At 71.7% G+C, this 57,436-nt stretch carries 49 protein-coding genes, 1 tRNA gene and 1 pseudogene (2 of these 51 only partly in view); 34 read left to right on the top strand and 17 right to left on the bottom strand.

Translation table 11 applies throughout. The features are described 5' to 3' along the window. The 3 genes from AB0O28_RS29930 to AB0O28_RS29920 all read left to right on the top strand — a co-directional run. Positions 1-398 carry the end of a malate dehydrogenase gene (locus AB0O28_RS29930; protein ID WP_363645883.1) on the top strand. It extends 580 nt beyond the left edge of the window, so only the last 398 of its 978 coding nucleotides appear in the window; the start codon falls outside the window, past its left edge; its stop codon occupies positions 396-398. Positions 399-501: 103 nt separating this feature from the next. Next, a complete protein-coding gene (locus AB0O28_RS29925; protein WP_363645882.1) occupies positions 502-1,884 on the top strand; it encodes an NAD(P)/FAD-dependent oxidoreductase in 1,383 nt (460 codons plus the stop codon). Between the two features lie 57 nt (positions 1,885-1,941). Further along, a complete protein-coding gene (locus tag AB0O28_RS29920; RefSeq protein ID WP_363645891.1) occupies positions 1,942-2,976 on the top strand; it encodes a hypothetical protein in 1,035 nt (344 codons plus the stop codon). Between the two features lie 120 nt (positions 2,977-3,096). Here AB0O28_RS29920 and AB0O28_RS29915 read toward each other — a convergent pair. The 5 genes and pseudogenes from AB0O28_RS29915 to AB0O28_RS29895 all read right to left on the bottom strand — a co-directional run. Beyond that, a pseudogene (locus tag AB0O28_RS29915) lies at positions 3,097-3,543 on the bottom strand (DUF998 domain-containing protein); the annotation flags it as partial. A gap of 129 nt (positions 3,544-3,672) precedes the next feature. Beyond that, a complete protein-coding gene (locus AB0O28_RS29910; protein ID WP_363645881.1) occupies positions 3,673-5,343 on the bottom strand; it encodes an alpha-amylase family protein in 1,671 nt (556 codons plus the stop codon). Positions 5,344-5,479: 136 nt separating this feature from the next. Continuing rightward, positions 5,480-5,683: a cold-shock protein gene (locus AB0O28_RS29905; RefSeq protein WP_030511616.1), complete on the bottom strand. Its 204-nt coding sequence runs from the start codon at positions 5,681-5,683 to the stop codon at positions 5,480-5,482. 212 nt (positions 5,684-5,895) lie between these two features. Next, positions 5,896-6,819, bottom strand: coding sequence for an aminoglycoside phosphotransferase family protein (locus AB0O28_RS29900; RefSeq protein ID WP_363645880.1), 924 nt, complete (start codon positions 6,817-6,819; stop codon positions 5,896-5,898). A 7-nt stretch (positions 6,820-6,826) separates the two neighbouring features. Further along, positions 6,827-8,305, bottom strand: coding sequence for an XRE family transcriptional regulator (locus AB0O28_RS29895; RefSeq protein WP_363645879.1), 1,479 nt, complete (start codon positions 8,303-8,305; stop codon positions 6,827-6,829). A gap of 242 nt (positions 8,306-8,547) precedes the next feature. On the opposite strand from AB0O28_RS29895, the gene AB0O28_RS29890 reads away from it, so the two are divergent. Then, on the top strand, positions 8,548-8,838 hold the full coding sequence (locus AB0O28_RS29890; RefSeq protein ID WP_363645878.1) for a hypothetical protein: 291 nt from the start codon (positions 8,548-8,550) through the stop codon (positions 8,836-8,838). Between the two features lie 115 nt (positions 8,839-8,953). Further along, positions 8,954-9,376, top strand: a complete 423-nt coding sequence (locus tag AB0O28_RS29885) for a type II toxin-antitoxin system VapC family toxin (RefSeq protein WP_363645877.1) — start codon at positions 8,954-8,956, stop codon at positions 9,374-9,376. Positions 9,377-9,391: 15 nt separating this feature from the next. Here AB0O28_RS29885 and AB0O28_RS29880 read toward each other — a convergent pair whose 3' ends face one another. Then, entirely contained in the window at positions 9,392-10,135 is a 744-nt protein-coding gene (locus AB0O28_RS29880; protein WP_363645876.1) for a DUF427 domain-containing protein, read from the bottom strand. Positions 10,136-10,261: 126 nt separating this feature from the next. Between AB0O28_RS29880 and cysS the strand changes: the two genes are divergently transcribed. Then, positions 10,262-11,617, top strand: coding sequence for a cysteine--tRNA ligase (gene cysS / locus AB0O28_RS29875; RefSeq protein ID WP_363645875.1), 1,356 nt, complete (start codon positions 10,262-10,264; stop codon positions 11,615-11,617). A 298-nt stretch (positions 11,618-11,915) separates the two neighbouring features. Here the strand turns inward: cysS and AB0O28_RS29870 are convergent, their stop codons facing one another. Then, complete coding sequence (locus tag AB0O28_RS29870) at positions 11,916-13,046, bottom strand: glycosyltransferase family 4 protein (RefSeq protein ID WP_363645874.1); 1,131 nt, start codon at positions 13,044-13,046, stop codon at positions 11,916-11,918. Positions 13,047-13,147: 101 nt separating this feature from the next. On the opposite strand from AB0O28_RS29870, the gene AB0O28_RS29865 reads away from it, so the two are divergent. From AB0O28_RS29865 to AB0O28_RS29845, 5 genes are all read left to right on the top strand, one after another. Next, positions 13,148-14,005: a PIG-L family deacetylase gene (locus tag AB0O28_RS29865; RefSeq protein ID WP_363645873.1), complete on the top strand. Its 858-nt coding sequence runs from the start codon at positions 13,148-13,150 to the stop codon at positions 14,003-14,005. Positions 14,006-14,093: 88 nt separating this feature from the next. Then, complete coding sequence (locus AB0O28_RS29860) at positions 14,094-15,179, top strand: lysylphosphatidylglycerol synthase domain-containing protein (protein ID WP_363645872.1); 1,086 nt, start codon at positions 14,094-14,096, stop codon at positions 15,177-15,179. Positions 15,180-15,349: 170 nt separating this feature from the next. Then, entirely contained in the window at positions 15,350-18,709 is a 3,360-nt protein-coding gene (locus AB0O28_RS29855; RefSeq protein ID WP_363645871.1) for a BTAD domain-containing putative transcriptional regulator, read from the top strand. Positions 18,710-18,962: 253 nt separating this feature from the next. Next, positions 18,963-19,499, top strand: a complete 537-nt coding sequence (locus AB0O28_RS29850; RefSeq protein ID WP_363645870.1) for a VTT domain-containing protein — start codon at positions 18,963-18,965, stop codon at positions 19,497-19,499. Then, on the top strand, positions 19,492-20,394 hold the full coding sequence (locus AB0O28_RS29845; protein WP_363645869.1) for a D-alanyl-D-alanine carboxypeptidase family protein: 903 nt from the start codon (positions 19,492-19,494) through the stop codon (positions 20,392-20,394). Before AB0O28_RS29850 ends, AB0O28_RS29845 begins: the two co-directional genes overlap by 8 nt. Here AB0O28_RS29845 and AB0O28_RS29840 read toward each other — a convergent pair. Then, the gene (locus AB0O28_RS29840; RefSeq protein WP_363645868.1) at positions 20,381-21,190 is read right to left on the bottom strand and encodes an RNA methyltransferase; all 810 of its coding nucleotides are present in this window, start codon (positions 21,188-21,190) and stop codon (positions 20,381-20,383) included. The genes AB0O28_RS29845 and AB0O28_RS29840 overlap by 14 nt on opposite strands. A gap of 145 nt (positions 21,191-21,335) precedes the next feature. On the opposite strand from AB0O28_RS29840, the gene AB0O28_RS29835 reads away from it, so the two are divergent. The 3 genes from AB0O28_RS29835 (at position 21,336) to AB0O28_RS29825 (ending at position 25,750) form a co-directional block, all read left to right on the top strand. After that, positions 21,336-23,141 (top strand): substrate-binding domain-containing protein, encoded by a 1,806-nt coding sequence (locus tag AB0O28_RS29835; protein WP_363645867.1) that lies wholly within the window; start codon positions 21,336-21,338, stop codon positions 23,139-23,141. A 147-nt stretch (positions 23,142-23,288) separates the two neighbouring features. Next, positions 23,289-25,013 carry a sigma factor-like helix-turn-helix DNA-binding protein gene (locus AB0O28_RS29830; RefSeq protein ID WP_363645866.1) on the top strand — a complete coding sequence of 575 codons (1,725 nt, stop codon included), beginning with the start codon at positions 23,289-23,291 and terminating at the stop codon, positions 25,011-25,013. A gap of 197 nt (positions 25,014-25,210) precedes the next feature. After that, a complete protein-coding gene (locus tag AB0O28_RS29825; protein WP_363645865.1) occupies positions 25,211-25,750 on the top strand; it encodes a hypothetical protein in 540 nt (179 codons plus the stop codon). On the opposite strand, the gene AB0O28_RS29820 is transcribed toward AB0O28_RS29825, so the two are convergent. Beyond that, positions 25,728-27,137, bottom strand: a complete 1,410-nt coding sequence (locus AB0O28_RS29820) for a PLP-dependent aminotransferase family protein (protein ID WP_363645864.1) — start codon at positions 27,135-27,137, stop codon at positions 25,728-25,730. The genes AB0O28_RS29825 and AB0O28_RS29820 overlap by 23 nt on opposite strands. Positions 27,138-27,204: 67 nt before the next feature. Between AB0O28_RS29820 and AB0O28_RS29815 the strand changes: the two genes are divergently transcribed. From AB0O28_RS29815 to AB0O28_RS29760, 12 genes are all read left to right on the top strand, one after another. Next, positions 27,205-27,852 (top strand): pyridoxamine 5'-phosphate oxidase family protein, encoded by a 648-nt coding sequence (locus AB0O28_RS29815; RefSeq protein ID WP_363645863.1) that lies wholly within the window; start codon positions 27,205-27,207, stop codon positions 27,850-27,852. Between the two features lie 72 nt (positions 27,853-27,924). Further along, a complete protein-coding gene (locus AB0O28_RS29810; protein WP_363645862.1) occupies positions 27,925-30,255 on the top strand; it encodes a protein kinase in 2,331 nt (776 codons plus the stop codon). Between the two features lie 120 nt (positions 30,256-30,375). Continuing rightward, positions 30,376-32,067 (top strand): protein kinase, encoded by a 1,692-nt coding sequence (locus AB0O28_RS29805; RefSeq protein ID WP_363645861.1) that lies wholly within the window; start codon positions 30,376-30,378, stop codon positions 32,065-32,067. Further along, positions 32,068-33,435, top strand: a complete 1,368-nt coding sequence (locus tag AB0O28_RS29800; RefSeq protein ID WP_363645860.1) for a hypothetical protein — start codon at positions 32,068-32,070, stop codon at positions 33,433-33,435. A gap of 19 nt (positions 33,436-33,454) precedes the next feature. Further along, positions 33,455-34,525 (top strand): DUF2510 domain-containing protein, encoded by a 1,071-nt coding sequence (locus AB0O28_RS29795; protein ID WP_363645859.1) that lies wholly within the window; start codon positions 33,455-33,457, stop codon positions 34,523-34,525. A gap of 34 nt (positions 34,526-34,559) precedes the next feature. After that, positions 34,560-35,156 carry an oligoribonuclease gene (gene orn, locus AB0O28_RS29790; protein WP_142557833.1) on the top strand — a complete coding sequence of 199 codons (597 nt, stop codon included), beginning with the start codon at positions 34,560-34,562 and terminating at the stop codon, positions 35,154-35,156. 82 nt (positions 35,157-35,238) lie between these two features. Then, a tRNA-His gene (locus AB0O28_RS29785) sits at positions 35,239-35,314 on the top strand. 91 nt (positions 35,315-35,405) lie between these two features. Beyond that, positions 35,406-35,930: a PadR family transcriptional regulator gene (locus AB0O28_RS29780; RefSeq protein WP_363645858.1), complete on the top strand. Its 525-nt coding sequence runs from the start codon at positions 35,406-35,408 to the stop codon at positions 35,928-35,930. Next, positions 35,924-36,607 carry an ABC transporter ATP-binding protein gene (locus tag AB0O28_RS29775; RefSeq protein WP_363645890.1) on the top strand — a complete coding sequence of 228 codons (684 nt, stop codon included), beginning with the start codon at positions 35,924-35,926 and terminating at the stop codon, positions 36,605-36,607. Before AB0O28_RS29780 ends, AB0O28_RS29775 begins: the two co-directional genes overlap by 7 nt. Next, positions 36,604-38,868, top strand: a complete 2,265-nt coding sequence (locus tag AB0O28_RS29770; protein WP_363645857.1) for an FtsX-like permease family protein — start codon at positions 36,604-36,606, stop codon at positions 38,866-38,868. Before AB0O28_RS29775 ends, AB0O28_RS29770 begins: the two co-directional genes overlap by 4 nt. A gap of 7 nt (positions 38,869-38,875) precedes the next feature. Continuing rightward, positions 38,876-41,155, top strand: coding sequence for a penicillin acylase family protein (locus AB0O28_RS29765; RefSeq protein WP_363645856.1), 2,280 nt, complete (start codon positions 38,876-38,878; stop codon positions 41,153-41,155). Positions 41,156-41,264: 109 nt separating this feature from the next. Beyond that, positions 41,265-41,513: a response regulator transcription factor gene (locus AB0O28_RS29760; protein WP_363645855.1), complete on the top strand. Its 249-nt coding sequence runs from the start codon at positions 41,265-41,267 to the stop codon at positions 41,511-41,513. Here the strand turns inward: AB0O28_RS29760 and lat are convergent. Further along, complete coding sequence (lat, locus tag AB0O28_RS29755; protein WP_363645854.1) at positions 41,500-42,786, bottom strand: L-lysine 6-transaminase; 1,287 nt, start codon at positions 42,784-42,786, stop codon at positions 41,500-41,502. The two genes, AB0O28_RS29760 and lat, sit on opposite strands and share 14 nt — an antisense overlap. Before the next feature lie 227 nt (positions 42,787-43,013). Between lat and AB0O28_RS29750 the strand changes: the two genes are divergently transcribed. Continuing rightward, positions 43,014-44,369 carry a transaminase gene (locus AB0O28_RS29750; protein WP_363645853.1) on the top strand — a complete coding sequence of 452 codons (1,356 nt, stop codon included), beginning with the start codon at positions 43,014-43,016 and terminating at the stop codon, positions 44,367-44,369. Next, positions 44,366-44,812: an Lrp/AsnC family transcriptional regulator gene (locus AB0O28_RS29745; protein WP_169986619.1), complete on the top strand. Its 447-nt coding sequence runs from the start codon at positions 44,366-44,368 to the stop codon at positions 44,810-44,812. The genes AB0O28_RS29750 and AB0O28_RS29745 overlap by 4 nt, the downstream gene beginning before the upstream one ends. 5 nt (positions 44,813-44,817) lie before the next feature. Here the strand turns inward: AB0O28_RS29745 and AB0O28_RS29740 are convergent, their stop codons facing one another. Next, positions 44,818-46,470, bottom strand: coding sequence for a penicillin-binding transpeptidase domain-containing protein (locus AB0O28_RS29740; protein ID WP_363645852.1), 1,653 nt, complete (start codon positions 46,468-46,470; stop codon positions 44,818-44,820). A 32-nt stretch (positions 46,471-46,502) separates the two neighbouring features. Between AB0O28_RS29740 and AB0O28_RS29735 the strand changes: the two genes are divergently transcribed. Then, entirely contained in the window at positions 46,503-47,345 is an 843-nt protein-coding gene (locus tag AB0O28_RS29735; RefSeq protein WP_363645851.1) for a fused MFS/spermidine synthase, read from the top strand. 9 nt (positions 47,346-47,354) lie between these two features. Further along, positions 47,355-48,233 (top strand): aminoglycoside phosphotransferase family protein, encoded by an 879-nt coding sequence (locus tag AB0O28_RS29730; protein WP_363645850.1) that lies wholly within the window; start codon positions 47,355-47,357, stop codon positions 48,231-48,233. A 56-nt stretch (positions 48,234-48,289) separates the two neighbouring features. On the opposite strand, the gene AB0O28_RS29725 is transcribed toward AB0O28_RS29730, so the two are convergent. The 5 genes from AB0O28_RS29725 to AB0O28_RS29705 all read right to left on the bottom strand — a co-directional run bounded on the left by AB0O28_RS29725 (position 48,290) and on the right by AB0O28_RS29705 (position 54,873). Then, positions 48,290-51,013, bottom strand: coding sequence for a DUF222 domain-containing protein (locus AB0O28_RS29725; RefSeq protein ID WP_363645849.1), 2,724 nt, complete (start codon positions 51,011-51,013; stop codon positions 48,290-48,292). Positions 51,014-51,542: 529 nt separating this feature from the next. Beyond that, the gene (locus AB0O28_RS29720) at positions 51,543-52,223 is read right to left on the bottom strand and encodes a hypothetical protein (RefSeq protein WP_363645848.1); all 681 of its coding nucleotides are present in this window, start codon (positions 52,221-52,223) and stop codon (positions 51,543-51,545) included. Between the two features lie 38 nt (positions 52,224-52,261). After that, positions 52,262-53,479: an AI-2E family transporter gene (locus AB0O28_RS29715; RefSeq protein ID WP_363645847.1), complete on the bottom strand. Its 1,218-nt coding sequence runs from the start codon at positions 53,477-53,479 to the stop codon at positions 52,262-52,264. Positions 53,480-53,536: 57 nt separating this feature from the next. Then, entirely contained in the window at positions 53,537-54,430 is an 894-nt protein-coding gene (locus AB0O28_RS29710) for a YihY/virulence factor BrkB family protein (protein ID WP_363645846.1), read from the bottom strand. A gap of 11 nt (positions 54,431-54,441) precedes the next feature. Next, positions 54,442-54,873, bottom strand: coding sequence for a CBS domain-containing protein (locus AB0O28_RS29705; protein WP_363645845.1), 432 nt, complete (start codon positions 54,871-54,873; stop codon positions 54,442-54,444). A gap of 100 nt (positions 54,874-54,973) precedes the next feature. On the opposite strand from AB0O28_RS29705, the gene fbp reads away from it, so the two are divergent. Both fbp and AB0O28_RS29695 read left to right on the top strand, forming a co-directional pair. Then, positions 54,974-56,095 carry a fructose-1,6-bisphosphate aldolase/phosphatase gene (gene fbp, locus AB0O28_RS29700; RefSeq protein ID WP_363645843.1) on the top strand — a complete coding sequence of 374 codons (1,122 nt, stop codon included), beginning with the start codon at positions 54,974-54,976 and terminating at the stop codon, positions 56,093-56,095. Between the two features lie 2 nt (positions 56,096-56,097). Then, on the top strand, positions 56,098-56,310 hold the full coding sequence (locus tag AB0O28_RS29695; protein ID WP_363645841.1) for a DUF1918 domain-containing protein: 213 nt from the start codon (positions 56,098-56,100) through the stop codon (positions 56,308-56,310). Positions 56,311-56,313: 3 nt separating this feature from the next. Here the strand turns inward: AB0O28_RS29695 and AB0O28_RS29690 are convergent, their stop codons facing one another. Beyond that, entirely contained in the window at positions 56,314-56,949 is a 636-nt protein-coding gene (locus tag AB0O28_RS29690; RefSeq protein ID WP_363645839.1) for a phosphoribosyltransferase family protein, read from the bottom strand. 92 nt (positions 56,950-57,041) lie between these two features. Here AB0O28_RS29690 and AB0O28_RS29685 point away from each other — a divergent pair, with 92 nt between their 5' ends. Together AB0O28_RS29685 and AB0O28_RS29680 are read left to right on the top strand one after the other, a co-directional pair. Beyond that, on the top strand, positions 57,042-57,263 hold the full coding sequence (locus AB0O28_RS29685; RefSeq protein ID WP_363645837.1) for a hypothetical protein: 222 nt from the start codon (positions 57,042-57,044) through the stop codon (positions 57,261-57,263). A gap of 9 nt (positions 57,264-57,272) precedes the next feature. After that, a protein-coding gene (locus AB0O28_RS29680) for a LacI family DNA-binding transcriptional regulator (RefSeq protein WP_363645835.1) crosses the window boundary here: on the top strand, positions 57,273-57,436 show its 5' end (the start). The gene runs 877 nt beyond the window's last position; the window shows 164 of its 1,041 coding nt (coding positions 1-164); it begins with the start codon at positions 57,273-57,275; the stop codon falls past the right edge of the window.

Here is a 57,436-nt window from a genome sequence, read left to right as displayed (position 1 = left end):
TCCACGCCGAGGTCGGCGGCAAGATCGCGGCCGAGCAGGTCGAGCAGGAGTGGCTGCGCGACACCTTCATCCCGACCGTCGCCAAGCGCGGCGCCGCCATCATCGAGGCGCGCGGCGCGTCGTCGGCGGCGTCCGCGGCCAACGCCGCGATCGACCACGTGTACGACTGGGTGAACGGCACGCCCGAGGGCGACTGGACCTCGGCCGCCATCCCGTCCGACGGCTCCTACGGCGTGCCGGAGGGCCTCATCTCGTCCTTCCCGGTGGTGTCCAGGAACGGCCGCTGGGAGATCGTCCAGGGCCTGGAGATCGACGCGTTCTCCCGGGAGCGCATCGACGCCTCGGTGAACGAGCTGGTCGAGGAGCGGGACGCCGTACGCGCGCTCGGTCTCATCTGAGAGCTCTCACGTGAGGGGCGGGCCGGTCACCGGCCCGCCCCTCGCGTTTTCCCGGGCTTCCGCCCGTACGGTACGGCCTCGCCTGCCTGGGCAGTTGATGGGCATGGACGCGATGTACGACGTGGTGGTGCTCGGCCTGGGACCCGGCGGAGAGGACGTCGCGGGACGGCTCGCCGAGGCCGGACTCAGCGTCGCCGCGGTGGAGGCCGGGCTGATCGGGGGCGAGTGCGCCTACTGGGGCTGCGTCCCCTCCAAGATGATGGTGCGTGCCGCGGGACTGCTGGCCGAGGCGCGGCGGGTGCCCGGCATGGCGGGCTCGGTCCGGGTGTCCCCGCGATGGGCCCCGGTGATCGACCGGATCACCGGCGAGGGCACCGACGGCTGGAGCGACGACGCCAGGGCGGAGCACTTCGAGAGCGCCGGCGTCGACCTCGTCCGCGGCCGCGGCCGGATCACCGGGCCGCGGGAGGTGACCGTGGGCGGCCGGGTGCTGCGGGCCCGGCGCGGGATCGTCCTCGCCACCGGGACCAGCCCCGCCGTCCCCCCGATCGACGGGCTGGAGGACACGCCGTACTGGACGAATCGCGACGCGGTCGCGGCGCGGCAGGTGCCCGAGTCGCTGATCGTGCTCGGCGGCGGAGCCGTCGGCTGCGAACTCGCCCAGGTGTTCGCCCGGTTCGGCACGCGGGTGTCGGTCGTGGAGACCGCCGACCGCCTGCTGCCGCAGGAGGAGCCCGAGGCGGGCGTGCTGCTGGCGCGGGTGTTCGCCGGCGAGGGCCTCGAGACCTACACCGGCGTCGCGGCCGAGCGGGTGCGGCACGACGACGGCGGCTTCACCCTCGGGCTGGAGGACGGCCGGACCCTCCGCGCCGCGCGACTGCTGGTCGCCACCGGACGCAGAACCGACCTGGCCGCGATCGGCGCCGGCGACGCCGGCCTCGACGAGAGCGCCGGGTTCGTCACCGTGGACGACCGGATGCGGGCCGCCGACGGCGTGTGGGCGGTCGGCGACGTGACCGGCCGGGGCGCCTACACCCACGTCGCCGTCTACCAGGGCAGGATCGCGGCCCGCGACATCCTCGGCGAGGGCGGCCCGGCCGCCGACTACCGGGCGGTGCCCCGGGTCACGTTCACCGACCCCGAGGTGGGCTCGGTCGGCCTGACGGAGCGGGAGGCCCGGGAGGCCGGGCTCGACGTGCGGGTGGGCTTCGCCGCCGTCGACGAGTCGGCCCGCGGCTGGATCCACGGTGCCGGGCACGAGGGCTTCGTCAAGCTGGTGGAGGACGCGCGGCGCGGCGTGCTGGTCGGCGCCACGAGCGCCGGCCCGGCCGGCGGGGAGGTGCTCGGCGCGCTCGTGGTGGCGGTGCAGAACGAGATACCGACGGGGCGATTGCGGCACACGATGTTCGCCTACCCGACCTTCCACCGCGCGATCGAGGACGCGCTCGAGACGCTCGACGGAGCGGCGTACGCAATGGAGTTGTGACGAACCGGTGACGCCCCGGGCGGGTCCAATGCATGACCTCCTAGAAAGGGGAAAGTCATGCGGCACCCCACCCGGCTGATCTCATCGGTGCTGATCGGTCTCGCCCTGCCCGCACTCACGATCTCCGCCGCGGCCGTGCCCGCCGCGGCCTCCCAGGCGGGCACCGCGCGGCACTCGGCCCACCACTCGATCCGGTACGCCTCGGTCGACGCCTGCACGGTCAAGGACTTGGGCTCCATCCCCTGCCACACCTGGCGGCTGGACCTGCTCGACGGCGAGCGGGTGGCGCTGAAGGACGCGATGGTGGCGCCGCTGAACGCCAAGGGCAAGCCGGTCAAGGAGATGCAGGCCCCGTTCTCGGTCAGCGGCGACGGCGAGTCCGTGGCCTACTTCCGTAAGTCCGACCACCGCCTGGTGGTGCGCGAGTTCCACGGCTCTGCGCACGCCATGGGTCCTGTGCACGTCATGCCGAAGAAGCTCCTCCCGCGCGGCGTCGGCATGAACGAGGCGTGGGTACGGCTCTCCCAGGACGGCGCCCGCCTGATCCTCGGCTACGGCGTGAAGGACGGCAGCAGCCGGGCCCGGATCTTCGACGTCCCGGGGGCGCGCGAAACCGGCGCGCTTGCGCCGTTCGGCACGTTCAGGGGCTTCAGCGGTGACGGCTCAGCCGTCCTCGTGGACCAGGGCACCGACGAGAACACCACCGAACTGGCCGTCTACGACACCGCGGGCGGCGAGCTGGCCCGCGTCGTCCCGCCCGAGACGGTCGCCGTCAACCTCCCGTGGGGGCTGTCCTCCGACGGCCGCACGGTCGCGTTCGTCACCGGGGCCGGCAAGAAGGCGCGGCTGCGCTTCTACGACGCCACGACCGACCAGTCGGGAGGCTCCGTCCGCTTCTCCCTGCCGTCGGACGCCTCGGTGGAGATGATCGACTGGACCGGGGAGCACGAGGTGACGCTCCATCTCATCCGCTCGGCGACGGTCGACCGCGTGACCATCCTCAGGGTCGACACCAGCACGGGCGGAACCCGGGTGCGTGACTCCTACAAGGTCCGGGCCGGCACCTTCACCTACCAGAGCTGCGGCGGCTGATCCTGCCACCGACCTCACCGTCGCCCCTGCCATCGACCCTGCCACCGACCCTGCCGCCGCTACGGACATGGCCACCAGCGCCGCCACCTCGGAGACGACGGTGAGGCGCTGGGTGAGCCCGGCCGGCACCGTCCCGGGGTCGAGATTCAGCATCCGGAAGGCGTACGGCAGGACCACGAGGAGCAGCGAGCCGAGTGCGACGGTGCACAGCACGCGCACCAGGCGCGAGCGGGTGGCCCGGGCGACGAGCAGCCCGGCCAACGGCAGGCTGGCGAAGGCCGCGAAGGCCGCATAGCGGTGAATGTTGCCGGAGAGCGACAGCGGCAGCCCCTGCGGGTCGGTCGGGAACCCGGCCACCAGCAGCAGGCAGGCGCTCCACATGCCCACCAACAGCGCCGCACGCCGGTCCAGCCGGTTCAGCCGGTCCAGCCGTACGGCCAGCACGGCCGAGCCCACGGCGATCGACGTCAGCGAGACCGGCAGCAGCCAGCCCTGCGGCGTGTAGAAATACTGGCTGATCGTCGCCGTGAGCGGGTCGAGCCCCGCCACCAGATGTAACGCGAGCATCGCGGCGGCGCCCATCGCCACCAGCGCGTATCCCAAGACCATCCCCATGACTCATCACTGTGGCCGCGGGGAGGGCGGCGGCCCATCGGAGATCCACCCGAGCCGCCCCTGAGGGAACCCCTAGGGAGCTCAGGAGACGTCGGCCGAATCGGCGGGGGCCGTCTCAGGGGCAGAGGCGCGGAACCAGCGGCAGCCGTACCGGCCCATCGGGAAGCGGGCCCGGCCGTCGTCGGAGATCTCGACCGTGCCGTCCACGAGCAGGTCGGTCAGCACCGTGGACGAGTCGAGCCCCTCCAGCGTGATCTCCACCTCGGCCTCGGTCTCGCCGAGGTTGTGCACGGCCACGACCGTCTCGCCGTCACAGTCGGCCCGGTGGGCGAACACGGCGTCCACGCCGGTGTCGAGCACGGTGTACTCGCCCCACGCGAACTCCGGGCAGTCGCGGTAGTGCCGGATCAGCCGGGTGATCCACGACAGCAGCGAGTCGGGGTCGCGTTCCTGCGCGCTTACGTTGATCTTCTCGGGGCCGTAGTCCCCGGTGGGCATGGGGATCCGCACCTTCGAGGGGTCGGCGTCGCTGAAGCCGCCGTTGCGGTGCGGGGTCCACTGCATGGGCGTGCGGACGGCCTGGCGGCCCTCCAGCTCCAGGTTCTCCCCCATGCCGATCTCCTCGCCGTAGAAGAGCACCGGGGTGCCCGGCAGGGAGAACAGCAGGCTGTAGACCATCTTGATCCGCTCGATGTCGCCGCCCAGCATCGTGGGCAGGCGCCGGCGCAGGCCCCGGCCGAACAGCTGCATGTTCTTGTCCGGGCCGAAGGCCTGGAAGATCTCCTCGCGCTCGGCGTCGTTCAGCTTGTCGAGCGTGAGCTCGTCGTGGTTGCGGATGAACGTCGCCCACTGGGAGTCCCTGGGCGCCTTGGGGCGCTCCCGCAGGGCGGCGGCCAGCGGGCCGGCGTCCTCGCGGGCCAGCGACAGGTACGTCCGCTGCATGGTGATGAAGTCGAAGCACATGGTGATCTCGTCGCCGAGATCGTTTCCGAAGTAGCGCACCAGGTCGTCGTACGGCAGGTTGACCTCGCCGAGGAGGATGGCGCTGCCGTCGCGGCGGCTGAGGAAGGCCCGCAGGCAGGCGAAGAACTCGTGCGGGTCGGGCAGGTCGCCGCTGTCGGTGACCTGCTCGATGAGGAACGGCACGGCGTCCACCCGGAAGCCCGAAAGGCCCAGCTCCATCCAGAACCCGAGGATTCGGGAGATCTCGTCCTGCACCTCGGGGTTGGCGGTGTTCAGGTCGGGCTGGAACCGGTAGAACCGGTGGTAGTAGTACTGCTCGGTCTTCTCGTCGTACTCCCAGAGGCTGTCCTCCTTGTCGGGGAACACGACGCCCTTGGGATCGTCGGGCTCCGGCTTGTCGGACCAGATGTACCAGTCGCGATAGCGGGAGTCCCGGCTGGAGCGCGCCTCCTTGAACCAGGGATGCTGGTCGGAGGTGTGATTGACCACGAGATCGGCGATGACCCTGATGCCGCGGTCCCTGGCCACCCGCATGAACTCGACGAAGTCGCCGAGCGTGCCCAGTCGCGGGTCGACGTTGTAGAAGTCGGTGATGTCGTAGCCGTCGTCCTTGTCCGGCGTCGGGAAGAACGGCATCAGCCAGATGCACGTCACGCCCATCCGGTCAAGGTGGTCGATGCGCTGGATCGCCCCCCTGAAGTCGCCGATCCCGTCGCCGTTGCCGTCGGCGAAGGTCTCGATGTCGAGGCAGTACACGACCGCGTTCTTCCACCACAGATCGGAGGTCATGCTCAATCTCATGACCGTTCCCGCTGCCCGGCAAAGGAACGGTAAAACATCCGGCCCGCGCCGCCGGAGCGGCGCGGGCCGGCGCGGTACCGCTCGCGCGGCCCGTCACGGCCGCGACGTCACCGTGAGTCACGTCCTACAGCGGCGTGACCTGTTCGGCCTGCGGTCCCTTGTTGCCCTGAACGGTCACGTAGCTGACTCTCTGGTTCTGGTCCAGCGTCCGGTAACCGTTCGAGGTGATCGCCGAATAATGAACGAACACGTCAGCGGTGCCGTCGTCCGGAGCGATGAAACCGAAGCCCTTTTCGGCGTTGAACCACTTGACAGTGCCTTCAGACAACTGCTTCTCCTTCTTGGAAATCCCCACCATGTTCCCAGGTCGAGAGCATGAGGCTGCGTAGCGGATCGGCCGCGCGACCGCGTGAGACGCTGGAAGTACGCGCATATCCGCCGCCGGGATGACCCGGGTGCGCTTTTTACAAACCATGTTTTCAGGAATTGTCCACTGCGACACCCGCAGCCTGTACGGAGAGTACCCGCGATTACCCGAGGCTATGCCGGTGCTGCCATATACCAGCGAGCATGCCCGTCACCGCGCGTGAGCGAGTCGAGCCGCCGCGGCAGCTCCTGCCGGGAGAACGGGTCACCGGAGGCGTTACGGATGTGGATGCCCACGGCGTACATGTCCCGCACCTCCATGAGCGTGCCGTAGCCGGGCCACAGCCGCAGGTCCGAGCCGTACGCGCGGGCGAACTCGTCCACGTCGGCCGCCGACAGGCCGAAGCGGCGCTGCCCGTGGTAGGTGTGCACCAGGTCCCACTCGCGCGGCCCGACGGCCACGCCGTCCCAGTCGCACAGCACCACGTGCCCGTCCTGGCAGCGCAGCAGATTGTCGATCCAGGCGTCGCCGTGCAGCAGCACCGGCGAGCCGGTGTCCAGGTCGCGCCATCGCCCGGTGAGCTCCTCGATGCGGTCGCTCAGCCAGGACCGCTGGCCGGCGGTCAGCACCTCGGCCCGATGCTCCACCGCGTGCCGCACCTCGGCGAGCGGGTCGGTGAGCGTCCGCAGCCCCACCGGCGGCACCGGCTCACGATGCAGGCTGCGCAGCACCCGGCCGAGCTGGCGGGTCGTCGGGCGGCCCCGGGAGGGGACGTACCGCCAGAAGGTGATCACCCGGCCGCCGTGCACCATCGGCTGATCGGCGATCTCGTCGGCGGGCCGCACGGTCGGAAAGCCCCGGTCGGCGAGCCACCGGGCGACCGCCACGACCACCGGCAGCCGGGTCAGCGCGTCCGGCGCGGTCGCGATCCGCACCACCGTCTCCCCGCGCGCCGTGTCCCCCCGCAGCTTGAAGACGGCGTTGCTGCGCAATCGAAGGAGCCGCGCGCCCCGCGCGTCCAGCCCGATCTTCGCGCAGACCTCACGCAGGATCCCGAACGCCTCCTCGGCCAGCGACGCCGCTTCCATGGTCTTCATGGCGGTTTCAGGCGTTCTGGGTGGCGGACAGGTCCGCGGCGGGGAACAGCCCGCTGAGGGCGAGCGTGGGCGACGACTCCGACAACACCCGCCGCAGACGCCGTACGGCGGGCAGCGCGGGGTCGGCGTCGGCCAGCAGGGCCCTGGCCCGGGTGACGACGATCGAGGTGCGGTGCTCGGCGGGCACCTGCCCCAGCGCGTCCGCGGCGAGCCGGCAGGCCCCCTCGTGATCGCCGTTCCTGGCCAGGTGGCTCGCCTGGTCGAGCAGGATCAGCGCCGGGTCGATGGTGTGGAAGCCCGGAGGGAACCCGTCGATGCCCTGCACCTGCTGGGCGTCCCCCAGCTCGATGAGCGTGCCGGTGCGGTAGAACTTCATCCGCTTTTCCGTGAAGACGAAAGCCAGGTCGTCCTGGCTCATGCCGCGCATGCGGGCGAAGATCTGCTCCGCCTCGGCGAGGGCGATCCTCGCGGCCTTGCCGTCTCCCATCCTGGCCAGTGCCCGTGCCTCGGCCGCCGCCGCCAGCGCCGCCGGCGAACTGGGTGCCGAGCCTGCCAGCATCCGCGCCTCGCGGGCCAGCCGCACGGTCTCGTTGAGGTCGCCGTAGTAGTACAGAAGCATGGTCTGCTGGGCCCGCACCAGCGCCCGCAACCGCAGGTCGCCGACATCGTCGGAGGCGGCGCGGGCGGTGCCGTACCAGGCGTGCGCCTGGCGGGTGTCGCCCAGCTTCATCAGCGCGTCGGCGGCGAGCAGCGTGAGCATCGTGGTCGCGGTGAGCAGGCGGCGCTGCACCGACGCCGGCTGACGGGCTGCGCTCAGCCGGCGCACGTCGGAGATCTCCAGCATGACCCGGCAGAGCATCGGCGTCGGCGGGGTCGTCATGTACTCCCTGCGGTAGCGCAGCACCTGCTCGTCCAGCCGGTCGAGCTGGTCCTCGCTCACCGTGCCCGCGGCCAGCGTGCGGTCGAGGTCGTGGCGCACGCCCTCGACCTCCGCGAAGAACCGGCCGCTCGGCGGGCCCATCAGCATCGCCTGGTGGAACAGCGCCCTGCGCTCCGCGTCGTCGGCGGCGGGGTCCTCGGTCCGGGCCTGCTCACCGGTCTGCCCCGGCCCCACCACCACGATCTTCTGCCCGCCCGGGTCCTCGCAGTAGTCGGCGGCCAGGCCGAGCCGTACGGCGTTGGCCCGGTAGAGCCGGGCCAGCAGGTCGATCGTCTGCGGGCGCGGGCGCGCCCGGTTGTTCTCCCAGGCGTTCAGCAGATCGATGCTCGCCCGCGGATGACCGAGGTTCTGCTGCTCGCACAGGTGCTCCAGCTCCTCGATCGCCTGTCGCGCCGACCACCCCCGGCCGAGCCGGTGGGCCTTCAGCAGGCTGACGCCACAGCACCCGTGAATCGCCTGGACGGTCTGCCAGAGCGTCCACTGCCGGACCTGTGCCTGTTCGCGCCAGCGACGCGCGCAAGCGGGTGAGTGCTCTCCGCGGGCCATGTGCACGCCCTCCACTGGTGAAGCGGTCCCCGTTTACGGTTGTTTCCCCACGGTAAACACGCAGGCACACAACCTCCCGCGACTGTTATGCCTTCGTGTCCGCGAACTCGTGTCTGTTCCACGGAATCCGGCGGAGTTCCCTGCCTGTTGCACGGTTTCGGGAATTCCTCATCATTGCCGGTGGGTCGTTGCGGGTTCACCCTTTCCGGTGATAGGTCGTGACGTTCCCCCGGAGGCTGACGATGACGACGACGGCAGACCGCAGCGAGGCGATGGACCACCTGGAGCGGCTCGCCGCCCAACTGGAGGCCCACTCCTTCCAGGTACGCGTGACGGCGCCGGCCGGCCTTTACCCGCGTCTGCGCGTGATCAACCCCATGGCGCCCACGATGGCCGAGGACGTCCTGGCATCAAGCGCCGGTGACGGCGAGTGGTGGTACTGGCTGTCCTGGGCCGGCCGGATCGGGCACGCCTCCGACGTGGTCACCGCGGCCGAGCGCATCGCCAGCGTCCTCCACGTCATCCGCCGCTGAATCACGTAGGAGACGCCCCCGACTTCGCCCGTTTCCTCCTCGCGGACCCCGACTGGGACGACGACATCGAGTTCCCTCGGAACCAGGACCTGCCGCGAGAGGTGGACCTCGGCTGATGACCATCGGCTACCTGCTCGACACGAACGTGGTGTCGGAGGCGCGCAAGCGGAACGGAAGCGTCTCGGTCAGGGACTGGATCGGCGCGGCGCACGGACCCACGCTCTACCTGAGCAGCTTGACCGTGGGCGAGATCCGTTGCGGCGTCGAGCTACGCAGGCGCGGCGACCCCGCGCAGGCGGCGGTGCTGGAACGCTGGCTGCACGCGCTACAGCGGCGGTTCGGCGATCGCATCGTCCCCGTCACCTCCGCGGTCGCCGAGGAGTGGGGGCGGCTGAACGCCGTACGGACCCTGCCGACGGCGGACGGTTTGATCGCCGCGACGGCCAGGGTGCACGGCTGGACCCTGGTCAGCCGGAACGTCAAGGATTTCGAGGGGACGGGTGTGTCCGTGCTCGATCCGTTCGAGGTCGCCGGCTGACCAGTGCGACGAGGGTCAGGCGAACTTCGACTTCGGGCGGTCCTGGAGGACGCCGTCGACGTACACGTCCACCTTCTCGTCGTAGAAGGCGACCAATCCGGCGATCTTCTGCGACTCCGGGAGCGGCGTGGGATAGGACCAGACGAGGTCCTTGCCGGACTCGTCGTCGCCCACCGACCAGTACACCGCGGCGCCCTTGTACGGGCAGTGGGTCACGGTGCCGGACGGGCGCAACAGGTCCAGCCGTACGTCGGTTTTGGGCAGGTAGTACCGCGGGGGCAGACCGGTCTCGAACAGCATGCGCGGGTTGCGCGAGTCGGCGACCGTGACGCCGTCCACCTCCACCCGGACGTGGCGCGAGCTGGCCAGGATGTCCACCCGCGTGTACGGGTCGCGGGCGTGCACGACGACCTCCTCGTCCTCCTCGAACCAGTTGTCCATCGCGTCCCAGTCGAAGCGGACGTGGCCCCGGATCTCCTCCAGCGGCGCGTCGTCCCCGTAGACCAGGGCGGCGCCCGGCCGGCCCGCCACGTCGCGGACCTCCGCGTCTCCCCTGCTGGGCGAGTGCCGCGTCTGCCCGGTGGCCTTCAGCTCCTCCACACGCACGTCGCCGAGCGGGAAGTAGTACGTCGGATAGTAGGGACCCTCCCAGACCAGCAGGGCCCGGGTGGTGTCGGCCACCGCCCGGCCCTCGGCATAGACACGCACGCGCCTGGCCGTCGTCTCCACCCGGACGCGGCCCCGTTTCGTCGGCTCCATGCCTGCGCCAACCGGCGGGCGGATCGTCCTTATTCCCCGGCCTCACAATCGCCTTTTCCCGGTGTGCGACGCCGAGTAGGCCCGTGCTATCGACAGCGAGCGGATAAGTCGCTTACCCTCGGCTAGGTGGGTCTTCGCCTTTACGATACGCATCGCCGCGCCGTCCGCGATTTCGTCCCCCGAATTCCCGGAATGGTGTCGATTTATCTCTGCGGTCCCACCGTCGTCGTGCCGCCGCATGTGGGGCAGCTCAGATCGCAGGTCAATTTCGACATTCTGCACCGCTGGCTGAAAAGCAGCGGATACGAGGTCGTGCTCTGCCGGAACGTCACCGACATCGAGGACAAGATAATTCACAGGTCCGTGTCCGAGGGGATTCCCTGGTGGCGGATCACCGATCCCGTCCACCGTGCCTTCGTGCGCACCTACACCGCCCTGGGCTGCCTTCCGCCCAGCGTGGAGCCCCGCGCGACGGGACACATCCCGGAGATGATCGAGATGGTGGAGCAGCTCGTCGCCTCCGGGCACGCCTACGAGTCCGACGGCGACGTCTATTTCTCGGTCGGCTCCTACCCGAATTACGGATCCCTTTCGCGGCAGCAGGCCGGGCGCCTGCGGGCGACCGAGGAAAACGAGCGCGGCAAACGTGATCCGCGCGATTTCGCATTGTGGAAGAGCGCGAAACCCGGCGAGCCGGTGTGGCACTCGCCCTGGGGCGAGGGGCGTCCGGGGTGGCACCTGGAATGTTCCGCGATGGCACGCAGATATCTGGGCACGGAATTCGACATCCACGGCGGCGGGGCGAATCTCATATTTCCCCACCATGAGAACGAGATGGCCCAGTCGCGGGCCGCCGGAGATTCCTTCGCACGCTTCTGGCTGCACAACGGGCCGGTCACGCACCGCGGCGAGAAGATACGTAAGCATCCGCGCAACCCGCTTGCCGTCCCGGCCCTGCTCGACCGCGTACGACCGGCCGAACTCCGCTATTACCTGACGGCGGCTCATTACCGGTCGCCGATGGAATTCAGCCCCGCCGCCCTGGACGAGGCGGCGGCGGCGTATCGGCGGGTCGAGAGGTTCGTGCTGCGGGTGGCCTCCGACTCCGCCGCGCCCCTTCCTCCGCAGTTCAGCGCGGCCATGGACAACGACCTGAACGTGCCGCGGGCCCTGTCGGCCGTCCACGGCGCGGTGGCCGAGGGCAACGCCGCACTGGCGTCCGGAGACCGCGAGCGGGCGGCCGGGAAATGCCGGTCCGCCCGGGCCATGCTGAATGTCCTCGGCCTCGATCCGCTCAGCGATACCTGGCAGCGGGAAACACAACTGCAGGAAGTCGCGGGGGCCGTACTCCGGGTCGTGCGTAATCTCGCCGCTGTCAGCGCCAGGCAGGGGGATCACGAACGCGCACGGATCATGGAGCGGCACATCGAGATCGCGCTCGCGAAACGGCGCCAAATCGAGCACGCCGCGCTTATCAGATAGATCTTGATCGCCCGGCCGGCGTGAACGCTCACAACCCCGCCGGGGCCGACGCCGGCCGCGCACGCCGTCCGCGACACCCGGGTGACGGAGGAGCGCATGTTACAAGAACAAGAACTGACGCACGGAGGATAATTCTGGCCGATTCATGGGAATCATGACGGCACCAGCTGACGGACACCGCCGAAAGGAGGGCCCCGATGAAGAAGGTGCAGATCGTGCCGCGACCGCGGCCGCCGAGAGTTCCCGCACCGATCGACCTGCGCACCCCCTCGGGAAGGGTCCTCCCCTACTAGTCGAGCTAGTGCTTGGCCAGCTCGTAGCAGCGGGCGAAGCCCTCTAGCACGGCGGGCCAGGAGCACCGGACCGGCTCGGTCTCCCGGTTGTGCTCGGCGATCGACTCCCGCAGGGCGGAGTCGCGGGCCAGCCGTACGACCGAGGCGACGAGGTCGTCGAACGTGCGGCCCAGCAGGCCCTCCTTGCCCGGCCTGACGAAGTCGGCCACGCCGCTCTGCGCCCGCGCGACCACCGGCACGCCGGCCGCGCGGGCCTCCAGCGCGGCCAGGCCGAACGACTCGCGCGGGGCCGGCGCCACGAACACGTCGGCCTCGGCCAGCAGGTCCTTGATCTGCTCCCGGCTGTACCTGCCGGGGAGTGACACCCAGCCCATCCGGTGCGCCCGCAGGTGACGCTCCATGCGTCCGCGGGCCGGACCGTCGCCCACGATCGTCGCGCGTATCGCGATGTCGCCCGGCACCCGGTCGCGCGCCGCCTCCAGCAGTTTGAGCAGCCGAAACGGCTGCTTGCGCGGTGCCAGCCTGCCGACCGCCACCACGTGGACGGCGTCCCGTCCGGAACCGTGCCGTACCGAACCGTGCCGTACCGAACCGTGCCGTACCGAATCGGTCTCGGGCCGCCACGAGGTCACGTCGAGGCCGTTCGACACCACCTGGACGGGCACGCGCGGCCCGGCCACGGCGCGGATGGGACGCGCGGCGGCCTCGCTGACCGCGGTGAGGACCAGGCCCCAGCGCCGCCACTCGAACGCCCCCTGCAGCGCCCGGTAGACGCCCCGGGTGACCGGATCCCACATGCTGTGCACGGTCGCGACCACCGGCAGCCCGGCCCGGACCGCCGCGCGCACCCCCATCCACGCGAACGGCGAGACCGCCCCCGTGTGGACGTGCACCACATCGAACCGCCCGCTCGTCATGATCCGGAGCAGGTGGGCCGTGCCGCGCGGGTGGACCGGCAGGTCGAACGGGAGGTTCGCCACCACCCGGTGCACGCCGGGCAGCCGCTCCCCCGGCGTCGCCGTCACCACCTCGACCACGTGGCCCGCTTCGCGCTGCGCCCTGACGAGGTCGGCGACCTGCACCTCGATTCCCCCGAGCCGCGGCAGATAGCAGTCGCTGACGTGAAGAATCCTCACCGGGTCAGCCTGACAGAGTGCGCCACGCCCATCAAACCGCTCACGGGGAGGGCGGCGCGGTCCGGCACGGACCACGTGGGATCATGTCGGGGACCGGCGCCATGGCAGCCGCGGTGGCGCAGACGAGTGGAGCACGCGATGACGACGTTCCGTGGGGCGCGATGAGGACGGCGGTGTTCTTCCACGCCCATCCCGACGACGAGGCGCTGCTGACCGCCGGGACCATGGCCATGCTGGCGGACGAGGGGCACCGCGTCGTGCTCGTCGTCGCGACCGCCGGTGAGCGCGGCCTCGCCGACCTCCCCCACGGCGAGGAGCTGGCCAGAGCCCGGATGGACGAGCTGCACCGCTCGGCCGCGGCCCTGGGCTGCGCCCGGGTCGTGCTGCTCGGCTACGGCGACTCCGGCCTGGCGATCGACGGCGGTGTGGCCGACGACCGGCCGGACGACGCCTTCATCGACGCCGACATCGAGGAGGCGGCCCAGCGGCTGGCCTCGGTGCTCAAGGAGGAGACGGCCGACCTGCTCACGATCTACGACCCGGCCGGGGGCTACGGCCACCCCGATCACGTGCAGGTCTACCGCGTCGGCGGCCGGGCCGCCGAGATCGCCGGGACACCCATCGTGCTGGAGGCGACGGTCGACCGCGACCTGCTGCTCAAGGGCGTACGGCTGGCCTCCCGGTTCTACCCGGCCATCGACGTGCGCAGCTTCGAGCGCGCCTACTCGCCCCGGGACGCGATCACCCATCGGGTCAACGTGCGCAAGTACGCCAAGGCCAAGCGGGCGGCGATGGCGGCCCACGCCACCCAGGCCACCGGCGGCGACGGCGACCGCACGCTCGGCGCGATGCTGAAGATCCCCGGTTTCGCCTACCGCTTCGTCTTCGGCACCGAATGGTTCGTGCGCCGCGGCCTGCCCCGCGGCGCACGCCTGCGGCATCCGTTCGACAACCCCTAAGGGGCGTGATCCTCCGTCAGGAGGAGTCCGGGGTCCCCGCGGCACGGCAGACTGGAGGGGACCGACACCGGACTGGGGGCATACGCGGGTGAACAGGAAGTGGCTGCAGATCACGCTGTCCACGGTGTCGCTCGGACTGGCCGCGGCACTGGTGCTCTACCTGCCGCAGATCGTGCACACGCTGACCGGCGCCACCGTGAGCTGGACGGAGATCGGCCATCAGTTCGGCGGTCTCGGGTGGCAGATGATCGCGCTGATGACCGTCCTGTGGCTGGCGAGCCTGTGGGCGTACACGTTCGTGATGACCTCGGCGCTGCCCGGCCTCACCCACATGCAGGCGCTCACGCTCAACGCGGCGGGAAGCGCGGTCAGCAACCTGCTGCCGTTCGGCGGGGCGGCGGGCGTGGCCCTGACGTTCGGCATGACCCGCGGCTGGGGCTTCGCCAACCGGCCGATCGTCGTCTACACCCTGGTCACCGGCATCTGGAACTCGCTGTTCCGGTTCATCCTGCCCGCCGTGGGGATCCTGGGGCTGCTGATCGCGGGCAAGGCCACCAACCCCACGGTCGCCAAGGCGGGCTGGGTCGGAGCCGTCTCGATCCTCGTCCTCGTCGCCGTCGTCGCCACGGCGCTGTACTGGGACCGCGCCGCCGCCGCCCTCGGCCGTGCTCTCGACGGGCTCGTACGGCTCGCGCCCCGGCGGTTCCGCCCGGCCGAGCACGCGGTGTCGGCGGCGATCGAACGACTGCGCAGGGACACGGCCGACATCATCCACAGCCGATGGGCGGGCCTGTCGCTCGGGATGGTCGCCTTCCTCGTCCTGCAGTGCCTGATCATGGCCGCCTGCCTGGTCGCCACCGGCTCGTACCCGGGACCGGCCGAGACCGTCGCCGTCTTCGCGCTCAGCCGCGTCCTCACCACCGCCCTCGTCACGCCCAGCGGAGCGGGGATCATGGAGGGCGGCGTCGCCACGCTGCTGATCGGGGCGTTCGGCATGCCCGCGGGCGGCGCGACCGCGGCGGCCGTCCTGTTCGGCTTCTGGACGTACACCATCGAGATCCCGTGGGGCGGGCTCGCACTCGGCGGATGGGCCCTGCTGCGCAGGCGGGAGACCCGCGCCGCGGCCGCCGCCCCGGGATCGGCCGCCTCCCCGCACCGCACCCGCGTCCGCTGATCGACTGCGGGTCGCCCCGCTGATCTCCTACACTCGCGGAGCGAGAAGGTGAGGGTGTCCGGGTTCATGAATGCCTTGTGCCCCTTCGCGGGCGCGCATACGGTTGCGCCTGAAATGGATCGGCAAGTGGTGGCCGGCAGGCACGGCGATCGGAAACGAAGGAGCATCCGATGAGCTCCCCGATGAGCCCGGTGACGTTCCGGGTCCTCGGGCCGGTGGGGGCGCACGACGACACCGACGAGCTCGACCTCGGCGGGCTGCGGCAGCGGGCGGTGCTGGCCCGTCTGCTCGTGGCGCGTGGTCAGGTCGTGCCCGTGGACACGCTGTTGTTCGACCTGTGGGACGACGACACGGCCAAGGGCGCCCAGTCGGGGTTACAGGTCTACATCTCACGTCTGCGCCGGGTGCTGGAGCCGAACCGCCCGCGTGGCGGGCCCAACCGCCTGCTCGTGACCGTCGCGTCGGGGTACGCGCTGCGCGCCGCTCCCGAACAGGTGGACGCGCTGCGCTTCGAGGCGATGGTCCGCTCGGCCGGGGAACGGCTGGAGGACAGCCCGCAGGCCGCCCGGGCCCGGCTGGACGCGGCCCTCGCGTTGTGGCACGGCACGCCGTACTCGGACTTCGCCGACCAGCCCTGGGCGGAGGCGGAGGTGGCGCGGCTGAGCGAGCTGCGCCTCGTGGCCAGGGAGCGGCACGCCGACGCCGGGCTGCGGATGGGCCTGCACGCCGAGACCGTGCCCGACCTGGAGGCGCTGACCACCGAGCACGCCCTGCGCGAGGAGGGCTGGCGGCTGCTCGCGCTCGGCCTCTACCGGTGCGGGCGGCAGGGCGACGCCCTGGCCGCGCTGCGCCGGGCCCGCACGATCCTGTCCGACGAGCTGGGCATCGACCCCGGTCCCGCGCTGCGCAAGCTGGAGTCGGACATCCTCGCCCAGGACCCCGGGCTCGACCTCGTGCTCCCGGCCCGCAGGCCCGCCGAGATCACCGCGTCGTGGCCGCCGCGGCCGGTCGCCACCGGCGACGCGCCGCCGCTGGAGCCCGAGCCGTTCGTCGGCCGCGACGCCGAGTTGTCCACGCTCGCCGCCGCGGTGCCGCGCGCCCAGGCGGGCCGGTTCACCGTCGCCGTGGTCAGCGGCGATCCCGGCGCGGGGAAGACGACGCTGGTGCGCCGGCTGTTCGACCGGCTGGAGCGCGAGGGCTGGATAGGGGCGACCGGAGGCTGCCCCGACAGCACGGCGACCCCGCCCGGCTGGGCCTGGGTGGAGGTGCTGCGCGCCCTCGTCGCCCGCGGCGGCGCGGGCGAGTACGCCGCGCTGCTCGCGCCGCTGCTCGACGACACCGCGCCCGACACCGCCGACGACGACGCGTCCGGCGGCTTCCGGCTGCATCGGGCCGTCGGCGGCTACCTGTCGGCCGTGGCGCGCGAGGCCCCGCTGCTGATCCTCCTGGAGGACCTGCACTGGGCCGACGACCAGACGCTGGCCCTGCTGCGCGCGCTGCCCAGCCTGCTCGCGGCCAGCCGCGTGCTGGTCGTGGTGACCTGCCGCGACGGCGAGCTGAACGACCAGCAGCAGGACGTGCTGGCCGCACTGGCCCGGCTCGACCCCGTACGCGTCGGGCTCGGCGGCCTCGACGACGCGGCGGTGGCCGAACTCGTCCGGGCGACCTGTGTGCGCGAGGTGGACGACGAGGTCGTCAGCACGATCGTCGAGCGGGCCGGGGGCAACCCGTTCTTCGTCAAGGAGACGGCGAGGCTGGTCGAGGCCGAGGCGGACATCTCCGAGGTGCCCTCGGGCGTGCGCGAGGTGTTGCGGCGGCGGATCGCCCGGCTGCCTGAGCGGGCCCAGCAGGTGCTGCTGCAGGCCGCCGTGATCGGCCGCGACGTGGACGTGGACGTCCTGGTCGACGTGTCCGGCGACGAGGACGCCGTGGTGGACGCGGTCGAGGCGGCGCTGCTCGCCGGGCTGGTGACCGAGCCGGGCCCCGGCATGCTCAGGTTCGACCACGACCTGGTCAGGGACACGCTCTACTCCGACGCCTCCCGGCTGCGCCGCTCGCGCCTGCACGGCGCGGTCGCCTCGGTGATCGAGCAGCGCAGCCCGAACGACGTGGCCGCGCTGGCGCACCACTACGACGCGGCGGGCACGGTGGAGACCGCCGCGAAAGCCGTACGGTACGCCGGGCTGGCGGCCGAGCAGGCCGAGCGCAGGTTCGCCCACCGGGAGGCCGCGACGCTCTGGCAGAAGGCCATCGCCGCCTTCGACCGGGCGCAGACAGGCCGTGCGCACGGAGGCCGGGGACCGGTACGCGACCGGCTGGAGCTGCAGCTGCGGATGATCAGGGCGCTGGCACTGGGCGGGGACATGACCGCCGCCCGCGCGCACCGGGGGGAGGCGATGTCGGTCGCGCTGCCGCTCGGCGACCTGGAGCTGACCGCCCGGGTCGCGGCGGCGCTCGCGGTGCCGCACAAGGGCATCGCCCGCGACTTCACGCGCACGGCGTGGGAGATCGTCGACGTCACGGAGAAGGCGCTGGTCGAGCTGCCGGAGGGCGAGCAGTCCCTGCGGGCCAGCCTGCTCGCGACGCTGGCCCTGGAGCTGGAGGGATCGGCCACCGAGCGCGGCTACCAGGCGTCGCTGGAGGCCGAGGAACTGGCCAGGTCGAGCGGCGACCCCGCGCTGCTGGCGATGGCGCTGAGCGGCCGGCTGCGGCAGTCGTACACGCTGACGCAGGTCGACGAGCGCGAGACCATCGGCCGTGAGCTGCTGCGGGTCGGCGCCGAGTCCGGCCAGATCGCGGTGCAGACGCTGGCGCACCTCGTGCTGCTGGAGTGCGCGGCGGCCCGCGGCGACTTCGCCGAGGCCGACGAGCACCTGGCGCAGGCCGAGCGCCTCGGACGGCGGTACGACCTGCCCGCCCCCGCCGCCGTGGGCGCGTGGTACGCCGGGCAGCGGCTGATGATCACCGGTGACTACGCGGGGGCCGAGCGGGCCTACCGGAACGCGGCGCGGCTGACCGCGCGGGCCGGCATGCTCGAAGGCCGGCAGGACCTGCCGCTGATCGCCACGTTCTGCCTGCACCTCGTGGACGGGCGGGCCGCCGAGATGGCCGAGCCGCTGGGCGAGGCCCACCAGCGCGGCGCGAAGTGGACGCCGGACGCCTACGCCATGGCGCTCGCCTCGGCCGGTCACCTCGGGGACGCCCGGGTGGTGGCCGCGACCCGGGAGCCGGTCCGCACGGACTTCCTCTACGAGCTCGCCCTCATCTGGCGGGCCCTCGCGGGGATCCTGCTGGAGGACGAGGGCCGGATGCGGGAGGCGTACGAGAAGCTGGCGCCGTTCCACGACCGCATCGCCGGGGCCGGCACCGGCGTGGTCGCCCTGTGGCCGGTGGCGAAGACGCTCGGCGACCTCGCCGTACGGCTCGGCCTGCCGGCGGGAGAGCACTACGAGAAGGCGCTGGCCGTGGCCGAGCGGGTGGGCGTGCCCCGCTGGATCGCCGAGGCCCGCGAGACCCTCGCAGGCGGGTGAAGGAGGCCGCGCCCGCCGGAGGCGAACGGATAGGCAAGGTTTGCCGGAGGCGAACGGAGAGGCGAACAGAGAGGCAGAGTTCGCGAAGGCCCCTGTCTTCATCGCGAACCCCTCGCCTCACGTCCCTCAGGTATACGAGGGACGGATTGACCACTGGTTGACATTCGCTTGCAATCCGCGCGATCGGGGGCGCTAGGGTGAGGTGAGGCTTACCTAAAGATCGCACCCATGACCGCTCCGGAGGTGAGAGCGCGTGCGTATCCCCGACCCTACGGCCGCCTCCGTCTTCGGCCTCCCTCTGTGGCTGGTCGTCGCGGTCGGCGCGGTCGCCCTGTTCGGCGCGTTCCAGGTCTACTACTGGGTCGGCCGCAGGCTCGGCGAGGCGCTCTACCGCTCGCGGATGGGCCGCAAGATCGGCCGGGAGCGGATCGAGCGCGTGGAGAACGTGGTGCGCCGGTGGGGCGCGCTCGCCGTGTACGGCTGCTTCTGGGTGCCGGGCCTGCGGCACACGCTGCCCTGGGTCGCCGGAGCGCTGCGGGTGAACTACCGCTGGTATCTGGTGGCCAGCGCGCTCGGCTGCCTGACCTGGGTGCCGGTGGCCTCCTTCGGCCTCTACTCGCTCCTGTGGGCCTGGCTGTCGCTTGCGGCCCGGTCCCCCGCGCTGGCCGTCGCCGTCGCCGTCGCGGTGGCCCTGGCCGTCGCCCTCCTCGTACGGCGCCGCCGGAACAGGGGCCGGGACAAGGGCGCACCGGCCGCGCCCGAAGCCGTGCGATCATGGCGGGATGCGTAACGGGGTACTCATCGCGCTGGCCGCCGCCCTCGTGACGGCAGGGACCGCGGCCGCGCCCGCTCAGGCCGTGTCTGGGGCCGTGTCTCGCACCGTGTCTGGGGAAGTGTCTCAGGCCGCCGGAACACCGTCGGTCACGGCCCGGGAGGCCTACCTGGTGGACGCCGCGGACGGAACGGTCCAGTTCGCCAAGCGTGAGACGCGCCGGGTGCCGATCGCGAGCCTGACCAAAATCATGACCGCCTACGTGGTCCGGCGGCAGGCCCGGCTGGACGACGTGCTGACCGTGACCAAGGCCGACGTACGGCACGCCGCGGCCGGCGGGGCCACGACGGCGGGCCTGCGGGCGGGCGAGCGCGTCACGGTGCGCGACCTGCTCTACGGGCTCATGCTCCCCTCGGGAGCCGACGCCGCCCACGCCCTGGCCGAGCGGTACGGCCCGGGGACGGCGAAGTTCGTCGGCAAGATGAACGACGCGGCGCGGGCTCTCGGCCTGCGCGACACCCGCTACGCAAATCCCGACGGGCTGCCGTCGAAGGCCTACTCGACCGCCCGCGACCAGGCGACGCTGGCGGTGGCCGCGCTGCGCGACCCCGTGATCGCGACGATCGCGGGGACGCCCACCCGAGTGGTCCGGAAGTCGGCCCTCCACCGGGGCCACGTGTGGCGCAACACCAACGATCTGCTGGACGACGGGGCGGTGGGGCTGAAGACCGGCTTCACCAACCAGGCCGGCTACTGCCTGTCGTTCGCCGCCCCTCGGGGCGGGCGCACGTACGTGGGGGTCGTGCTGGGCGAGCGCAGCGACAAGGCCAGGTTCGCCACCGCGCGCAAGCTGCTCGACTGGGCCGGTCAGGACGCCGGCGCGAGCGCCGGCGCGGGGGTCACACTCCCCTGAGCAGGCCGTGGCAGGCGATCGCGGCGGCGGCCACCACGTTCAGGGAGTCGACGCCGAGATCCATCGCCCGGGAGCTCATCGGAATGCAGACGGGCTGGTCGGCCTCGTGCAGCCAGTGGGACGACAGCCCGTCGCCCTCCGAGCCGAGCATCAGCGCGACCCGGCCGGACAACGGGGCCTTGTCCAGCGGCACGGCCGACTGGTCCGGCGTGAGCGCCAGCAGGCGGAACCCGGCCGCCCTGAGCTCCGCCAGGCCGCCGTGCCAGTCGGTCATCCGGGCGTACGGGATCGCGAACACCGCCCCCATCGACACCTTGACGGCCCTGCGGTAGAGGGGGTCGGCGCAGCGCGGCGACAGGACGATCGCACCGACGCCGAGCGCCGCCGCGCAGCGGAAGATCGCCCCCACGTTGCCGTGGTCGACCAAATCCTCCAGGACCAGGATCCGCGGCCCCGCGGCCGTGAGGAGTTCGCCGACCGCGGGAAGCGGGGTGCGCTCCATCGCCGCGAGCGCGCCCCGGTGCACCTGGAAGCCGGTGATGCCCTCCATCACCTCGTCGGACACCAGGTAGACGGTGGCCTCCCCGACGACGTCGGCGAGCACGTCGAGCCACTTGGCCGTGGTCAGCACCGACCGCACCGGGTGACCGGCGCCGATCGCCCGCCTGATGACCTTCTCGCCCTCGGCCACGAACAGCCCGCGTTCGCTCTCGACGCTCTTGCGCAGATCGACGTCGCGCAGCCGCACGTAATCCGACAGGCGCGGATCGGCGGCGTCCTCGACCGGAATGACCACGGGGCCAAGGGTACGGCCTGCGCGGGACGCCCGCGCATGTCAGTGGCAAGTGTCAGTGGCAAGCCATGACTTTTCGTCATAACCGCACCAAAACCGGCGTTTTACCCTGCTCTGACTTGCCAGTATGGTTCCGTAAACCTGTTTTATGCACTTGTTACGGACAGTCGACATCGGAGAGGGCACCGTGGGCGGACGGCACCGCACAGACGAACTCGATGGCGGCTTCGACCCTCAGCACCAGCCTCAGTACCAGCCGCCGCCGCGGCGGCGGGCCGGGCGGGGGACGGTGCTCGTCCCGCTGGCCGGAGCGGTCGCCCTGGCCGTGCTCCTCGGCGTGGCGGCGTACGTCGTGGTGAACAAGAGCCCGGGCTGCGCCGGCGAGAAGGTCAAGCTCTCGGTCGTCGCCTCACCCGACATCCACCCGGCCGTGCAGAAGATCGCCGCCAGGTTCGGCAAGTCGGGCAGGGCCGTCGACGGCAAGTGCGTCGCCATCACGGTCAAGGCCGCCGAGTCGGCCGACGTCGCCAACGCGATGGCGGGCACCGGCCCCACCCGCGGCAAGCTGGATCCCGACCTGTGGATCCCCGACTCCAGCCTGTGGCTGAGCGGCGTCAAGAACGCGCCGGAGCCCGCCGGGAGCGCCGCCAGCAGCCCGGTCGTGCTGGCCGCGTCCAGGACCGGCGCGGACAAGCTCCAGTCGGCCTTCAGCCCGAGCTGGACCGGCCTGATGAGCGCGGCGAACGCCGCCAACCCCGACGGCCTGGCGCGGAAGGTGCGCGTGCTCGCGCTCGACCCCACACAGAACGCCGCCGGCCTCGGCGCGCTGCTGGCCGGGGCCGCCGTGCTGAAGCAGGGAGGCGGCAGCGAGGAGACGCTCGTCGGCGTGCTGCGCCGGTTGTCGGAATCCACCGTGTCGACCCCCGACAGCATGTTCGCCACGCTGACCAAGGCCGCGGCCCGCATCCCGGTCGGCGTGACGTCCGAGCAGGCCGTGTGGTCGTACAACACGACGACGACCCCCTCGAACCCGGCGGTCGCGCTCTATCCGGCCGAGGGCACGGTCAGCCTCGACTACCCGATCCTCGTCACGGCGAAGGACGCCGCGGCGCGCAAGGCCGCCCAGGCCCTCGCGACCGAGATGACCTCGCCGAACGGCAGGAAGACCGTCCAGGACTTCGGCTTCCGCACGCCCGACGGCAAGGGCGGCGGCCTGCTGAAGCCCGACAACGGCGTGAACGCCGAGAAGCCGGACGCGATCCCGCTGCCGGACGCGGCGACCGTCGCCCGCCTCTCCCAGGCGTGGCATCAGATCAAGCTCGGCACCAAGATGCTCGCCCTCATCGACATCTCGGGGACCATGGCGCTGCCCGCCGACAAGACCGGCGTCACCCGGATGCGCGCCATCACCGACATCAGCATCGAGGGCCTGAAGCTGTTCCCCGACAAGGCCGAGATCGGCATCTGGGCCTTCTCCGACAACCTCCGCGGCGAAGGCGTCGACTGGAAGCCCGTCGTGCAGATCGGGCCGCTGGCCCAGCAGATCAACGGGGTGACCCGCCGCGATGTGATCGCCCAGGCGCTGCGGCAGGCGAAGGCCATCCCCACGGGCAACACCGGCCTGAACGACACCCTGTGGGCGGCGTACCAGAAGATGACCAAGGAGTACGAGCCCGACAAGGTCAACACGATCCTGCTGTTCACCGACGGCGTCGGCAACGACGACCCGAACGGCGGCATCTCCAACACCGACATCCTGCGCAAGCTGAAGGGCGCCTTCGACCCGAAGCGGCCCGTGAGCATCCTGATCATCTCGTTCAACACCCAGAAGGACGAGGACCGGACGCAGATGACCTCGATCGCGAAGTCGACCGGCGGCGCCGCCTACTTCCCGCAGACGGTCCTCGAGATCCGCAACATCTTCCTCAAGGGCATCGCGCGCCGTCTCCAGTAACAGCGGTAACTGTTTTCCCAGGTCATGCCGGTTGGGCATGGCTGCCGGGCAGGACGGTGCGATCCGTAAACGACGCCACAGGGGACGGCGTCCCACTCGTGTGGGGACCGGCGAGACCAGGTTCCGTCACACGGGGAGGAATGTTCGTTGCCCGCATGGCCCGGCGTCGGGCGAGCCGACGACCATCGACTGCTGGAGGCGCTGCGGCGCGGGCGCGGCACCGACGCCCAGGCCCCGGCCGCGCTGTACGACGCCTACGCCGACCGGCTGAGCGACTACGCGTACTCGCTGCTGGGCGACCTCGACGCCGCGGCGCGGGCGGTGCACGGCGCGCTCGTCGCCGCGTCCTGCTGCGCGGACCGTTTGAAGGAGCCCGCGCGGCTGCGGGCCTGGGTGTACGCGCTGACCCGGTTCCACAGTGCCGCTCAAGAAGGGGCCGCTCAAGAAGGGGCCGCTCAGGAAGGGGCCACTGAAAAGGGCGCGACTCAGGAAGGATCGGGGCCGGTCATCGCGGTGGAGGAGTCCGCCGACCCCCCGCTCGCCGCACTGGTGGGAGAGGCGCTGGGCGAACTCGGCGGCCACGAGCGCGAGGTGCTCGAACTCGCCGTACGGCACGGGCTGACGGCGGCGGAGATCGGATCGGTCCTCGGCCTCACCTCCCGGCAGGTGTCGGCGCGGCTCACCCGGGCCCGCGACCACCTGGAGAACGCCGCCTCGGCCCTCGTGCTGGCCAGGGTCGCCCGGGCCCACTGCCCCGGGCTGTCGGCGCTGGTCGACCACGGCGTGGGCTCCACCTGGCGGGACGGCCCTCTCGGTTCCGCCCTGCGCAAGCGGCTCAGCGGGCACATCGCGGCCTGTGAGGTCTGCAGCGAGGGCCGGGACAGGCACGTGTCGGCGGAGCGGTTGCTCGACATGATCCCCGTCGCCTTCCCCCCGCTCTCACTGCGCCGCCGGGTGATCGAGGCCGCCCTCCACACCGACCGGCGCGACGGCGCCACCGCCCTCCTCGACCGGCGCGGCTTCCCCGTGACCACCGGCAAGGTGACCACCGGAAGGGGGAGCACCGGAAGGGGGAGCACCGGAAGGCGGGCGCGGCGCGGTCGGGCCCGCTCCCGGCCGCTGCGGGCCGCCCCCGTGATGCTCGCCGCCACCTGCGTGTTCGCCACGGCAGGCGGGCTCGCGCTGGTCTCCGGGCAGGATCAGGCCGAGCCTCTGGAGGCGATCCGCGTATCCCCGACGGCCACGCCCGCGGACCCGGTCCCCGGCGATCCGGTGCTCGGCGATCCCGTGCTCGGCCCGGAGGAGAGCGACCAGGCCACCCCGACGCCCGCCGACGACACGTCGGTCCCACAGGACGATTCCCCCCAAACGGCCGCGACCGCCCCGCCCCACACCCCCGCACCCTCGGGGCGGTCGCGGCCGTCTCCCCCACGTACGCGGCCCACGCCCAGGCCGGCGCTGACGGCGCTGTGCCCCGGAGACCTGGGCGGGGCCGCGGCCTCGTCGGTCACGCTGGCCGCGCGCAACGCCGTGATCGAGTGGACGGCCGTCACCTCGGGCGGGATCGCGGTCTCCCCCCGGCACGGCCGACTCCGCGCGGGAGCGAGCGGCCGGGTCACGCTCTCCGTCGTCGACCCCGGTGTCCCGGGCACGGGCGTGGTGACCTTCCGGTCCTCGGCCGGCCGGCCCTCGTGCCGGGTCGCCTGGGACGGCCGGGAGGGGGACGGCGACGCCGACCCGGTGCCCGAGCCCACCTCGGACGCCACCTCGGACGCCACCTCGGACGCCACGGAGCCGCCCAGTCCCGATCACCCGCGCGGGTCCGACGGCCCGCCTACTGCCGCGGACGCCGCGGCCGCTCCCTCTCCCTGACGCACCTGTCACAGAACCACCGTTTGTTACACGGTCGTTGGATGATCGGCACCGAGGAGTAACAATCAGGCGTCGTCAGGTGTCAGCGAAAGCTCGAAAGGAGATAAACCACGCGACCGAGGATTTGAGGGGGCATTGTGGCCCAAGCATGGCTGCCCGGCGCAAGCCGACTTCCCTCCCCCGGGGACTCCGGAACGATGCTCGGAGGAGCCCCGAGGACCGTCTGGTTCATCTGGCCCGCCGATCCCCAAGGGGTCTCGGCCAGGTCCGTCGCCCAGCGGCTGATCCAGCTCCGCCGGCCCTCCCACCTGGTGTGGAACCCGGTGACCGGGGAGATCGTTCAGTTGCTTCCGCCCACCCGGGCGGGCGGCGGGCTCGCCGCGGATCGGGGCAGGAACGGACGGGTCTGCGTGCAGATCCAAGTCATCGGCTCGGCGAGGGAACCGTTCACCGACACCAAACTCGACGGCCTGGACGACATCCTGGCCTGGCTCGACTCCTGGGAGGTGCCGCGCCGCTGGCCGGCCGGGCCTCCGCTGCCCTATCCGCACTCCCTGACCGCCGAGCGCAGCAAACGGCTGTGGGCACGGGGCGGGCACTTCGGCCACTCCCAGGTGCCCGGCACCAGGGAGGGCGACCCGGGGTCGATCGACATCGCCCGCATCATCGGCGAGGAGGCGCTCAACCTGGAGGTTCCCCTGCCGAGGAGCGAGCTCAGGCTCCTTCAGCAGGCATGAGCTCCCGGATCACCGCGCACCCGCGCCGCACGTCGGCCCGGGAGGCCGAGCCGTAACCCAGCACGAGGCCGTGCACCCGAGGCGGCCCGTGATGGTGGGCCTCGGTGGTGTCCAGGAGCACGCCGCGTTCCCCGGCCCGCCGTACGAGGCCGGGGACCACGCCGGCGGGCAGGGTGACCATGACGTGGAGCCCGGCCGTGTCGCCCCGCACGTACGGCCCGAGCGCCTCGACGATGGCCGCCCTCCTGCGGGCGTACTCCAGCCGCATCCTGCGCAGGTGCCGGTCGAGGTCGCCGCGTTCGAGCAGGGTCGTCACGGCCCGCTGGACCGGCCCCGACGTGCGGTCGGCGACGTACATCCGGCGTTCGGCGACGGCGTCGAGCAGGTCGGCGGAGGCGACCAGCCAGCCGAGCCCGACGTCGGGGCCGAGCGACTTCGACAGCGTGCCGAGCAGCACCACCCGCCCGGGGTCGAGCCCGTAGAGCGCGGGCAGCGGCGCGACGTCGTAGCGGAACTCGGCGTCGTAGTCGTCCTCGACGACGATCGCGCCGGTCCTGCGCGCCCAGGCGAGCAGCCGCTCCCTGCGCGGGATCGGCAGCCTGCCGCCGACCGGGAACTGGTGCGCGGGCGTGGTGTAGAGCACCCGCAGGTCGTCGGGGAGCGCCTCGACGATCACACCCTGCTCGTCCACCGGACAGGGCACGACCTCCGCCCCCCGGGAGGCGAAGATCCGCCGGGCGGCCCGCCAGCCGGGCTCCTCCACCCCGGCCCGGTCTCCCGGGCGCAGCAGCGTGGCCGCGATCAGGTCGAGGCCGTTGCCGGTGCCCCGGGTGACCATGACGTTCCCCGCGCCCACCGGCACGGCCCTGGCCCTGCGCAGGTGCTCGGCCAGCAGTTCGCGCAGCTCCGGGTGGCCGTAGGGGTCGGGGAACGCGTTCAGCGGGAGGTCGCCGGCCGAGCGCCAGGCCCGCCGCCAGGCCGTCTCGTCATACCCGGACACCCACGGGCGGCCCGGCCGCAGGTCCACCACTCCGCGGGGCGCCGCCTCCCGGTGCGCGCGCCGGGGAGCGCCGAGGGGTGCGCCGAAGGGAGCGCCGACGGCCCGTGCCTGTCCGTTCTCGTGCGGCAGCGTGCCGTCCGCCACGTAGGTGCCGGAACCGTGCCGCCCGTCCAGCCACCCCTCGGCGTACAACTGCTGGTAGGCGTCGGTCACGACGGTCCTGCTGACCCCCAGCAGGGCGGCGAGTCCCCGCGTGGACGGCAGCCGCTCCCCCGCCCTGAGCCCGCCGGCGCGCATGGCCTCCCGCAACTGGACGGCCACCTGGACGGCGAGCGGCACCGCGCATTCGCGGTCCACCGTGAGCGGCACATCGACAATCGGACGCAAGTGGTCTCCCGGTACGGGTCCTGAGTGGACGTGTTCCACCGGTCCACTTCGACCTAACGTAACGGACATGCTCTCCACAACCGCCCGCATCACCCTGAATCGCTCGAAGGAACGGGCTCGCACCGACCGCGCCGACCTGTACGCGATCCTGGACGCCGGTCTCGTCTGTCACCTCGGCGTGCTGGCCGGCGGGTCTCCCATGGTGATCCCCACCGGCTACGGGCGGATCGGCGACACGCTCTACCTGCACGGCTCCACCGGCGCGACCTCGCTCCGGGCGGCGCTCGGCGGCCCGGTCTGCGTCACCGTGACCCACCTCGACGGCATCGTGCTGGCGCGCTCGGCGTTCCACCACTCGGTGAACTACCGGTCCGCCATGGTCTACGGCCTCGCGCGGATAGTGGACGACCCCGGCGAACGGCTCGCCGGGCTGCGGGCGATCACCGAGCAGCTCGCCCCCGGCCAATGGGACGTCGTACGCCCGCCGGACCGCAAGGAGACGGCCGCCACCGCCGTGGTCGCCCTGTCTTTGGAGGAGGCGTCGGTGAAGGTCAGGCAGGGGCCGCCGAAGGACGACGAGGAGGACTACGACCTGCCCGTCTGGGCGGGCGTGCTGCCGCTCACCGTGGCATGGGGCGCCCCGGAGCCCGACCCTCGCCTCACGCCCGGCATCCCGGTCCCCGCCCACGTCAGGGACCGTCAGCCGCTCTCATGAACGCGCTGGTGTAAGCGGATTGCAAGCGGTTTCACGGACACTGCGGCCGACCTATTCGATCTGGGAGGCCTCATGAGTTCCGCCGAGCACTGGAATGTGCCCGGTTACACGGTGACGCGTGAACTGGGTGCGGGAGGCGGCGGCCGCGTCGTCCTCGCCGTTCACGAGCAGTCCGGCGCCACGGTCGCGATCAAGTACCTGTCGGAGGATCTCCGCCGGGACGAGGCGTTCGTCGCCCGTTTCCGGCAGGAGGCCCGCCTGCTCGTCGAGCTGGACGACCCGCACGTGGTGCGGCTCTACGAGTACCTGGAGACCGGGCGGTACGCCGCGATCGTCATGGAACTGGTCGAAGGCCCCACCCTGCGGGCGCTGCTGCGCGAGCAGGGCCCGACGGGTCCCGAGGCCGCGCTCGCCGTCCTGAAAGGCTCCCTGCTCGGCCTGGCGGCGGCGCACGCCACCGGCGTCGTCCACCGCGACTACAAGCCCGAGAACGTGCTGGTCGCCGCCGACGGGACGAGCAAGCTCGCCGACTTCGGCATCGCCGTGCGGGCCGGCGGAGCCCCCGGCGCCCCCGCCGGCACCCCGCCGTACATGGCCCCCGAGCAGTGGACGGGCACGGCCGCCACGCCGGCGTCCGACGTGTACGCCGCGACCACGGTCTTCTTCGAGTGCCTGACCGGGCGCCGGCCGTATCGGGCGACCCAGCACACCGTGCTGCGGCACATGCACATGACGGCGCCCGTACCGGTCGAGGAGGTCCCCGAGCCGCTGCGGCACCTGGTCGCGCGCGGCATGGCGAAGGACCCCGCGCTGAGGCCGGCGAGCGCCGCCGCGTTCGTCTCCGAACTGGAGCGGGCCGCCGTGGCGGCGTACGGCCCGGCGTGGGAGGAGCGGGGCCGCCGCAGGCTGGCCGCGCTCGCCGCCACCCTGGCCGCGACGTTCCCGCCGGGCCGGGCGCGTCCCGTCGAGACCGGCACCTCGCTGTTCGGCACGGCGCTGCGGTCGGTGCGAAGCAGGGGTGTCCTGCTCACCGCCGGGGCCGTGCTCGTGGTGGTCGCGGGCGGCGGCATCGGCGCGTACGCCCTCGGCTCGGCCGGGACCCGCACCGTCGCGGCGTCGCAGGACACGGGCCCGGGGAACATGGGCGCCGGCAACACGGGGCCCGGCAACACGGGTGTGCCCGCCGCCGCGTCGGCGGCGCCGGCCGGCCCGGAGGAGAGCCCTGCCGAAGCTCCCTCCGCGGCACCGGAGGAGACGCGGCAGGAGAGCCCGCACGCGTCCCCCGCGACATCCCCTGCGGCATCACCCACGGCGTCCCCCACGCGGGCGTCCGCGAAGGCGCCCGTGCGGAGCCCGTCGCCGGCGGCGTCGACCCCGGAGTCCGCGCCGACGCCCCCTCCGACGCCCCCCTCGACTCCCAGGGCCACGCCTTCTCCCACACCCTCGCCGACGCCGTCGCCCTCCGCCTCGGTCCTCGAGGTCGCCGACGTCGGTGTCGGCGGGCTGTCGTACCGGGCCGGAGCCGGCACGGACGGCGCGACCGGCACCGGAACGGTCACCGTCAGGACCAGCGGGCCGGGCAAGGTGACCCTGACCGTGCGCTTCACCGCGAACGGCACGGTGACCGCCACCCGCACGCTCACCCTCAGCGGCGCGACGTCCTACACCCGCACCGTCTCCGGCGACCTCGGCCGCGTCTGCTCGGGCACCTGGGGCATGAGCGTGACCACCGGCCCGGCCGCGCCGGGCGGCGCCCAGACCGCCACGGCGAAGGCGCCGTCGTGCCCGACCTCCGTCACCGCGGTGAAGGTCGGCACACCGGCCGTGTCCTCGGCGTCGGCCGGGGCCGCGGCGGCCACCGTGACATCCACCGTGACGGTGACCACCGACGGCACCGGCCCGGTGGACCTGACCGGCCGGTTCTCCGCCCCCTCCGCGGGCGGCGGCACGCAGACGGTCCACCTGTCCGGAGCGAGGACCTACACGCGGACGTTGTCGTACACCTTCTCGCGCCGCCCGTGCGGCGAGACCGTCACGCTCAGCGCCTCGACCGCTCCCGCGGGCGGCGCCGCGTCCGGCTCGGTGAACGTGACCTGCCCCGCCTCGGTCGGTCAGGTACGCGTGCAGCGCCTGACGCTCGACGGCAGGACCGCGACGGCCACCGTCGCCGTCACCGCCGGCAACACCTCGCCGGTGCGGCTGAACCTCGCGTGGGCGACCGCCGGCGCCACGGAGGCCACCCGGACCTTGACCCTGTCGGGCAAGACCGCCTACACCGTCACGGCCACCTACACCTACTCCGGTTGGGTCTGCGACTCCTACGGGGTGGCGGCGTCGACCTCCCCGGCCGCGGCGGGCGGTGCTTCCACCCTGACCCAGAAGGCGGAGCTCTGCGTCAAATGACGCGGCTCACTGACACATCGATCTGACTAAATCATGACTTTTCATCGCAAGCGCAAGGTCGTCACTAAGCTACGGTCTCGTCATTCGGCGGGGGCCCAGGCGATGAGGAGACAGACCGTTATGTACGGCCAGACGGACGCCTGGCGCGTCCCCGGCTATACGGAAATCCGCGAACTCGGCACGGGGGGCGCGGGGCGGGTGGTGCTCGCACGGCACGACGCCGACGGCCTGCCCGTGGCGATCAAGTACCTGTCCGACGAAATGATGACGGACCTCCACTTCGTCGCCCGGTTCCGGCACGAGGCCCGCCTCCTCGCCGCCATGGACCCCAACCCCCACGCGGCGCGCTTCTACGAGTACGTCGAGACCGCGCGCGGCGCCGCCATCGTCATGGAACTCATCGACGGCGTCTCGCTGCGCGCGATGCTCCGCTCGGAGGGCCCCACCGGTCCCGAGGCGGCGCTCACCGTGCTCAAGGGCTCGCTGCTCGGCCTGGCGGCGGCGCACTCCATCGGCGTGGTCCACCGCGACTACAAGCCCGAGAACGTCATGGTCGAGGCCGACGGCAGCAGCAAGCTCGTCGACTTCGGCATCGCCGCACAGGCCGGCGAGGGGGTCAGGGCGGCCGGTACGCCGCCGTACATGGCTCCGGAGCAGTGGTCGGGCGGCAAGGCCGGACCGGCGAGCGACGTCTACGCCGCCACCGTCGTCTTCTTCGAGTGCCTCACCGGTAGCCGTCCGTTCCGGGCGCAGAACATGGCCGCGCTGGCCCGCCAGCACCAGGCGACCCCTCCCCCGGTCGACGAGGTGCCGCCCCCGCTGCGCGAGCTCGTGGAGCGCGGCATGGCCAAGCGGCCGCAGGACCGGTACGCGTCGGCCGAGGAGTTCCTGCGGGAGCTCGAAATCGTCGCCGCCGGTGCGTACGGCCCGGGGTGGGAGGACCGCGGACGGCGGCGGCTCTCGGCGCTCGCCGGGCTGCTCGTGGCGTTCTTCCCCCTGAAGAAGGAGAAGGCCTCCGAGGCCGGCAGCGCGCTGGCCGAGACGAGGCTCGGCGGCCTGCTGAGCCGTACCCGCATGAAGATCGGCCTGACCCTGGCCGGGATGGTCGTGATCGCGGGCGGAACGGTGGCGCTGGTCCAGAGCATGAGCGGAACGACCCTGCAGGCCGGAACGACGATCGAGACGCCCGGCACGCCCGCGGTCGATTTCTCGTCCATCGAGGTCGAGGACGAGGGCGAGGACGACTCCGCCGACGTCCCCACGGAGGAACCGGAGGAAGCCACCCCGACCCCGGAGGCCACCGGCCCGGAGACGAGCGCGCCGCCGCCGGCCGTGCGGCCCACCGCGACCGCGCGGCCGACCCGCAGGCCCAGCCCTTCGCCGGTCACGAAGCCGACGCCCACACGAACGGCCAAGCCCACGCGGACCGCCAAGCCGACGCGGCAGCCGAAGCCCTCGCCCGAGCCCGTTCCCTCGGACGAGTCGGTCACGGTGGACCCGCCCCGCAACCCGCAGACGACCAGGCAGCCCGACCCCACCCCGACCAGCAGGCAGCCCACCAGGCAACCCACCACCCGGCCCACCACGCAGCCGTCGACCCAGCCGTCGACCCAGCCCTCCACCAGGCAGCCCACGCCGCCGACCGCGACCATCATCGAGCCGCCCGTGCTGACGCTCGGGCCCACCGCCCCGGGTCAGGATCCCTCGGCGGTGCCGATGGCCGCTCTCGCCGCCGGGGTGGTGACGACCGGCTTCCTTCCCGCCACACTGGCCATGGGACGCAGGCGCGGACGGCACCGAAGGCGGCGGTAGATGCGAGAAGGCGTGACGGTCGCGGGGCACCGGCTCACCGGCCGCACCCGGCTCAGCGAGATCGGCACCTGGGCGGACGCCGTCTCCCCCGACGGGAGGCCGTCCGGTGTGCTGCGGTTCGATCCCCAGGCCGTCGCCTCGCCCCAGGCGCGCGAACGGCTCGTCGCCGCGGCCGGCGCCGACATCCGTCTCCAGGGGGGCGGACCCATCGGCCTGCTGCCCGTGATCGACCTGGTGGCCGCGCGTGACGAGGTCTGGCTGATCACCGCCAGGGCGACGCCGGCCGTCGCCGATCTGACGGCCGGCGGCGCGCTGGACGCGGGCGGTGCGGCGACCGTTCTGCTGGAGGCCGCACAGACGCTGCTCGCCGTGCACGCCGCCGGGCTGGCCCACGGCGCGCTGCATCCCGGCACGATCGTGATCGGGGAGGACGGCTCGGTGCTGCTGGCCGAGCGCGGCCTGCTGCGGGCGCTGAGGGGAGAGCACGCGCCGGCGGAGCAGGACGTCGCGGCGTGGGCCGCGCTCGCCGGAACACTTGCCGCGAACTGCGCGCGGGGACATGCCGCGGCGGTGCTGCAGTGGGCGGCCTCCGCCGCCGTGGGCCAGGGCCTGGCCTCCGTGCGGGACGCTCTGATCGCCGAGCGCGCCGCATTCCCCGGCATGGGCCGGGACGGGCTGGCCCATGCCGCACGCGGCTTCCACGCACCCCCGTCTTCTGTGCCGTCTTCTGTGCCGTCTTCTGGGCCGTCTTCTGGGCCGCCCCCCGTCGCTTCCTCCGGCGGGGAGGCCGTGACCCTGCTCGACCTGCCGGACGCGGTGGACGATCCCGGCGACGTGATGATGCGGTTCGGGCCGGGGGTGCCGACCGAGACGACGGCGGCGCAGATCTGGCGGTCCGGGCAGACCTCCGCCGCCATCACGACAACGCAGCAGGCCGGCGTGGCGGCTCCCCGGCGGCCCCGCAGGCGTAGGGCGGCGTGGGCGGGGACGTTGCTGCTGGCGATCCTGATCGCCGTGGTGATCCTCTGGCTGCGGCAGACGTCCGCCGCGCCGCTCGCGGTGAGCGACGTCGACGTCAAGGCGCCCAAGAAGACGGTGCGCTGCGACGGCAGGGCCGATTTCGTGGGCGTCGTCACGACCAACGGCGAGGCGGGGTCGATTCGCTACGTGTGGATCCGGAGCGACGACCGCGAGCCGATCGAGCAGGAGCAGCGGATCTCCCCGGGAGACACGTCCGTGAATCTCCCTCTCCACTGGAAGGTGGCCGGATCGGGATCGTTCAAGGGCACGGCCACGCTCCGTGTCCTGTCCCCCACGACGACCGGGAAGCCGATCCAGGACAAGGCAAGTTTCACCTATAAATGCTGACTTCATTAGTGTGGCGCGCATGACGACGACCCCCGCCGGCTGGTATCCGGACCCGTACGGCTCCCCTCTCCTCCGTTGGTGGGACGGCACCCAGTGGACCGACGCCACCCACGCGCCCGGACAGGAGGCAGGGGCACCGCCCCAGGCTCCTCAACAGGCCCCGCAGCCGGCTCCTCAACCGGCCCCCCAGCAGGGCTCTCAGCAGGGTCCCCAGCAGGGTCCTCAGTGGGCGCAGCCTCAGCCCCAGTTCCAGCAGCCGGGCGGACCGTGGGGACCTCCGAACCAGACGGCGCAGCTGCCGGTGCCCGAGTTCGGCCCGCCGCGGCGTACGACACCGGTCTGGCCCTGGGTCGTGGGCGGCATCGCGGCGGTGGTCATGCTCGCGCTCGTCATCGGTGGCGCGGTCATCGTCCTGCGCGATCGCGCCGACTCGGCCATCGCCCGCCCGGAGACCACGACGGCTCCGCCGCAGCTCGACCAGACCGTGCCGCCCCAGCCGGAACCGCAGCAGTCTCCCCCGCCGCTGCCCCAGCTCCCCCAGCCGTCCGGCGACCGTATCCAGGACCCGGTGACCGGCCTGTCGTACGCGTTCCCGGGCGGCAAGTGGCAGGTGCCGGAGTCGAAGGACGTCAACAACCCGGCCGACCAGAGGATGCCGCTGTGGACGAGCGCCTGCCACGTGACGTCCCAGTCGAACTACGACGGCAGAGGCAGTGAGTGGGTCGGCAGCCTCTACACCGCCGAGGTGCCCCAGATCTTCCCCTACAGCGGCGCGCAGAGCTTCGGGCAGCTGTCGCAGGCGCTGCTGCTCACCTACGACCCGGTCTTCTACGGCATCCCGCACGAGCGCAAGATCCTGCGCAACGAGGCGCTGACCGTGAGCGGCAAGCAGGGCTGGGTCATCGAATTCGAGATGGACTTCACCAAGGTCGCCGAGGCCAACGGCCTGAAGTGGAAGAAGGAGAAGGGCGAGATCATCCTCGTGGACCGCGGCCAGAACGCCCGTCCCGCGATGCTGTACATCTCGGTGCCGGACAACCTGGACCAGTCGGTCATCAAGCGTGTGGAGGACTCGCTCCGATCTCAGTGACGTCCCATCAGGCATGAGCATTACCCTTGAAGCCATGACTGACCCGCTGGTCTGGATCGACTGTGAGATGACCGGGCTCGACCTCGGCCGCGACGCGCTCATCGAGGTGGCCTGCATCGTCACCGACGGCGAGCTGAACCAGCTGGATGAGGGCGTGGACGTCGTCATCAAGCCTCCCGCGGAGACGCTGGAGCAGATGTCCGAGGTCGTGCGGGAGATGCACACGGCCTCGGGTCTGTTGCGTGCGCTCGCGACGGGGGTGACCCTGGCGGAGGCCGAGGCCGTCGTGCTCGACTACATCCGCTCCCACGTGCCCGAGGCGAAGAAGGCGCCGCTGTGCGGCAACTCCATCGCGACCGACCGCGCCTTCATCGCCCGGGACATGCCGCTGGTGGACACGTTCCTGCACTATCGGATGGTCGACGTCTCGTCGATCAAGGAGCTGGCCCGCCGCTGGTATCCCCGGGTCTACTTCGCCTCGCCGGAGAAGCAGGGCGGGCACCGCGCGCTGGCCGACATCACCGAGAGCATCCGGGAGCTGCGCTACTACCGCGCGGCGGTCTTCGTGCCGCAGCCCGGGCCCGACTCCGCCACGGCCCGCGAGGTCGCGGAGGCCGTCTCCGGATCGTGAGACGGAGGTGCGCGGCATTGGGGGCGCGGAGGACTCCCGAAAGCCGCTACACTTTCTTCGTACGCCGCGAACGGCGGACATGGTGGGTGTAGCTCAGCTGGCAGAGCGCCAGGTTGTGGTCCTGGATGTCGTGGGTTCAAGTCCCATCACTCACCCCATATGACGAACGGCCGGTCCCGACGGACCGGCCGTTCGTTTTTTCCTGGCAATTATCACCTCCGTATATACACTCGAGGTATAGTCACCGGCATGACCGTTCCCCTCGCGTTACTCGGCCTGCTTGAGCGGGAGCCGAGCCACGGATACGACCTGAAACGCGACTACGACACGTTCTTCGGCCGGGGCAAACCGCTGCCCTTCGGGCAGCTGTACTCCACGCTCGGCCGCCTGGCCAGGGACGGCAAGGTCGCCGGCCAGAGCGAGCCGGGCGACGGGCCGGACCGCAAGCGGTACGCCATCACCCCCATGGGCAGGCAGGAGGTCGCCACCTGGCTGGCCGAACCGGTCGCGGCCGAACCGTACCTGCAGACGGTGCTGTTCACCAAGGTCGTGCTGGCGCTGATGCTCGGCCGTGACGCGGCCGGCTACCTGGACGCGCAGCGCGCCACCCACATGCGGCGCATGCGGGAACTGGCGGAGGTCAAGCGCGGCGGCGCCCTGACCGACGCCCTGCTGGCCGACCACGCCATGTTCCACATCGAGGCGGACCTGCGGTGGATCGACGTCACCCAGGCGCGGCTGGGGGCGCTGGCCGAGATGGTGCGCGCATCGTGATCATCGAGGCTCGGAAGGTCAGCCGCTCCTACGGCAGCACGCCCGCGGTGCGGGAGGCGGATCTGTCGGTGACCGCGGGCGAGGTGCTGGCCGTCATGGGGCCCAGCGGCTCGGGCAAGTCGACGCTGCTGCACTGCCTGGCCGGCATCTTCACGCCGGACAGCGGCGAGGTCTGGTTCGACGGACGCCGCCTGGACACCCTCGACGACGGACGCCGGAGCGAACTCCGCCGCACCGCCTTCGGCTTCGTCTTCCAGTTCGGCCAGCTCGTGCCGGAGCTGACCGCGGCCGACAACGTGATGCTGCCGCTGCTGCTGGGCCGTACGAGGAGGAAGCACGCCGAGCGGCGGGCGGCCGAATGGCTGGAGCGGCTGGACCTGGCCGATTTGGGCGGCCGGCGCACCGGGGAGCTGTCCGGCGGGCAGGCGCAGCGCGTGGCGATCGCCCGAGCGCTGGTCACCCGGCCGCGGGTGGTCTTCGCCGACGAGCCGACCGGCGCGCTGGACACGCTCACCGGCGAGCACGTGATGGACCTGCTGGTGGGCCTGGCCCGCGAGGAGGGCGCCACCGTGATCGTGGTGACCCACGACGCCCGGGTGGCCGCCTGCGCCGACCGGGAGGTCGTGGTGCGCGACGGCCGGGTCACCGACCCGTACACGAGCGGACTGGTCCGATGATCCGGCTGGGCCTGCGGCTGTCACTGAGCAGCGGCAGGGAGGCGGCGGCCAGGCTGGCGCTGATCGTCGCCGGGGTTGCGGCCGGCGTCGTGGTGCTGCTGGCCACGCTGTCGCTGTTCAACGCCTTCCAGGCCACGGGCGGCCGTCCCTGCTGGGAGTGCGTGAACGGCTCGGCGCCCAGCGGCTGGGCCCTCGACTCGACGGCCGACGGCGCGCTGTGGAACTACCACGAGGACTTCTACAAGGGCCGGACGATCAAGAGGCTCGACGCCGCCGCGCTGGGCACGCGGGCGCCGGTCATCCCCGGACTGACCCGCATGCCCGGCCCGGGGCAGTACTACGCCTCGCCCGCGCTGGCCGGACTGCTGGACTCGGCGCCGCGTGAGGAGCTGGCCGCACGCTTCCCCGGCACGCGTGCCGGGCTGATCGGCGACGCGGCGCTGTCCGGGCCCGACGAGCTGGTCGTCGTGGTGGGGCGGACGCCGGATCAGGTCGCCGCCCTGCCCGGCGCAAGGCAGGTCGACGTGATCGATGCCCAGCCCGCGGCCGACGACAGCGCGGACGTCTACCGGTTCGGCTTCGCCGTCGCCGCCGTCGGGCTGATCGTCCCGCTGCTGGTGCTCGTGGGCACCGCCACCCGGCTGGCCGCGGCTCGCCGCGAGACCCGCTTCGCCGCGATCCGCCTGGTCGGCGCCACCACGCGGCAGATCAACGCGCTCGCGGCGATGGACGCCGCGCTGGGCGCGCTGGCCGGCGCGCTGGCCGGCCTCGCGATCTTCCAGCTCGTACGGCCTGCCGTGGCCGGGGTGCGGATCACCGGTGCCCGGTTCTTCCCGGAGCTGGTCGCCCCGCACGCCTGGCATTACGCGGCCGTGCTCGGCGGCGTGCCGGTCGTGGCGGCTTTCGCCGCCCTGTGGTCGCTGCGCCGGGTGCGGATCTCGCCGCTCGGCGTGGCGCGGAGGACCGTCGCGTCCCCGCCGCGAGCGTGGCGGGTGATCCCGCTGCTGGCGGGGCTGGGGCTGTTCGCGGGCCCGGTATACCGGAACGGCAAGCCCGACGAGCTGCTCGCCGTCGTCGCGCTCGCGTTGATCATGGTCGGGCTGATGCTGGCCGGGCCCTGGCTGACCATGGTCGCCGCGCGCCTGGCCGCCCGGCTGACCCGGGGCGGGGCGACGCTGCTGGCCGCGCGGCGCCTGGCCGCCGATCCGAAGACCGCCTTCAGGTCGGTGAGCGGGCTGGTGCTGGCGGTCTTCATCGGGACGACGATCGCGGCCCTCGTGCCGACGGTGGTCGCCGGCCAGCAGAAGGTGGCCGGGGGCACGCTCAACGACGTCCTGGGCGCCAGGTTCGACCGGCCGGGCGTTTCCGGCCTGTCACCGCGGGCGGGGACGGAGCTGCTCGACCGGCTGCGCGCCCATCAGGGCGTGGAGGTGCTGCCGATCTATGCGCGGGCGGACATGGAGAAGGTCCCCCCACGGCCCGACGGACCGCCGCCCGCGCCGTACGTCGTCGAGTGCGCCGACCTGGGCCGCTTCCCCGTGCTCGGCCGCTGCCCTGTGCACATCGACGGCAGGGGGAACATCGACGGCAGGGGGAACATCGACGGCGGGGGCGCCCGGGCCGTGGCGGGCAACTTCGCCCGCATCGTCGGCGCCGACAACCCCCTCACCGTCGACAGGCTCCTTCCGCTGGCGGGCCCGGACAGCCCACCCGCCTCCGCCGACGGGCTCGACCTGGCGGCCGTCATGGTCGGCACGCACGACCCGGCGTCGCTGGAGCGGCTGCGCACCCTGCTGGCCGGTTACACGGTCGAAGCGCCGATGACCTTCGCCGAGGTCGCCCGGGTCAGGGCCGATCTGTACACCCGGGCGGAGAACATCGCGCTGGCCATGGTCGGGCTCACCCTGGTCGCGGGCGCCTGCGGTCTCATGGTGGCGACCGGCGGCGGGCTGGTGGAGCGCAGGCAGCCGTTCACCCTGCTGCGGCTGGCGGGAACGCCCACACGCACCCTGGCAGCCGTGGTGCTGCTCGAGTCCGCGCTGCCGCTCGTGCTGGCCGCCGCGCTCGCCGCCGGCGCCGGCTTCGGCGTGGCCGAGCCTCTCATCGACGCCCTCGCGATGAAGAGCGCGTCGATCGCGCTGCCGGGGCCGGTTTATTTCGCCTCTCTCGGCGGCGGCCTGGCCGCCTCCCTCCTGGTGATCCTCACGACGCTGCCGCTGCTGCGGCGCATGACCACGCCCGACAACGCGCGTTTCGAATAGGAGACCGATGAAGCTCAGGCCACTGGTGATCACGCTGGCCTTACTCGCCCCCGCCGTCGCGGCGGCGCCTGCCACGGCGGCCGACGGGAGTTACTCGGCCACGATCCGGCGCACCGAGTACGGCATCCCGCACGTCACCGCCAAGGACTACGGCGGCCTCGGATTCGGGTACGGCTACGCCTTCGCCCAGGACAACCTGTGCACGCTGGCCTCCTGGGTGGTGACGCTGCGCGGCGAACGCTCCCGCTATTTCGGCCCGGACGCCGAGTCCGACGACCCGGTCAAGCCGGTCGCCAACCTCGCCAGCGACGTCTACTACAGGAGCGTCGCCGGCTCGGGCGTCGTACGGCGGCTGCTGGCCCGGCCCGCGCCGGTCGGCCCGAGCGACGAGCTGCGGCGCCTGGTCGACGGCTACGTCGCCGGATACAACCGCTACCTCGCGGACACCGGCGCGGCGAACCTGCCCGACCCCAGATGCCGGGGCAAGGCGTGGGTCGGCCCGATCACCGCCACCGACATGTGGAACAACCTGCTCGACCTCAGCCGCATGGTGTCGAGCTCCTCGTTCAAGGAGGCCATCACCGGGATCGCGGAACCTGAGGACGAGGCCGGGGCGCCGGAGCCCAGGCCGGCCGCGGGCAGCAACGCCTGGGCGCTGGGCCGTCAGGCCACGCGCGGGAACGGCGGCATGGTGCTGGCCGATCCGCACTTCCCCTGGCAGGGAATCCGCCGCTTCTACCAGGTCCAGCTCACCATCCCCGGCGTGCTCGACGTCTCCGGCGGCAGCCTGTACGGCACCCCGGTCGTGCAGATCGGCCACAACGCCACGGTCGCCTGGGCCCACACCGTCTCCCACGCCCAGCGCTTCACGGTCTACCGGCTGAAGCTCGCGGACGACCGCAGCTACCTTGTGGACGGCCGGGCGGAGCCGATGGGCGAGCAGGAGGTGGAGGTCACCCTGCCGGACGGCACCGTCGCCGGCCACAGGCTCCGCACCTCCCGCTACGGCCCGGTGCTCGCGGTCGGGCAGACCGGCGAGGCCGCGTACGCGCTGGCCGACGCCAACGCCGCCAACCTGCGGGCGGCCGACGAGTGGCTGGCGATGGCCAGGGCGGGCAGCCTCGACGAGCTGCGCGAGGCCCAGCGGACCTATCAGGGGATGCCGTTCGTCCACACCCTCGCCACCGACGCGAGCGGAACCGCCTACTTCGCCGACACCTCGGTCGTCCCCCACGTCACCGACGCCCAGGCCAGGCGCTGCGCCGCGTCCTCGCCGATGCCGGGCCTCGACGCATACGTCCTGGACGGCTCGACCTCCGCGTGCCTGTGGGGCAGGGACGGCGACGCCGTCGTGCCGGGCATCTTCGGGCCCGGCAACCAGCCGAAGCTGGTCCGCGCCGACTACGTCGCCAACTCCAACAACACCTACTGGATGGCCAACCCGGCCAAGCCGCTCACCGGCTATCCCAAGGCGTACGGCGAGACGGGCACCGATCTGGAGCCCCGTCCCCGGGTCAGCCTCGACATGATCGGCCGGCGGCTGTCCGGGACCGACGGGCTCGGCGCGCCCGGCTTCACCCTGGAGACGTTGCAGGCGACCGTGCACGGCAAGCGCAACCTCACCTTCGAGCTCATGCGCGACGACCTGCGCACAATGTGCCGCTCCCGCCCCGAGCTCCGTGAGGCCTGCCGAGTGCTCGAGAAGTGGGACGGGCGGGCGACCCTCGACGGCGAGGGCGCCGTCCTGTGGCGCGAGTTCTTCACCCGGCTGGGCCGTCCCACCAAGCCGGGAGACCCGGTCTTCAGCCCCTGGCGGGTGCCGTTCGACCCCGCGCGTCCGCTGACCACCCCGAGCGGTCTCAAGAGCGACGACCCGGGCGTACGGCAGGCCCTCGCCGACGCCGTGCGCTACTTCCGGTCCAACCGGATCCCGCTGACGCTCACTCCCGGGCAGGCGCAGAGCTACTCCTCGATCCCGATCCCCGGCTGCACCGAAGGGGAGGGCTGTTTCGACCGCGTACGCATGCGCGGCCCGCTGGGCGCGAACGGACGCTACCCGGAGGTGGACACCGGATCCAGCTTCATGATGGCCGTCGAGCTCACCGGAAGCGGCCCGCGCACGCGGACCGTCCTCACCTACTCCCTGTCCGCCAACCCCGACTCGCCCCACCACACCGACCAGACGGCCCTGTTCTCGCGCGGCGGATGGGTCACCGAGCGCTTCACCGCGGCGGAGATCGCCGCCGATCCGCATCTCCAGACCGTCGCGGTCCACGGGGGGCGCTGACCCGGTCAAGTCAGTGCACTTTTCCCCAAAGGTGGACGTTGCGGGTTATGCTGCCTCACAACCGCCGTGCGGGGGCCTCGGCGATCTCTGATCGTCTTCCGGAGGCCGGATGAGAATCGACGACCGCACCACCCCGGGGCACGACCCGGGGCTGAGCAAGCGGGAGACCGAGGTCATGGAGCTCATCGCGACCGGTCGCTCCAACGGCGAGATCGCGCGACTGCTGTTCCTGAGCGAGAAGACCGTGAAAAACCACGTCAACCGCATCTACGCGAAGCTGGGCGTGGACTCGAGGATGGCGGCCATCTGCCGATGGCGCGGCGAACCCGCGCCATCGGCGCCGGTCACCCCTCGGTAAGAGCGGCCCGCAGGCCGGCCAGGCCGTACTCAAGCTCGTCGGGCTGGACGGACAGGGCAGGGCGTAGCCGCACGGACCGCTCGCCGCAGCGCAGCACCAGGATGGCGCGGTCTTCCCGGAGCCGGGCGACCAGCCCGCCGGGGTCCCCGCGGCCGGCGGGGACGTCGAAGGCGCACATGAGCCCGCGTCCGCGGGCGTGGGTCACCAAACCGTCGGCCTCCAGGCCCCGCAGGGCGCCCAGCAGCTTCTCGCCCAGGATGGCCGCCCTCGGGATCAGGCCGTCGCGCTCGATGATCTCCAGCATGCGGCGGGAGCGCACCATGTCGGCCAGGCCGCCGCCCCAGGTGGAGTTGATCCTGCCGCTGACCCGGAACACGTTGTCGGGCACGAGGCCCACCCTGCGGCCCGCCATGATGCCGCCGACCTGGACCTTCTTCGCGAAGGCCACGATGTCGGGGGCCAGGCCGAGCTGCTGGTACGCCCAAGGAGTGCCGGTCAGCCCGACGCCGGTCTGCACCTCGTCCAGGACGAACAGGGCCTCGTACTCGTGGCAGAGGGCCTGCATCGCCTGCAGGAACTCGGGGCGCATGTGGTTGTCGCCACCCTCGCCCTGGATCGGCTCGGCGATGAAACAGGCGATGTCGTGGCGGAACCGCTCGAACGCCTCCCTGGCCTGCCGCAGCGCTCGTTTCTCCGCCCGCTCGACGTCCCCGAGATGGATGGCGGGGACGTCGACGCGCGGCCAGCAGAACCGGGGAAACCTGTCGGTCTTGACGGGGTCGGTGTTGGTGAGCGAGAGCGTGTAGCCGCCGCGGCCGTGGAAGGCCCGGGTGAGGTGGAGGACGCGGGTGCCGAGGCCGGGGTGGCGGCCGTGGGCCTCATTCCAGCGGCTCTTCCAGTCGAAGGCGCACTTGAGCGCGTTCTCCACGGCCGCCGACCCGCCCTCGACGAAGAACAGGTGCGGCAGCTCGGGGTCGCCGAGCACCCGCCGGAACGTCTCCACGAACTCGGCGAGATGGACGGTGTACATGTCGGAGTTGGCCGGCTTGTTGGCGGCCACCCGGCCGAGCAGTGCGACGAACTCCGGGTCGTCGGCGAACGGGTTCACTCCGAGGGGCGACGAGGCGAAGAACGTGTAGAAGTCCAGGTATCTTCGCCCGTCACGGGCGTCGACCAGCCAGGAGCCCGCGCTCCTGTCAAGATCGAGCACCAGGCGGTAGCCGTCGACGAGCAGGTGCCGTGCGAGGGCGTCGTGCACAGTGGTGGGGTCCATGTCGCCTCCGCGTCAGGCTGGAAACGAGATTATTCCCTCATATCCGGCCGCCTATGTGAATAGTTTTCGCTCGAATCGCACCCGTAGAGGACATCTTTCAGTCCACAGAGGTAGGTCCAGCGTCCACCGCCATCCGGCTGGATGACGATTCAGAACCATTTGTGTACCTTTGCTTTAGATTCCGTAGCTCTGCACGGATTTCAGCGATCTTTTCTGAGGCAGGGATGATGATCGACCGGATTCGCCTGGCCCGGCTGCTCGACCGCGAGCGCACCGCGTTCCGGGAGCGCAACCCGCGCTCGGCCACCGCGTACGAGCAGGCGAGAGCCCACCTGTTCGGCGGCGTGCCGATGACGTGGATGAACAAGACGGCCGCGGGCTTCCCGCTGTACCTGGCCGAGGCTCACGGCGCCCGCGTCACCGATGTGGACGGCCACGAGTACGTCGACCTCTGCCTCGGCGACACCGGCGCGATGGCGGGCCACTCCCCCCGCGCGACCGTCGAGGCGGTGGCCGACCGGTTCGGCCGCCTGGGCGGCGCCACCGTGATGATGCCGACCGAGGACGCCGCCTGGGTCGGCGCGGAGCTGGGCCGCCGGTTCGGCCTGCCGTACTGGAGCTTCTCGCTGACGGCCACGGACGCCAACCGGTGGGCGATCCGGCTGGCCAGGGCGATCACCGGCAGACCCAAGATCCTCGTGAACAGCTACTGCTATCACGGCAGCGTCGACGAGGTGCTGATCGTGGTCGGCCCGGACGGCGAGCAGGTCTCCCGTGAGGGCAACGTCGGCGCGCCGGTCGACCCCACCGTCACCTCGCGCGTCGTCGAGTTCAACGACCTGCCCTCGCTGGAGCGCGAACTGGCGTACGGCGACGTCGCGGCGGTCCTCATGGAGCCCGCCCTCACCAACATCGGGATCGTGCTGCCCGAGCCGGGCTACCTGGAGGGCGTACGGGAGCTGACGCGGCGATACGGCAGCCTGCTGATCAACGACGAGACGCACACCCTCTCCGCGGGCCCGGGCGGCTGCACGAAGGCGTGGGACCTGCACCCCGACATCGTGACGATCGGCAAGGCGATCGGCGGCGGCATCCCCAGCGGCGGATACGGCCTGTCCGCCGAGGTCGCGGCGCGGATCGAGGCGATGGAGGGCCTCGACCTGGTCGACATGGGCGGAGTCGGCGGCACGCTGGCCGGCAACGCCCTGTCGGTCGCCGCGATGCGCGCCACGCTGGAGCACGTGCTCACCGACGACGCGTTCGCCGCCATGACCGAGCTGGCGACCCGCTTCGCCAAGGGCGTTCAGGAGGTGATCGACGCGCACGGGCTGCCCTGGTCGGTGACGCGGCTCGGGGCGCGCGCCGAGTATCGCTTCGCCAGCCCGGCCCCCCGCAACGGCGGCGAGTCGAACGCGGCCGGCGACCCCGACCTGGACGACTACCTGCACGTCTACCTGGCCAACCGGGGCGTGCTGCTCACGCCGTTCCACAACATGGCCCTGATGTCCCCCGCCACCACCGAGGCGGACGTGGATCTCCACCACGAGGTGTTCGCCGCGGCAGTGGCGGACCTCGTCTCATGACTCTCGACGAGGTCGACCGGGTCCTGCTGCGCGAGCTGCAGCGGGATGGCCGGGCCTCCTACACCGCGCTCGCCGAGGCCACCGGCCTGTCGGCGCCCGCCGTACGGCAACGGGTGCAGCGGCTGCGTGACGAGGGCGTCGTGCAGATCGTCGGCGTCACCGATCCGATGGCGCTGGGCCTGCCGGTCATGGCGCTGATCGGCGTCCGCGTCGACAGCGATGTGCACGAGGTCGCCGACCGAATCAGTGAACTGTCCGGCGTGATCTACGTGGTGCTCACGGCGGGTTCGTTCGACCTGTTCGCCGAGGTGGTGTGCCGGGAGCCGGCCGAGCTGCTCACCGTGCTCAACGACCACGTCAAGCGGGTGCCCGGCGTCACCCGGGCCGAGGCGTTCACCTACTTCGGCATTCACACCCACCGGTTCGCCTGGCCCGGCGTCTGAACGTCCTAAAGGGCTTTGAGGAAGCGGGCGGCGATGGGCACGGCGGCGCCACGGCCGGTGCCGCCGTGCTCGACGAAGACGGCGAAGGCGAGGTCACCCCGGTAACCGATGAACCAGGCGTGGTCCTGCCCGCCCTGCCCGTCCTCGGCGGTGCCGGTCTTTCCCGCGACCCCCTGTGGGAGGCCCGCGCCGGCGGCGGTCCCGTCGATCGTGACCGCGCTCATCAGCGAGCGCAGTCCCTCCGCCACGTTGGACGACAGCGGCACGTTCTTCGGCAGTTCCCCCTGCTGCGCCTCATCCGCCAGCGGGCGGGCCTGCCGCCACTCCCCGCTCTCCACGGCGGCCGCGACCAGCGCCATGCACAGCGGGGTCGCCTCGACCGTGCCCTGTCCGAAGGAGTCCTCGGCGAGCGCGTCAAGCTTCTCCGGCCGCTGCAGGCTGCCACAGGTGCTCGTGCCGTCGCTCTCCCCCGGCACGCCGAAGCCGAACGCCCTCGCCTGGTCGACCAGCGTGTCACCGTTCAGCCGCTCAACGGTCAGCCGGGCGAACGTGGTGTTGCACGACAGGGCGAACGCCTGCCGCAGCGTCACCGCCCCGTGGTTCTCGTTGTGATAGTTGGAGATCGACCGATGGAACGGGATCTGGTAGGACGCCGGGCACTCCACCGTGCTGTCGGGCGACAGCCCGTTGGTGAGCAGCGCCGCCGCCGTGATCGTCTTGAACGTCGAGCCAGGGGGATACTTGTTCTCGAACGCCCCAAGACCGCCCAGCCGGTCGGCGACCGCGAGAACCTCTCCAGTGGACGGCCGTACGGCCACGATGGCGGCCCGTTGCACGCCGTCGAGCGCCCGGGCCGCCGCGGCCTGCACCTCATAGTCGATCGTGGTCCGTACGCCGGCCGGCCGCTTTTCGGGCGTGTAGGACAGGACGGTCTTCGCCGGCATGCCCGGGTTGTCGATCTCCAGCGCCCACCCCACGGCCACGCCCGTCGCGGGCGCGACCCCCTGGTTCATCAGGTTGTCGAGGTACGCCTCGGCGCCCGAGTTCTGCGGGAACTCCCGCCCTCCCCTCGTCACCGGCCGCAGCGGCCCCGGCCCCGGCTCCGGCTCCGTCCTGACGAGACCGCCGCCGGGCTGGATCTCCGGATGCAGGACGGCCGGCGTCCAGAGGACCTTCCAGGTGAGGTCGCGTACGGCCAGATGCAGACGGGATTCGAAGCGCCAGGTGCCGGCCTCCTGCTCGTTGCGCTCCTGGGTGAAGGGAACCTCGGCGGTCTCGTCCCCGGTGCGTACGAAATTGCCGACAGTGATCCGTAACGACTTGGACAGGGCGGCGTCCTCGAACGCGCGGTGCTGATCCGCGAAGTCGTCGGGAGGATCCTCGACCAAATCTCGCATGGCGTCGTAGTCGCTCTTGACCCAGGCCTGGAAATAGGCGGCGGCCGTTTCACCCGGAGAGCCTTCCGGGGAACTCACGGGGGATGGCTCCGGAGGGCGGAGTTGGAGCGTCTGCGGGCCGGCGGGTGCGGGCGTCCCCCGCGGCGCGGCGACGAAGTCCGCGATCGGCTCCTGCCTGCCGGACACAATGAGTCCGGCAACGCCGAAGACGAAGATGGCCGCGGCGACCATGACGAGGGCGAGCAGGGCCCTGTTCCGCATACGGTTCTCATATCACGCGAAAGGAGCCATAGGTGGCAAGGAGCAGAGAACCGTTGCCAGGCCGCTACCCGGTGACCTTCGGCGAGGTGGAGCTCCTGCGCGACCTCGACCGGCCGGACGGGTGGATGCTGATCAGGGACGGCGTCCCCCAGTCGTACGTGGACCTGACCGATCCCACCTATCTGGACTTCTCGTACACCCAGCTCATGGCCAGCGTGATCGACTGCCTGCCCGAAGGCCCGCTCGACGCCGTCCACATCGGCGGCGGAGCCTGCACGATCCCGCGCTACGTCTCCGCGCGGCGCCCCGGCTCCCGGCACATCGTCGTGGAACCGGACGCCGCGCTGGTCCAGCTCGTACGCGACCAGCTCAGCCTCAAGTCGGTGCCCCGGCTCAAGGTCCGGGTGGTTGACGGCCGCGCGGCCACCGCTGACCTCGGGGACGACTCGGCCGACCTGTTCGTGCTCGACGCGTTCACGGGCGCGACGATGCCGGTCGAGCTGGCGACCGTCCAGTACATGGCCGAGATCGCCCGTGTCCTGCGCCCCTCCGGCACCGCGCTGATCAACGTGGCGGACGGCAAGGGCCTGCCCTTCGTCAAGCGGGTCGCCGCCACGGCGAGCCGCGTCTTCCCGCACGTCGCGCTGCTGGCCGAGCCCGGCATCCTGCGCGGGCGCAGGTTCGGCAACGTCATCCTGGCGGCCTCGCCCGGCGACCTGCCGGTCGAGGCGCTCATCAGGAAGGCGGCGGGCGGCCTCACCCAGGCCCGATGCGTGGCCGACACGGACCTGACCCGGCTGGTCGCCGGGGCCGCCCCCATCCGCGACGGTGACGCCGTGCTCGCCCCCGTCCCCCCACCCGGCCTGTTCGAGTAGCCGGCACCTATGGAGATCACCCAGGCGCATCGCGCGCTGCTGAGCCGACTTCTACCGGGCGTCGAACCGGACGATCTCAGCGTCCGCCACGGGCAGTTTCACCAGGTGGTGATCGGCGCAGACCGTGTCGTGTGCCTGCCTCGCACGGCAGCGGCGGCCGCCCGACTGCCGCACAGGGCCGCTGTCCTGCGCCTGCTCGCCGGGCTCGGCCTCGGCTTCGCCACGCCTCGGCCGCTGGCGGAGGGCGGCGGGCACGGCAGCGACGAGCCGCCGTTTCTCCTCCTCAGCCGCGTGCCCGGAGCCCCGCTCGCGGCCGCCGCACTCGACGATCCCCAGGTGGCCGAGGCCGCGGCGGCGCAGTACGTCACGCTCCTGACCGGACTGGCCAGGATCGGCGCTGGGGCAGGCGGCGCGGGAAAGAAGGTGCGTGCGGCCCTGCCGGCACCCCAGGAAGATCGGTGGCGACGGTTCGCAGCGGACGTCCGCTCCGAACTGTTCGGGCTCATGTCCGGCAAGGGGCGCCAACGAGCCGAGCAGGAACTCGCGGCACTCGACCGCCTTCCTCACGTCGCCCACGCGCTGGTGCACGGTGATCTCGGCGCCGAGAACGTCCTGTGGGAGTGCCACGACGGGCTGCCGGTGCTCACCGCGGTGATCGACTGGGATGAGGTCACGATCGGGGATCCCGCTGAGGATCTGGCAGCCGTTCACGCCAGCTATGGCGCACGCTTCCTGCATCGGGTGCTCGCACTGGGCGGCTGGTCGGACAGCACCATGACCACCCGCATCGCCACTATTCGCGCCACCTTCGCCCTGCAGCAGGCACTGTCCGCGCAACGGGACGGCGACGACACGCAACTGGCGGACGGCCTGACCGGCTACCGCTGACTCCATCCCGGAGAGATCGCTGTGGTCACGGCATCTACCCGCTCGCGTCGTGGTCGTCATTCCCGTGGCCTCCGGGCTCGGGTGGGGTGGTAGGTGAAGGCCCAGCGGTCTTCGCCGGTTGTGTGGCGGGTATAGCGCTCGGGGTGCTGGTAGCGGTCGCGGTTGTGGAACTGGCAGGCCGGGCCGAGCAGCTTCAGGTCCGTGAGCCCGCCGGTGCTCCAGTTGTCGGCGTGGTCGATCTGGCACATGGTGGCCGGTAGCGGGCAGCCGTCGATCCAGCAGGTGGCGTAGCGGGCGAAGACCGCCCGCCGCTGGGCCGGGGTGGCCAGCCTGACTTTTCGGCCCATGTCGAGCACCTGTCCGTCGGCGTTCATGACCAGGCGTACCAGGGCGGAGGTGCGGGCCAGGCGGTGCACGCCGGAGACCGGCAGCACCTGCCCCGTGGCCAGCAGCAGCCCCGGCGCCCTGCCCAGCAACGCCCCCAGCCCTTGCCCCGGCCCTGTGCCCGACTCTGGGCCCGACTTTGAGCCCAGCGCGCCCGGCGGCCTCTGTGGCGTTCCTCCCTCTGTTCCCGGGGGTCGCGGTGGTGTCCCTGGCCGAGCGCTCGACGAGCGTCGTGCCCCACCACCGCACCCGCACGCGCTCTCGCCGTGCCTGCGGCGCCCGTGGTCCTCACGACCGCAGGTGTCACAACCGTGGTCCTCGCACGTTCCCAGGCCATGCCGGCGCTGCCCGCCGCGCACGTCGCCGTGGGCCTCAGGCGTGCCCAGCCCATGGCGGCATCCCCCCGCAGGCCGAGGCCCGGCGTGGGCGTGACAGGCAGAGGTACCCCCGAAAGAAGGATCCGGCGGTCGACACTCATCCCAGCGCGACCTATCCGACCGTGACTCGCCCTGCTGCGACGCGCTCCGCTGTGGCTCGCTCTGCTGTGGCGTGCGCTGTCGTGGCTTGCTCTGCTGGAACTCGCTCGACCGAGTCTCCTCCGGCCGAGCCTCCTCCGACCGCGTCTCCTCGGACCGCGTCCCTTCCTGCTGCTTGCTCTCCGCCTCGTCGCCCTTCGCCTGTCCGAGCCCGACGGCGTCACCGAGGTCCGCAGCATCGGCGCCAGGAGCGATCGGGTCCGTCCCTTCGGCTTCGCAGGGCGCACCGAGCGCGGGCTCGACCACCTCGGCAGGACCGAAGGACTCGACTGGCTCGATGAACTCGGGGGCGGCCGACTCCGGGGCGGCGGGCTCGGGCTCTGCAAGCTCGGGGGCGGCAGGCTCGGCAGTCTCCGTGCGATCGCGCAGGTCATCACGCCGGCCGTCAGCGTCAACGACGTCAACGCCACCCGCACCATCCACGTCACTCACGTCATTCGCGTCCTCCGGGCCAGCGGCGTCGCTGGTGCCGGTGTCCTCGAGGTCCTCCGTGTCCTGGCAGTTCTCGCAGTTCTCGCTGTCCTCGGTGTCGGTGGGGTCCTCGGGGTGGTTGGCGTCGTCGCTCTGGTCGGGGGCGGGGGCTGCGGGGTCGGTGGCGGTGTCGGTGGCGGTGTCGGTGACCGGGTCGGTGGGGAGGGACTCGGCGTTGACCAGCACCAGAAGCTCGGCGACGATCTTCTGCTCCAGCAACGCGATCAACGCATCGGCCTGACGTACCCGCAGCGGCCGGTCATCACCCTCCGCCCGGGGCCGGGCATAGGCATCCAGCAACACCCGCAACCGGGCGGCCGCCTCACGCGGAAGATAAAACTCCCCCTCCAGCCCACCACCCTTACCCGGGCGGACCCGCAGAAACCGCCGCCCGTAATCGGCCCGCTCATCACGCTCGTCCCCATCAGGGTCCAGCACCGCCCGCAGATACCGGCCCGCCCTGGCCACCTCCGCCGGCCCCGCCCGGCCCGCCAACTCCAGCAAAATCGGCTCGGCCAGCCCCACCTGCTCACCGGTCAGGTGCTCGGTGGCCACACAGATGGCCTCCACCACCCCCGCCGACAGCTCACCGCCCGCAAACGCCTCCCGCACCCGCGGCAACCGCGCCAACTGCACGCCCAACGTCAGCAGCCGGCCCGCCCCCGCCACACTCAACCCACCCACCGTGCGCAACCAGCAGCGGGTCGAGGCATGCCCATGCTGCCGGGCCTGCCCCGCCCGATGCACCCGCCCCACCCGATCCGCCAACGCCGACGTGATCCGATCCCGGGCGAACAACAAGTCCTCGGCCTCGGCCAGGCAGACACCGGCATCGTCTGGAACCGGCGCCAGCGCCAACGCCTGCGCCGACTCCCGCAACGAGGCCACCAACACCCACGACGACCGACTCCGGCGATCGCCTGCGCCGGCCCCGCCCGGCCCGCCAGAACCCTGCCCGCCATCATCGGCATCCCCGGCAGACCCGGCACCAGCCGAACCAGCAGAACCAGCCCCGGCACCACCGCTACCGGCGGCGCTTGCGGTGGCGGCACCGTTCAAACCGCTACCGGGGGCGCGGTCACCGGCCGGGTCGTTCGCCACATCGGCCGCGCTGTCGTTGACCGCGCTGTCATCGGCCCCGCTGTCATCGGCCCCGCTGTCGTCGGCCGGGCTGTCGTCGGCCGGGCTGTCGTCGGATGGGCCGTCGAGTGGGCCGGACCGCCGTATTTCCGATTCGACAATTGGCAACCAGCCGCTGAAGGAGTCGTCGCGGGCAAGGGAGCCTTCGGACGACCACAAAGGGGAATCGGCGGTCAACCGGTCCCACCAGTTGCCATCGACCCTATTCGAACGACGAGAGTGCTCAGGATCGGAGCCGAACAGATCCATCACACCCCCTCAACGGATTCGAAAACCTGTATGAATTTTTTCATCGTCTCATTACCCAGAGCAACCACCAGAAGCGAATAGTTGGAGCAGCAGGTCAACCAGAGAAGAAGGGGGATAACAGCGCAATCTCCCCTGAATAGCGGCGACCGCATACACAATCAGCCTTCAAAGCACGGCCAAGCAGAGAGTGATACTGCCGGCGAGCACATCAAGCGAGACCATCGGTGCGAACCCCGCCGACTGCTGACGGAACGATCCGGCACGGTGCCGACAGGACCACGCCTCTAGGCGGTGACGGCACGTTCGACGGCTCTCGATGCACGGCGGAGCGGGCGGAGCGGCCGTGAGCCCCGGGGCCGCTCAGCAGGGCCGGTCCGTTCGGGGCGGCGAAAGCGACCGCGCGGGGCGGCGTAAGCGACCGCGGGACGGTGTGAGCGACCGCGGGACGGTGTGAGCGACCGCGCCGCGCGATTCGTCGGAGCCGCAGGCGTGAAACACAGACAAACGCGGCGAGGCGCAATTCACATGCTTATGGAGCGCCAGGCAGCACCTCGAGCAGGGCCCGGATCACGAAGGAGAGCCCGATCGAAGCAAGCACAGGAGCCAGCAGGCTGAGACAGAGAGCCAGAACGCAGCCACGACCTCCGCCCATCGGGTTGAGGGCCGGTTCCTGTGGCTCCAGTCCGCGCCACAGCGATCGGGGTTCGAGGAGGAGGAACAGCATCGCGCCCACCTCCCCTACCGTGAACAGCCAGAACCAGGCCCACCTGTTGCCCACCCTGGGCCGTGCTGTGCCGAGCATGATGAAGAGCGCGGCGATCCAGGCCCCGCCGACGGGCCAGGCCGCGCCGCGGACCGGGACGTGGAACGGCCAGCCCGAGAAGTACGCTCCGCGCGGCTGCCTGAGTCTGGCCTCCGGCCGGGGGACGGTGGCGTCCAGGTCACGCATGAGCTCCCGGGGGGTGTAGGCCATATCCGGACCCCTCTCGACGCGATGCCAGAACAGAGGGCCCGTCGACCACCGCAGATCCATTGGGGTGCCGGAGTAGATGACGTACGTGACCTGCCCGGCCCGCAGCGCCGTGTGGAAGTCCGCGAGAGTGTGGTCGCGCGGGATCGCGCCGAGCACGCTCACCAGAGCGCCCCACAGCAGCACGACGAGCAACAGCACGCGCAGCCACAGCCCCGCAAGACGGTACGGCAGTCGCATGACACGAGCTTTGCACGACCATGCCGCCGGAAAAACCGCTACAAGCGGTCCTGCCGGGGCAGCACCACCTCACGAGCCAGGAGGAGCAGGGCCGCCGCCAGCGGGATGCCGAGCAGGGCCCCGACGATGCCGAGCAGCGCCCCACCGAGGAGGGCCCCGACAATGGTCGCCACGGGCGGCACGTCGACCGACGACTTGAACACTTTGGGGGAGATCCAGTAGTTCTCGACCTGCTGGTAGACGACGAAGAAGATCACGCAGGCGATGCCGACCTGTGTCGAGGCGAGGAAGCCCACCCCCGAGGCCACGACCGCGCCGATGACCGCGCCCACCAGCGGGATCAGGTCGGTGACCGCCACGAAGATGGCCAGCGCGAGCGCGTACGGCACCTTCAGCATGGCCAGGAACAGGAAGGTCACCACGCCGGCGATCAGCGAGATGATCAAGTTTCCCGCGACGTAGCCGCCGATCTGGTTGATGATCTCGTCCCCGAGCAGGCGGACCCGCGTACGGCGGGAGCGGGGCACGAACCGGTAGGCCGTCTCCTTGATGGAGTTGAGCGACCCGAGGAAGTAGAGCGTGAGCACGAGCACGGTGAAGGCGCTGAACAACGCGCTGATCACGATGCTCGCCACGCCCAGGAGGCCGCCGAACATCTGGGTGGCCAGCCCGCCGCCCGCGACGTACTGCTGGATCTTGTCGAGGATCTGGTAGCGGTCGTCCACCGAGCGGATCAGCGGGTGGTTCTGGAGTTGCTGTACGTAGTCGGGCAGTTGCTGAACGAACCCGGTGGTCTGCTCGGTCAACGGCGGCACGACCGCGAGCCCGAATGCCACGAAGAACGCGATGACCGACCCGAACACGATCGTGATCGCGACGCGGCGGGACAGGTTGCGCCGCTGGAGCGCCTCGACCGAGGGGTTGAGGCCGATGGCCAGGAACAGCGAGACCACGATCAGCACGAGCGCCGAGCCGGCGCTGGCGATCGCCTGGACCAGGAGCCACGCGGTGAGCACGCCCAGGGCGCCGGTCAGGCCGAACATGAACGGGTTGCTCCGCAGCGGGCGCCCCGGCAGGCCGAACGGCCGGTCGGGGGGCACGGCGCCGTCGTCGCCCGCCCGGCTCACGCCGTCCCGGGGCCGCTCCGGGGCCGCCGCCGGGGAGCCGGCCGGCTCCGGCGTCGTCTCCCCCTGGCCGGGGAGCGAGGGGAACACGCTGGAGATGCCGCTTCCTGGGGAAAGACCGCTGTCGGACACGCCCCCACTGCTGCCCAACCAAGGTCACTTGACACGGATTTATCCGGACAAGCCGCCCTATTGTCCCCGGTTGGTGAGGTCGACCGTCTCGTCCAGATGACGCTCGATCGCACCGTTGACTTCGGCGCCGAGCAGCACGATCAGCGAGGAGAGGTACAGCCAGAGCATGAGCACGGCCACGGCGGCGACCGCTCCGTACGTCTGGTTGAAGCGCCCGAAGCCGGTCACGAAGACCGACAGGCCCACGGAGATCGCCACCAGGGCGGGCATCGCTAGCCCCACTCCCCAGGCGACCGACCGCCATCGCGACTCCCGGCGGCTGCCGGGGACGAACCGGTAGAGCAGCGCCAGTCCCACTCCTATGAGCAGGACCAGCACGGCCCAGCGTGCCACGGAGACGACGGTCCGGGCCACCCACCCGAGGCCGATGTGCCCCAGCACGACCGGGAACGCGGTGGCGAGCGCCAGCAGAAGCGACACTCCGGCGATCGCGGCGACCGTGTACAGCAGCGCCAGCAGGCGGGTGCCGATGAAACCGTGGCTCTCCCTGCCTCCGTACACCGTGTTCAGGCCCCGCATGAGCGCCTGGACGGCTCGCGACGAGGCCCACAGCAGGCCGGCGAGGCTGACCGCGAGATGAACGCTGAGCCCCTTCCCGGCGCGCACCGCGGTGGAGATCTGGGACGCCAGCAGGTGGGCGACGGGCTCGGGCAGCGGCCGGGTCAGCGACGCCAGCTGATCGGCCACCTGCCGGGGGTCGGCGACCAGCCCGTAGACCGACACCACGGCCAGCAGCATCGGAAAGATCGACAGCGTTCCCCAGAAGGCGATGCCCGCGGCCATCAGGGACAGCCGCTCACGCTTCGCCTCCCTCCGCACCCGCCCGGCGATCCTCTTCCAGTCCTGCGCGGGCATGCCCATGGCAGGGCCACGCCGCGAGGTCGCGGACACCTGGCGACTCTCTAGCCGCTCTGCCGCTGCGGCTCGCTGATCTCCCTGACCACCGGCGTGAGCAGGTCGGCGGTGAGCTGGTGCATCTGGAGGAGCAGGTCGTCGATGGTCAGCATGCCGACCACACCCGCCTCGTCGGCCACCGGCAGCCTGCGGAAGGTGTGGTGGCGGAATTTCTCGAAGGCCACTTCGATCTCGTCCTCCGGCCGCACCACCACGGGATGCGGCGACATCACCCGGCCGACGGGCGTGTCCCCGTCTCCGCCCTGGGCGAGCACGCGCAGGGCGAGGTCCCGGTCGGTCACGACGCCCGCGACGCCGCCCTGCTCGGAGACGACGACGCAACCGACGCCCGAATAGTCCATGTGCCGTGCGACGTCCCGCACCGGCGTGATCGGCGGGACGACGACCACCGGCGTGGACATGAGATCTCTGATTTTCATGGCCGGCTCTCCCCCTCGTACGGAAGTCCGCCCCGCTTGTGACCTTATGCCCTATTTATCCCTCCAAGTCCGAATAAACGTAGAAATGGAGGTGATCCCTATGCTTACGCTGAGCATCATCAAGGCCGACACAGGGGGATACGTCGGCCACTCCGCCGTCCATCCCCGGCTGATGGCCGAGGCCAGGCGGGAGATCGAGCGGGCGAAGTCCTCCGGGCTTCTCATCGACGGCCACGTGGACAGCTGCGGCGACGACATCTCGCTCATCATGACCCACACGTACGGCGAGGAGGCGGGCCTGATTCACTCCTTCGCCTGGGACACCTTCCAGGCGACCACGCACCTCGCCAAGGAACTCGGCCTGTACGGCGCCGGCCAGGACCTGCTCTCGGACGCCTTCTCCGGCAACCTGCGCGGCATGGGCCCGGGATACGCGGAGCTGGAGTTCGAGGAGCGGCCCTCCGAGCCCGTGCTGTGCTTCCTGGCCGACAAGACCGAGCCGGGCGCGTGGAACCTCCCGCTGTACAAGATGTTCGCCGACCCGTCCAACACGGCAGGACTGGTGATCGACGAGAAGATGCACGCCGGGTTCGCGTTCGAGGTGTACGACCTTCGCGAAGACCGGCGCATCGTCTTCGACTGCCCCGCGGACCTGTACGACATGCTGATGTACATCGGCGCCCCGTCGCGTTACGTGATCCACAGCGTCCGGTCCAAGACCTTGGGCACGACCGCGGCGACGACCAGCACCCAGCGGCTGTCGCTCATCGCGGGAAGGTACGTCGGCAAGGACGACCCGGTCCTCATCGTGCGCTGCCAGTCGGGCCTGCCGGCGGTGGGTGAGGCGCTCGAGCCGTTCGCCTTCGCGTACTCGGTGGCGGGGTGCATGCGCGGCTCCCACCACGCGCCGTTCATGCCGGTCGCCACCGGGCAGGCGCACCCGTCGCGGTTCGACGGCCCGCCGCGGGTGGTCGCGCTCGGCTTCCAGATCAAGGACGGCAGGCTCATCGGCCCGCGTGACATGTTCGACGACCCGGCGTTCGACGGAGCCCGGCGACAGGCCACGGAGGTCATGGACTACCTGCGCCGCCACGGCCCGTTCGAGCCGCACCGGCTGCCGCTCGATGACCTGGAGTACACCACCATGACCTCTCTCACCAAGCGCCTGGCGCACCGCTGGACGCCGATCACGACCGAGGTCGCGACCCCGGTGGGCGGCTGACGATGAGAGCGTCGGTCGGCGACCACCTGATCGTCGAGAGCATCCAGCGGGGCAGGGCGGGCCGCATCGGAATCGTGGTCGCGCTCTATCACACCGACGGCTCGCCTCCCTATCTCGTGCGCTGGCTCGACGAGGAGCGGGAGACGATGTGCTTCTACCCAGGGCCCGACGCCCGGGTCGAGCACTACTGGGAGCGCACGCCCGAAAGCCCGTGACAATCAGCGCGCCGCCTGCCGCAGGCACTCGACCACGTCCTCGTCGCTCGCCTGGGTGAAGTCGTCGTACCACGCGCCGATCGCGTAGAAGTGGTCGGGCGTGTCCAGGCAGACGACCTCGTCGGCGTCCCTGCGCAGGCTCGCGATCGTCTCGGGGGCGCCGACCGGCACCGCGAGCACCACTCGGGAGGCCCCGTGCGCGCGGGCGACGCGGCAGGCGGCGCGGGCCGTGCCGCCCGTCGCGATCCCGTCGTCCACCACGATCACCGTACGACCGGCCAGGTCCACCGGCTCGCGGTCGCCCCGGAACCGGCGGGCCCGGCGCTCCAGCTCGGCCCTCTCGTGCCGCTCCACCTCGGCCATCTCGCCGCCGGTGATGTTGGCCAGCCGTACGACGTCGGGGTTCATCACCCGCACCCCGCCCTCGCCGATGGCGCCGAAACCCAGTTCCGGCTGGTACGGCACGCCCAGCTTGCGTACGACGATCACGTCCAGGGGGGCGCCGAGGGCCCGGGCCACCTGGAACGCCACCGGAACACCTCCCCGGGGCAGCCCGAGGACGACCGCGTCCTGCATACCGGGGAGTCGGCGCAACCGCTCGCCCAGGCGCAGTCCGGCGTCACGACGATCGACGAACACGACAGTCACCCCTGCCTTCAACCCCTGCTTCTCACCGTCGGTCCCCGCCGTCGTCCGCGGTAGGGCCGAAGGACCCGGGGAAGACTTGGAGCATGTCCCTTCCCGGAGAGATCGACGAGCTGAGGGCCAGGCTCGACGCGACGGAACGGCACGTCCGCACGCTCGCCGAGGCCGTCCGGGCGCTGGCGGGCGGCCTGGAGGGCGGGCCGCTGGAGGAGGCCGGACCCGCCCGGCCCGAGCACGCCGCCCGGCTCGCCCACGAACTGCTGCTCGCGGCCGGCCTGATCCGGCCGGAGGAGAGCGAAGGCCCATAGACTGTCGCCGTGACCTCGACCGACCCGGCCCTCGACGGGGAGCTTCCGCGTCAGAGACTGACCGTGGCCGAGATCGCCCACCTGGCGGGGGTGTCCGCGCCGACCGTGTCGCGGGTGCTCAACGGGCATGCGGGAGTCGCCCTGGCCACCCGGCAGCGGGTGGAGGCGGTGCT

It is taken from the genome of Microbispora sp. NPDC088329 (assembly GCF_040685655.1).
GTDB lineage: Bacteria > Actinomycetota > Actinomycetes > Streptosporangiales > Streptosporangiaceae > Microbispora.
This window is presented reverse-complemented; position numbering and strand designations above follow the sequence as displayed.

What these genes read in the sequence shown, in the direction of transcription:
- AB0O28_RS29925 (WP_363645882.1), top strand. Translation starts at nt 502, where the DNA reads ATGGACGCGATGTACGACGTGGTGGTGCTCGGCCTGGGACCCGGCGGA.
- AB0O28_RS29920 (WP_363645891.1), top strand. Translation starts at nt 1,942, where the DNA reads ATGCGGCACCCCACCCGGCTGATCTCATCGGTGCTGATCGGTCTCGCC.
- AB0O28_RS29910 (WP_363645881.1), bottom strand. Translation starts at nt 5,343, where the DNA reads ATGACCTCCGATCTGTGGTGGAAGAACGCGGTCGTGTACTGCCTCGAC.
- AB0O28_RS29900 (WP_363645880.1), bottom strand. Translation starts at nt 6,819, where the DNA reads ATGAAGACCATGGAAGCGGCGTCGCTGGCCGAGGAGGCGTTCGGGATC.
- AB0O28_RS29895 (WP_363645879.1), bottom strand. Translation starts at nt 8,305, where the DNA reads ATGGCCCGCGGAGAGCACTCACCCGCTTGCGCGCGTCGCTGGCGCGAA.
- AB0O28_RS29890 (WP_363645878.1), top strand. Translation starts at nt 8,548, where the DNA reads ATGACGACGACGGCAGACCGCAGCGAGGCGATGGACCACCTGGAGCGG.
- AB0O28_RS29885 (WP_363645877.1), top strand. Translation starts at nt 8,954, where the DNA reads ATGACCATCGGCTACCTGCTCGACACGAACGTGGTGTCGGAGGCGCGC.
- AB0O28_RS29880 (WP_363645876.1), bottom strand. Translation starts at nt 10,135, where the DNA reads ATGGAGCCGACGAAACGGGGCCGCGTCCGGGTGGAGACGACGGCCAGG.
- AB0O28_RS29865 (WP_363645873.1), top strand. Translation starts at nt 13,148, where the DNA reads ATGGCAGCCGCGGTGGCGCAGACGAGTGGAGCACGCGATGACGACGTT.
- AB0O28_RS29855 (WP_363645871.1), top strand. Translation starts at nt 15,350, where the DNA reads ATGAGCTCCCCGATGAGCCCGGTGACGTTCCGGGTCCTCGGGCCGGTG.
- AB0O28_RS29845 (WP_363645869.1), top strand. Translation starts at nt 19,492, where the DNA reads ATGCGTAACGGGGTACTCATCGCGCTGGCCGCCGCCCTCGTGACGGCA.
- AB0O28_RS29835 (WP_363645867.1), top strand. Translation starts at nt 21,336, where the DNA reads ATGCACTTGTTACGGACAGTCGACATCGGAGAGGGCACCGTGGGCGGA.
- AB0O28_RS29825 (WP_363645865.1), top strand. Translation starts at nt 25,211, where the DNA reads ATGCTCGGAGGAGCCCCGAGGACCGTCTGGTTCATCTGGCCCGCCGAT.
- AB0O28_RS29815 (WP_363645863.1), top strand. Translation starts at nt 27,205, where the DNA reads ATGCTCTCCACAACCGCCCGCATCACCCTGAATCGCTCGAAGGAACGG.
- AB0O28_RS29810 (WP_363645862.1), top strand. Translation starts at nt 27,925, where the DNA reads ATGAGTTCCGCCGAGCACTGGAATGTGCCCGGTTACACGGTGACGCGT.
- AB0O28_RS29805 (WP_363645861.1), top strand. Translation starts at nt 30,376, where the DNA reads ATGTACGGCCAGACGGACGCCTGGCGCGTCCCCGGCTATACGGAAATC.
- AB0O28_RS29800 (WP_363645860.1), top strand. Translation starts at nt 32,068, where the DNA reads ATGCGAGAAGGCGTGACGGTCGCGGGGCACCGGCTCACCGGCCGCACC.
- AB0O28_RS29795 (WP_363645859.1), top strand. Translation starts at nt 33,455, where the DNA reads ATGACGACGACCCCCGCCGGCTGGTATCCGGACCCGTACGGCTCCCCT.
- orn (WP_142557833.1), top strand. Translation starts at nt 34,560, where the DNA reads ATGACTGACCCGCTGGTCTGGATCGACTGTGAGATGACCGGGCTCGAC.
- AB0O28_RS29780 (WP_363645858.1), top strand. Translation starts at nt 35,406, where the DNA reads ATGACCGTTCCCCTCGCGTTACTCGGCCTGCTTGAGCGGGAGCCGAGC.
- AB0O28_RS29770 (WP_363645857.1), top strand. Translation starts at nt 36,604, where the DNA reads ATGATCCGGCTGGGCCTGCGGCTGTCACTGAGCAGCGGCAGGGAGGCG.
- AB0O28_RS29765 (WP_363645856.1), top strand. Translation starts at nt 38,876, where the DNA reads ATGAAGCTCAGGCCACTGGTGATCACGCTGGCCTTACTCGCCCCCGCC.
- AB0O28_RS29760 (WP_363645855.1), top strand. Translation starts at nt 41,265, where the DNA reads ATGAGAATCGACGACCGCACCACCCCGGGGCACGACCCGGGGCTGAGC.
- lat (WP_363645854.1), bottom strand. Translation starts at nt 42,786, where the DNA reads ATGGACCCCACCACTGTGCACGACGCCCTCGCACGGCACCTGCTCGTC.
- AB0O28_RS29750 (WP_363645853.1), top strand. Translation starts at nt 43,014, where the DNA reads ATGATCGACCGGATTCGCCTGGCCCGGCTGCTCGACCGCGAGCGCACC.
- AB0O28_RS29745 (WP_169986619.1), top strand. Translation starts at nt 44,366, where the DNA reads ATGACTCTCGACGAGGTCGACCGGGTCCTGCTGCGCGAGCTGCAGCGG.
- AB0O28_RS29740 (WP_363645852.1), bottom strand. Translation starts at nt 46,470, where the DNA reads ATGCGGAACAGGGCCCTGCTCGCCCTCGTCATGGTCGCCGCGGCCATC.
- AB0O28_RS29730 (WP_363645850.1), top strand. Translation starts at nt 47,355, where the DNA reads ATGGAGATCACCCAGGCGCATCGCGCGCTGCTGAGCCGACTTCTACCG.
- AB0O28_RS29725 (WP_363645849.1), bottom strand. Translation starts at nt 51,013, where the DNA reads ATGGATCTGTTCGGCTCCGATCCTGAGCACTCTCGTCGTTCGAATAGG.
- AB0O28_RS29720 (WP_363645848.1), bottom strand. Translation starts at nt 52,223, where the DNA reads ATGCGACTGCCGTACCGTCTTGCGGGGCTGTGGCTGCGCGTGCTGTTG.
- AB0O28_RS29705 (WP_363645845.1), bottom strand. Translation starts at nt 54,873, where the DNA reads ATGAAAATCAGAGATCTCATGTCCACGCCGGTGGTCGTCGTCCCGCCG.
- fbp (WP_363645843.1), top strand. Translation starts at nt 54,974, where the DNA reads ATGCTTACGCTGAGCATCATCAAGGCCGACACAGGGGGATACGTCGGC.
- AB0O28_RS29695 (WP_363645841.1), top strand. Translation starts at nt 56,098, where the DNA reads ATGAGAGCGTCGGTCGGCGACCACCTGATCGTCGAGAGCATCCAGCGG.
- AB0O28_RS29685 (WP_363645837.1), top strand. Translation starts at nt 57,042, where the DNA reads ATGTCCCTTCCCGGAGAGATCGACGAGCTGAGGGCCAGGCTCGACGCG.